This window comes from Rhodococcus sp. NPDC003318, from assembly GCF_042879035.1.
In the GTDB taxonomy this organism is placed as follows: domain Bacteria; phylum Actinomycetota; class Actinomycetes; order Mycobacteriales; family Mycobacteriaceae; genus Rhodococcus_G.
Map to the genome: position 1 here is coordinate 57,672 of NZ_JBIAOU010000014.1, position 57,671 is coordinate 115,342.

Here is a 57,671-nt window from a genome sequence, read left to right on the forward strand (position 1 = left end):
GCGCACGCCGCCGGATGCCGGCCGCTGCCGGACGAGTCACTCGCGGCCCTGCTCTGGCCGGCGATCCCGCAGGCACCGCTGCCGGTGGCGGCGTCGCGGGTGCTGGCGTCGATGGCCGGTCCGGTCGCCTCCGCCGTCGCCCGGCGACCCGGAGTCGAGACGGTCCGGTTCACCGGGCGCAAGCTCGTCGAGGCGTTGGCCGCGGTGCGGGCGGCGCGCTGACCTGCTTGCGTTGCGGCGCTCAGCCTGCGGGGACGGGCTCCGGTTCCCGGTCCGCGGGCGCGGTCAGGTCGGCGATCGCCCGCCGCAGGGGAAGGGCGATCACCGTCACGGCGACCAGCTGTGCGGTCAGCGAGCCGAGACCGACGCCGATCAGCCCGACCCGTGGGACGAGCAGCAGCGTCACCGTGAGGGTGGTGACGACGATGACGATCTGGATCGCCAGCATCAGGCGCAGTCGTCGCAGGATCTGCGCGAGCAGGAAGTACACGATGACCACGGTGCCGACGAGCGAGTCGACCGCCATCACCAGCACCAGGCCGGCCGCGGCGTGGAAGTAGTCCGGGCTCACCACGTACAGCACGAGTGGGCCGCCGACCGCGAGACCGGTCGCCGAGACCACCGCGACGGCGCCGAGCATCCGGACCAGGCGGCGCAGCAGCGCAGGCTGGTCCGCACCCGGTGCGGAGGCCTCCACGATGAACGAGGAACCCACGCCGGCGCGCAGCAGCCCGACAGCGGAGCACATCGTCCACGCCAGGTTGAAGTAGGCGTTCTGCTCGGTGCCCAACTCGGACACCACGATCAGCGGCAGCACCAGGGGAATCACGGTCATGACGAGCGTCATCGTGAAGTACACACCCTGGAACGCCCACAGTTCCCGCACCGGCGGCAGTTCCGGTTCGACGTCCCGGCGCTCCCGGACCGACCGCAGCAGATAGACCACCGCGATCGCGGTCACACCGAAGGCGAGCACCGCCCACGACCCGCTGAGCGCCAGCGCGGAACCGGTGCTCGCGAGCACGACGACGGGGATGATCTTGAGGACCGAGAGGGCGATGTTCTTGACCGCAACCGCTTTCGCGAGGCGCAGACCCGTCAGGATCGGATCGGCCAGGGCGTAGACCGCGAACGCGACGACGATGAAGGGGAACAGCGCGTACTCGGCGGAGGAGGTGAAGAGCCGATCGTGGGACGGGTACACCAGCAGGAACAGGCAGCCGAGAACCAGGGCGACGGTTGACGTCAACGCGAGACCGCCGACGATCAGCCGCGTCGACGACCGGCCGGCCACCGGAAGGAAGCGCTGGTATGCGCCGCCGAGTGACAGGCACGACAGCGACGCCAGCATGGTGGCGGTGCTGATCACCGCGGAGGCGCGACCGACGTCGGCCGTGTCGAAGAACCGTTCCGCGACCGCCCAGTACACCAGGCCGAGAGCGCCCGTGGCGACCGACGCCAGCATCAGTGCCGCGGCGTTGGATTCGAGTCCCGGCGCGGTGAGGCGCTTGGGCAGACGGATCACGAGGCCACCTGCTCGCCGGCGCGGAACGCGTCGATCAGCTCCCACGACGACTCGTCGGCCTTGCGGGCGAACAGCGCCGGGGAGCGCCGCAACTCGACCTCGTCGTCGATGGTGAACGTGCGGGGGTTGATGGCGTTCCGATCCGACCAGTCGATGTGGTGCAGCGCGTGCACCGGATGGAGGAGGTATGCGTCGACGTCGGACTCGCGGTCGACGTGTTGTGCGATGCGGTCGGCGAGCGGCGACGCCGCGAGGATCGAGTGGAAGACGATCTCGTCGGCGCACAGGGTGTGCCGGTGGAATCGCAGCCACCGTGGGTTCGCCGCCAGGAAGCGGTGGACGTGCTCCACGGCTTCGGCGGTCAGCGCCCACCACGTCGAACCCTGGACGAGCGGCAGCGTCTCGTCCACCCGCCGCGGGATGCGGCCGGACCACCGTCCCCGCACGGGGAACCGGTCGTCGGGGAAGTGTCTGCGGTTGACGACGTGCATGCGCTGGGCGCCGGGGCCGGTGAGGTGCCAGTCGATGCGGATGTACTCGGTGTCCCCGGACCACGCCGTGAGGACGTCGTCGAGCGGGGCGATGCGCAGGTCGGCGCCGGAGAGCAGTGCGAACCGGCGGTACGGTCGACCCGTCGCCCGGGCGGCCGCGAGGAGGTCGAGCGTCGCGGACACGATGCTCAGTCCGCCCCAGCGCACCTCGCGGCGGTCACGCAGGTAGGTCAGGCCGTCGCGTTCCGGCGCTGCCGCGAGGAACCGCGCGAGGTCCGACTTCGCGTCGACGTGCACGAACACGTCGATCGCCGGGTGACGGAGCGAATCGAGCAGCGCGGTGAGGACCCGCGGCTGGTGGTGCGCGAGCACCAGCACCGCGAACCGATCCGTCATGCGGTGTGCTCCAACGCCGCCCGCACGAGCGCTGCCGTTCGGGTGACGTGCGGGGCACGCAGCATCCCGACGTGATCGCCGGACACGCGTTCGACCGAGACGACGTTCGGGGCGACGACCGGCCACCACGACGGCTCGTCCGGGTTGTCCTCGGCCATCACCACCGCGACCCGGCCGTGCCACGGCTTCAGCCGGTGCAGCAGGGACACCCGACGGCCCAGTTCGTGGAAGAGATCCCACTGCTCCTGCGCGGGCCGCTGCACCACACCGGCGGTGAGCAGTCGGAAACGGGTGCGCCACAGGTCGCTCCGTGAGGGCGGTGGACCGGCGACGGCGGGAGGCGTGGCCAGGGTCCGGGGCAGGTCGGGGCCCCCGACCGACAGGGGGCCGCCGAGAATCGTGTCGAGGCAGACGACCGCGCGAACGGTTTCGCCGTCGGCCTCGAGCAGCCGAGCCACCGCCATCGCGATCACCCCGCCGAGCGAGTGCCCGACGAAGGTGTACGGACCGTGGGGTTGAACGCGCCGGATCTCCCGCAGGTAGCGCCGCGCCGCCGCCCCGATGGTCCAGTCGGGCACACCGCGGCGTTCGAGGCCGTGCGCCTGCAGGCCGTGGACGGGCCGGTGGGGGTCGAGTTCCCTGGCCAACGGAAGCAGTGCCAGAGCGGTGGAACCCGCCCCGGCGAACGCGAACACGGGCTCACCGGAGCCGCCGGGGCGCAGCGGGACCAGCACCGAGGTGCGGTCCACCGGAGTCGCACCGGCGGCCTCGTCGAGGTGAGCGGCGAACTGCCGCAGTGTCGGGAAGTTGGCCAGTGTCGCCGACGACAGCGCGACGTCTGTCTGCGCACCGACCCGGGTGAGCATCTGCTGGGTCTGCAGCGAGTCGCCGCCGAGCGCGGTGAAGTCGTCGTCGCGTCCCACCCGGTCGACGCCGAGGATCTCCGCCCACAGTTCGGCCAGCGTGGTCTCGGTGCCGACCGCCGGCGGCACGTGCGCCGGTCGCGGGGACGGCGCGGGCAGAGCCGCCCGGTCCACCTTGCCGCGCTCGTTGCGGGGCAGCACGGGCAGGAGAACGATGTGTGCGGGGATCATCCAGTCCGGCAACGTGTCCCGCAGCTCCCGCCGCAGGTCCGCAGCGGAGGGCGCCCGACCGTCCGGGCTGACGGCGACGTACCCGGTCAGCGCGGCGGCCGTCTCGGTGCGGTGCGCCACCACGACGGCGTCGTCCACGGAGGTCAGCTTCCGGAGCGCGGATTCGACGTCGGCGGGCTCGACAAGATACCCGCGCACCTTGACGGCATCGTCGCCGCGGCCGACCAGGTGTAGGTGGCCGAACTCGTCGAAGCGGCCGAGGTCACCCATCCGGAAGAACCGGACGCCCTCGCGGGTGCGGCCGAACTTCGTGACGTCCGCCGTCGCCTCGCCGTCGCGGGTGACGTGGTATCCCTCGGCGAGATAGTCGGATTCGACGACGATCTCACCGACCTGGCCGATCGGGACCGGCCTGCCGTCGGGGCCGATCAGGCGGACCACCTTGTTGGCGGCCACGACCCCGACCGGCAGCACCCGGTCGGGCACCGGCCGCTGCGCGGGGAACTCGTTGAACGCAAGGTTGCCGGTCTCCGAGGAACCGGACAGGTTGCAGTAGGTGGACTCCGGGCCGAGCAGCGCGCGCAGGCGCGTCACGTCGTCGCCGTGGACCGCCTCGCCGCAGGTGGTGACCAGTCGCAGGCCGCTCAGCGTCGGGGTGTCCGCGCACACCTTGACCACCGCCCGCAGCAGCGAGGGGGTGGCGTGCAGTGTGGTCAGCGCCTCGCCGGAGATCCACTGCGGCACTTCCTCGATCCCCACCTCCCGGGGGTCGAGGAAGTGCAGCGTCGCGCCGTTGAGCAGGGTGAACACCACGACGTCCATGCCGCCGCCGAAGCTGATCGGCAGCGCCATCCCGACCCGGTCGCCGGCACCGATGCCGAGCGTGGTGTGGAAGTCCGCGGCCTGGTTGAGCCACAGGCGCTGCCCCTGACGGACCGCCTTCGGGCGGCCGGTCGAACCGGAGGTGAACAGCAGGACCGCGGTGTCGGTGGGGTCGACGGCGGGCAGCGTGGGGGTCGGTGCGGCGGTCGTCGCCGCGAGATCGTCGGGGCGGTACCGCCGGGCACCGCTGCGCGTGAGGATGTCGGCGCGCCGCTCCTCCGGAAGCTGGGAATCGAGCAGCACCAGTGGGTGTCCCGAGACCAGTACCGTCACGACGGCGACCACGCAGGCGAGGCTGCACGAGGTGTCCAGCGCCACGGGGCGACGGGTGTCGCCGAGTTCGGCCGTCAGGGCGCGCGCCCCGGCGAGCGCGCGGTCCCGCAGCTGCGCGTAGGTGATCCGTTCGCCGCGGCACACCACCGCCACGTCGTCGGGGAGGGCGTCGGCCACCGCCTCGAACCGCTCCCGGATCGAGGTCCACGGCACGGCGAACGGGGGATAGCCGCGCGTGGCGGTGAACGTGCGAGTCATCGAAACCTCAGGCAGACGGGGTGATTCCGAGTCGCGGGAACAGCAGTTCCGCGACGGTCTTCGCCTCGTCGATCAGCGGCCACCCGGACAGGATCCAGATGTCGATGCCGAGCGAGGAGCTCATCTCGAGTATGCGGGCGGCGACGTTGTCGGCGCTACCGACCAGGTAGTTGCCGGTGCCCTTGCCCGCGATGTCGAACGGTGGCTCCGCTCCCGTCCAGGTGGTCAGCCCGGCCGCCAGGTTGGGCGCGTACTCGAGTTCGGCGCGGGTCGGGAGGCGTCCGGCCCGCAACGCCGCGATCCGGGCCCGGACCTGGGCGTCGTCGGAGGTCAGCTCCGCCAGCGGCGGGAATCCGAAACTGGTGAGGTTGCGGTCCGTGGTGGCGAGCACCGACTCCGGCGAGGTCCGGGCGAGTTGGGACTCGAAGTACTCCCACGCCTCGCCCTCGGTCTCGCGCACCACCACGCTGGCGAGCACGCCGAAGCGCATCTCCCGGCCGGCGTCCGCGGTGGCCTTGCGTACCTTGGTGAACACGGCGTCCATTGCGTCGGCCGGGCTCATGAACATCAGGTAGGCGTCGAGTACCTGCGCCGCGTGCGCGATGCCCTCGGGGGAGGCGCCGGTGCCCCAGATCGAGACACCGCCGGGCTGGCGGGGACCGGCAATGGCCGGCTTGTAGCGTGGACCGTACTCGAAGTACTCGCCCGAATAGGCGTCGGTCTCGTCGAGGTAGAGCCGCTTGAACAGCGACCAGTACTCCTCCGACAACGCGTAGCGCTCGGTCTTGGAGTGGAACCGGCCGTACCTGGCCAGCACCGGGTCCGCGCCGTTCACCTGGTTGTAGATCAGACGGCCACCGGAGTACTGGTCGAAGACCTGCGCCTCCTCGGCGAGCAGCACCGGCGGCTTGACGCCCGGATACTCCGGCACGACGAACCGCAGTCGCTCGGTGTCGGCCACCAGCGAGATGGCCTCACGGGCGGTGGTCAGGGCACCGAAGTATCCGAGCCGGTCCAGCGTGCGGGCCTGCTCGCGCAACGCGGCGAACGACGGCTCGAAGCGGTGCCGCGGATCCCACGGCACCGCTCCGTCGTTCGCCCCGATGTACCAGAGAATGTCGGGGGTCGCCTGAGTCACGTGTCTAACGCTCGTCGCAGAACTCGGTGATCGGCAGACCGACGTGCCGAGCCTCGGTCGGAACGTAGCCGAGCAGCTTGTCGCCGGGGGTCAGCTCGGTGACGTTGTTGACGCTGCCGCCGGGGCCGAGCAGCCGCACGTGCCAGTCGTCCTGCGCGATCACGTTGACGTTCTTGCCGTTCGGCGCCACCGCGGTGATGGAGATCAGCGGACGCTTCTCGATCTTGACCCGGCCGATGCGGACCTCGCGCACGCTCCCGTCGGTGCGGACCGCGAGAATCGGGAAACCGGCCTGCAACTCGCTGACGTAACGGGTGCGGTTGTCGGGGCCGAGGACGTAGGAGTGCACGGCGCCGGCATTCCACCGGAACGGACGGGTCGGCATGTAGGGCAGCGGGTGGGTCTCGCTGCAGGACAGGAACATACCGGTCGAGAACGACCCGATCAGGCAGCCCTCGTCCTTCTCGAGCAGCGAGCAGGTGTCGATGCACGCGCGGTCGCCCATGCCGATGTGCTCGACCTTGGTGACGACGAGCTCGGAGAGCTCCATGCCCTCGAGCTTGTGGTCGACGATGCGGGCGATCTTCACGACGTCGTCCGCGCTGCGCGGAGCCAGCAGCAGTCCGTCGGAACCGTGCTCGAGGACCAGCTTGACGATCTCCGCGTCCTCGACGTCGGTGACCGTCGTGACCGTGCGTCCGCCCGAGTTCTCGGCTGCGGCGATGACGATCTCGAGCGGGATCTTGGTCGGGTCGGTGAAGGTGAGCACCGTCCAGGGCACCTCACGGACCACCTCGCACGCCTCCTGCAGCGTCGGGGCGTCCGAGACCACCACGTGCACACCGCGATCCGGGGTGTGGCCGATGTGCTTGGAGTGCACGTCCGCGCGGTCCGACACGATCACCAGGTCCACCGAGTCGTAGGGGAAGTCCTCCGCGACCGGGGTGTCGACGGCCAGGATGCGCCGCACCGTCGGAGGCAGACCCTCGAAGGTCGCGACCGTGTCGGAGAGGATGCCGTCGATGCGGTGGTGCAGGGCGGCCTGCACGACTGCGGGGAGCAGCGCCTCGTCGAGCGCGCGCACGTCGAGCCACGCGAAGTGGCCCTCGCGGCTGACGGGGGTGCGACGGAGGTCGGCGCCCGCGCCTGCGGCGGGGACGATCTGGTCGGTGACGATGGTGCTGTCCATGTGCGGACGGATTCCCTTCGGTTTGTGGAGCAAGGTGGGGCGGGTGCCGTCAGGCGCTTTCGAGTTCGACAGCGGCAGCGGGGGAGTGTACGAGGCGAGCCAGGGTGGATGCGACCGCGTACGGGTCGCGGGCCTCGAAGACGTTGCGTCCGAAGCTCAGCCCGGCGACGCCGGAGGCGAGGATCTCGGACCCGAGTGCGACGGCGTGCTCGTCGGCGTCGGTGTGGTCGGCGCTCGGCCCGCCCGCGACGCAGATCGGGATCGGGCACGACTCGACCACGCGGCGCATCGACTGCGGATCGCCGGAGTAGTCGAGCTTGACCAGGTCGGCGCCGAGGTCGGTCGCGATGGCGGCGAGGTGCGCGAGTTCGCGCGGATCCGGCGGCAGGTCGGCGCGCAGCGGTCCGCGGGCGTACATCATCACGAGCAGGGGGGCGCCGAGCGCCTCGCACTCGCGGGAGACGGCACCGAGGTCGGCGAGTTGTTCGCGCTCCGTGGGGGATCCGATGTTGACGTGCACGCTGACCGCGTCAGCGCCGATCCGCAGCGCGTCGTCGACGCCGGAGACGAGCACCTTGGCGTGCAGGTCCATGCTCCGGGTGGTGCCCGCGGACAGGTGGACGATCAGGCCCATCCGGGAGAACGACGACGGGTCGACGTGCCGGGCCCGGCCGCGGTGCAGCACCACGGCGTTGGCGCCGGCCTCGGCCAGTGCGCGGACCATCGTGTCGGCATGGTCGGCGTCGCCGAGCGGTCCGACGGTCACCGAGTGGTCCATCGGCACGATCAACGTCCGGCCCGTGGTGTGGTCGGTAATGCGGGACATCCGAATACCCTTGCCGCTCAGGGAGCGAGCGCGGGTACGCGTGGGGAAACTGAACATCGGCCGAACTCCAATCGGACAAGCACGCACGCGGCTGGTCGGTCACCCGGGCCTCCGCCAATATTAGGGTAGGCTACACAAATGGTCGGGGAGAGGATAGGGCACCCTCTGCGATCTGCGCCACACCGGACGTCACGAGGCCGAATGCCACCAGTGCGTCGGGAACGGAAGCCCCAGGTAGACCTCGCCGAGAGCGGCCTGCTCGGCCTCCGACTCCACCCACCGGCTCAGTCGCGCCCGGCGCAGGCGCCAGTCCATCGGGTCGTCCGACAGTGCGTGCAGTGTGGTCGTCAAGGTCCAGGAGAAGTGCTGTGCCTTCCAGATCCGGGGCAGGCAGGTCTCGGAATACGAGTCGAGGTGTTCCCGGGCGCCGGACCCGTAGAAGGCGCCGAGCGCGAACGACAGCGTGCTGGCGTCCGACACCGCGAGGTTGAGTCCCTTCGCCCCGGTCGGCGGAACGATGTGTGCCGCGTCGCCGAGCAGGAACAGCCGGCCGTCCTGCATGGTCTCGCACACGTACGAGCGCAGCGGTGCGAGGGAGCGGTCGAAGATCTCGCCGCGCTCGAGTTCCGGGAAGTCGTCGCTGGCGCTACGCCGGGTCAGTTCGTCCCAGATCTGCTCGTCGGACCAGTCGGCCAGGTCGGTGTCCAGGGGCACCTGAAGGTACTGGCGGGTGATCTTCGGGCCGCGCATGCTGTGCACCGAGATGCCGTTCTCGTGGGCGCAGTACATGCCCTCCGGGGTCGTCGGCGTCGTCCGGGCGAGGATGCCGAGCCAGGCGACCGGGTACGTCCTGGTGAACTCCCGACGCGAGGGCGCGGGGACGTGGGTGCGGCTGACCCCGTGGAAGCCGTCGCAGCCCGCGACGAAATCGGCGGTGATCTCGAGTGGGGTGCCCGCGTGGTCGACCAGCACTCGCGCGCCGGACGCCGTGGTCTCGATCGCGGTGACCGAGGCGTCGAACAGGAGCGGGCCGTCGGTCGCGATCCGGTTGGCGATCAGGTCCTTGACGAGTTCCTGCTGCCCGTAGACGGTGGCATGACCGCCGATCAGCCGGTGGAAGTCGAGGTGGTGGGTGGTGCGGTCGAAGCGCACGTAGAACCCGTTGTGCGACATGCCCTCGTCGGCGAGGCGTTCGCCGACACCGAGTTCGTGCATCAGGGCGACCGTGGGTTGCTCCAGGATGCCCGCGCGCGTCCGGGTCTCCACGTACTCGCGGCTGCGCTGCTCGACGACGACCGAGGTGATCCCCTGGAGGTGAAGCATTCGGGCCAGGGTCAGTCCGGCCGGACCGGCTCCGATGATCGCTACCTGGGTGTGCACGGGGCCTTCTCTCTGGGTTTGCTGTGTGACAGTCGCCACACAGGCCGTCTAGCGCTTTGCTTAGGCTTGCCTACCTTCTAGTGTATGGCACGCAGTTCGACGAACTGTGGGACCCCCGAATCGGCACGACGCCAAGCGCTTTGCGTGGCCCGTCCGGTACTGGCCGGGCCGTCCCCACGAAGATCACGACTGGAGCGATCGACTTGAGTACGCCTACACCGACCGACGGCTCGGGTATTTCTGCTGGGCCCGCCGTCCAGCCTCCGGTCGCGGACGACACCGGTCGCGGACGACGCAGGCCGACGGTCTCGGTCATCATTCCTGCGATGAACGAGGCGAAGAACCTCCCGTTCGTCGCCTCCCGGATGCCCGCCGGCATCGACCAGATCGTCTTCGTCGACGGCAATTCGACCGACGACACCGTGGCGGTCGCCCGCGAGCTCTGGCCGGACGCCGTGTTCGTCACCCAGACCCGCAGCGGCAAGGGCAACGCACTCGCGTGCGGCTTCGCCGCGGCCACCGAGGACATCATCGTGATGATCGACGCGGACGGCTCCACCGATCCCGCGGAGATCCCGTACTTCGTCGAGGCCCTCGTCGGCGGCGCCGACCTCGCCAAGGGCAGCCGCTTCGTCGGCCGCGGCGGCAGCTCGGACATCACCGGACTGCGCAACGTCGGCAACAAGGGCCTCAACGGCCTGGTGAACCTGATCTTCCGGACCAAGTTCTCCGACCTCTGCTACGGCTACAACGCCTTCTGGCGCAAGCACGTCCCGCTGATCGAGCTGCCCCCGACCGAGTACCAGCGCGCGCAGTGGGGTGACGGATTCGAGATCGAGACCGTCATCAACGTGCGGCTCGCGACGGCCGGCCTGGTCATCGAGGAGGTCGGCAGCTTCGAGGGGCCGCGCATCCACGGTCGTAGCAACCTCAACGCCTACAGCGACGGCATGCGGGTGTTGCGCACCATCGGCCAGGAATGGACGCACTGGCGCGCCACCAAGCACATCCGCAGGGAATCGGCACGCGCCGACGTGCGTGAACTGACCCAGTGACGGCGGTGGACTCGGCCGGGGTCGTCGGTGCGAGTTCGCCCTCGGAGCGCAGCGGGACCGACGGTCCGCGCGAGGGGAAGAGTCTCGAACGCAACAGCCTTGCGCTGACCGTCTCCGCCGCCGTGACCGGCGTGCTCGGCCTCTTCTACTGGGCGGTGCTCGGCCGGGTGTACCCGGCGCGGGAGGTCGGCGCGGCATCGGCGGTGATCACCACCGCGACGATGCTGTCGGCGTTCGGCAACCTCAGCCTCGGCGCGCTGTACGAGCGCTTCCTGCCGCTCGCCGGGAAGCAGGCGAAGAACCTGGTACGCAACGGTTTCGCGGTCGGCGCCTGCGGCGGCCTGATCCTCGGCGCCGGCTTCCTGCTGTGGGGCCCCACCGACGAGATGTTCGAGAACTGGCTGCAGGCGGCGAGCTTCCCGCTCGTCGTCGCCGTGTTCTCCGCCTTCGCGCTGCTCGATCACACGTCGGTCGGCCTGCGCGAGGCGGGTTGGGCCGCAACGAAGAACGTCGCCCACGCCGTGGTCAAACTCGCTGCGGCGCTGGCGCTCGGCTACACCGCCTCGCGTCTGGCGATCGTGTGGACGTGGACCGTCCCGGCGATCGCGGGGGCCGCCGTCCTCGGCGTCGCGGTGGCGCGGCGGCTGCGCCGCCCGGACTTCGCCGACACGGAGTCGATGCTGCCGCACCGTCGGGAGATGGGCTCCTACCTGGCCGGCTCCTACGGCATCTACGTGGTGGGATCGCTGGCACCGCTGATGCTTCCGCTGATCGTCGTCGCCCGGCTCGGCGCCGACGCCAACGCGTACTTCTCGATCTCGTGGTCCCTGGTGACCGCGGTCCTGGTCCTGATGACGATGCTCATGGGCCCCTACGTGGCCGGTGCCGCCGCCGCTCCGGGCGACGTCGTCGCCCTGACCCGCCGGTTCTTCGGAGTGCTCGCCGTCGTCACCCTGGGCGGTGTCGTCCTCTTCGCCGGCATGGCGCCGGTGCTGCTGAGCTTCGTCGGCGAGGACTACGCCGAGACCGGGACACCGCTCCTACGCCTCGCGGCGGTGGCGCTCGTGCCCGCCTTCGTCGGCTTCGCCTACAACGCCGTGGCCCGGGTGCGACGACGCCTGCGCCTGGCGATCACCGTGCAGATCGCCAATGCCGTCCTGATTCTCGGCCTGAGCCTGGCCTTGATCGACGACCACGGACTCACCGCCATGGGGTGGGCGTACATCGCCGCCGAGATGTTGTCCGCGGTGATCCTCGCCGTGCCGCTGGTGCGGGGTGTGCGGGCGCTGCGAGCCGAGGAGCCGGCCGCTCAGCCGTTCTCGGTCAGCTGAGTCGCGTCGGGAAGGGGATCGAATGCACCCTTCTTCTGCATCGCCTCGAGTTCCGGCATCACCGGCTCGTAGACCGCGACCCAGTCCACCTGCACACTGACCCGGTCGGGGCGGAGCGCGTCCGAATCCGAGCACGGCGCCAGACCCCAGTCGGCGCGGCGCTCGCAGGCGCCGGCCTCGGCCTGCATCCCCAGCCACATCGGCTCGTCCGGGACCATCACATCCGAATGCGCCTCGGCCCAGACCTTTCCGTCGAGGAGATAGCGGATGATGCCGGGTCCCCACTCGACGCCGACGGTGTGCCACTGGGAGAAGTCGCCGGTGATCTCGGCGTTGGCCTTGGTGTCCTCACCGTTCTCGCCGGGCCAGTGCAGGAACGCGTCCATCGCGGTGCGGTCGCCGCTGACCGATTCCGAGAAGTCGATCTCCGGTGGCCAGTGTTCGCGCTGCGGCCACAACAGCATGTGGTACGAGATGTCGTCGCTGCGGTCCGCGCGCATCCGGATCTCCCAGCGGCCGTACTGCTGGGTGACCGGATAGTTCGACACCCCACCGCTGACCCACCCGTCGGAGGTGCGCTGCGACTGCAGATCGAGGGTGCCGTCGTGGAGCGACACCATCGACCCGTCCCACCAGCCGAGCGGGTTCCCGCCCGGCTGACCGCTGTAGGTGCTCCACTTCCCACCCAGATCGCACCGGTCGAACTCGTCCGTGAAGATCTGCTTCCAGCCGGGCAGATCGCCGGTGGGGACGGGGATTCCGCCCGCCGTCGGGTCCTGGAAACACACGTCGGCGGTCGCGGCGGCTGCCTGCGTCTGCGACGTCGGTGCCGGGTTGTCCTCACCGGTCGGGATGGTGCAGGACGCACACGCGGCGACGGCGGCCGCGGCCGCCACCGCCCGCAGGGCCCGCGCGCTCACACTGCCATCGCGATCAGCCGGACGAACGTCAGGGCGGCGGCGGCGACCACGCAGATCGCCAGCAGCACGGCGATCACCTGCGCGTGCGGCCGGCGTCCGATCGAGCCGGTGTCGGGAACCTCGCGCTCGCGCAGGACGACACCGACCACGAGCAGGACGGCGGAGAGCAGGAAGAAGGCAACGGTGAGGTTCATGAGTGCTCGAGTTCGACGGCGGGGGTGTCGGTGCGACGCAGGATGGTGACGGACTCGCCTTCCATCATCGGTACGTAACGTCCACTGGCGAGGACCCGGTCCAACTGCTCGGCCAGGTACTCCGGGGACATCCCGTACTGCAGCTGCATCATTCCGGTGCCCTGGGCGGTGACGTACAGGTAGGACGGATCACGGTCGAGGGCGCAGGCCGCCAGGTCGTTCAGACACGGGAAGCTGTCCACGAACATGAACTTCGGCCCGTGGGGATCGAGACTGCGCCGGACACCGTTGCTGTGCGGTGCGTACGACCACGACATCACCGTCGAACCCGGCGGCATCGCCTCGACGAAATCGGCGGTGACGGTGACCTGTTCCCTCGTGGACGCCTCGAACGCCGTGTTCAGTCCGCGGTTGGTGGTCAACAGCGCACCCAGCGCCACGAGTGCCAGGGTGGACGCGACCGCGGGTACCCACCGAGTAGGTCGGGCGCCGGCACGCCGGGTGTACACCACCCGCAGCCGTCGTCCCGCCCGGGACAGCGCGATCGCGGCGAACGGGGCGAGCACGGGCGAGGCGAGCACGAAGCAGCGGATGATCATCTCGCCGCCGTAGCTCTGGAGCAGGACGAGTGTGAACGGCGCCGCGCACGCCGCGCCGGCGACCAGCCACACCTTGCGGCGGCGGGACATCAGCCACCCGGCGAACGCGACGAGGGCGAACAGGCCCGACGCACCGATCCGGAGGTACTGCATCTGCTGATAGGTCGGGTCGCCCGAGAGGCGCTGGCTGACACCACGGTTCACCGAATTGCTCACCTGGCCGACATCGCCGAAGATCGAGTGCAGGTGGCCGATCCAGTAGTCGGTGGCGCCGTAACTGAACCAGGCGGCGAAGACGAGTCCGGCGGCCAGCCACAGCGTCCGGTACCGGGTCGCGCCGAACAGCGAGAAGAACGCCAGTGCGATGATCGCCAGGATCGGAGTGATCTGGTGGGTGACGGTGTCCGCCACGATCAGCAGCAGCAGGACCGCGCCGATCGCCAGGGTCCGCATCCTGCCGAATCCCGGAACCAGTCCGGGGGTTCGCCGCGGTGCGGAGATCAGGAAACGGCCGATTCCCGGACCGATCTCGGGAAGTGGCGCGCGGCGCAGTTGCCAGAGCAGCGTCGCGATCATCGTGGCGTAGAAGACCATTGCCACGGCCTGCGGGGCGAAGTAGTCCTGCTGGTACCAGTTGAACAGCTGGTAGAGCACGACCGCCAGCCAGGCCAACCGCGCGCGTCCGGTGATCGCGACGGCGATCGCGTAGAGCGGGAACGCGAGCAGCGCGTTCATGTAGAGCGGCGCCCACTCCAGCAGCGCCGACGCATCGGGGAGATCGGCGACCGTCACCAGGTGGGCGCCCGCGGTGAAGAAGCCCGCCCAGCTGAATCGTGCGTCGATGCCGTTCGGCAGGTCTTCGCCCGCGACGAGGGTGTCGATGAAGCCGCGGTGCACGAACGCGGTCGGCACCGACGTCACGCCGCTGGCCACGGAGACCAGCATCGTGGTGTAGGCGATCAGGACCAGCGACCCGGCCGCCATCACGATGTGGTCGATGCGGCGCCGCGTCAGCGTGAACACGAGTGCGCCGCACAGTGTCGTGAGACCGATCCAGTACACCGGGCCGATCAGGGGGACGATGCCGTAGTGGCCGGCGGACAGGAAGTCGAGCCGGGACGCCGCGAGCGCGAACAGCAGGACCGCCACCGCGAGCGCGGCGAGGCTCGCCGCCCGGGTGCGTCCCCCGGCACGCAGGTACTGCAATTCCCCTCGCGGGAGGGTGTATTCGGTCGGGAGGGTGCGGGCGGCCACCACACACGCCGCGAGCGATCCCGCGGCGAGGACCGTCTGCACGGTGAGGGGGCTCCACCAGTTCGCGACCATCGTGAACTGGGCCGCGAGGATGGTCGTCGCGAGCGACACCGACACCGTCAGCGCGCCGGAGAGCGCCCGGCCGGGGATGCGCAGCGCGACGACGACCGGCAGGCCGGGCACCAGCAGCAGTCCGGCGATCACCACGAGCAGGCGGACGATCTCGGGAACGACATCCGAATGGGACGTCACGACAAGAAGGTTCAGCAGCAGCATCGCCACGCACACCGCGGACCCGAGTGTCAGAGCCGAGCGGGGATTCCAGCCGAACCGGACCACCGGTGTGGGTGCCCGGTGGGACGCCGGGGTCGGCCGAGGGGCCGACACCACGGAGGAACCCGTCATCGATTCGCCCCGGTGCGGCGACCGGCCAGGTGACTGCGCACGAACAGGATCGGGCCGGTCACGTATCCCCACGCCTCGAGCGCGCGCAGCTGCAGCGGCCAGTCCGACGGGAAGTCGACGTTCTTGGCCGAATTCGGCGAGAACAGCATGTGCAGGCCGCGCGGGAAGCGGGCGAGGATCGGAATTGCGTGGCCGGACAGCACGAACTTCGCCAACGACGCCGCCATCCCGGTGCCGTATCCGTAGGACTGCTCACGCAGGTCTGCCATGTTGTCGCGGTGGTAGTGCCGGACGACGGCGTCCGGGTTGTAGGCGATCGACCATCCGCGCAGCAGGGTGGCCCGGAACGAGTCGAGGTCCTCGCCGCCGCGGGTGGGTGTGCCGGTACCGAGGCGCTCGTCGAAACCGCCGATCGACTCGAGGGCGCTGGATCGGAACGCCATGTTGTTCCCCGATCCGCACTCGCCCGCGGTGTACGGGAAGAACGGTCCGCGGGCGCCGAAGTCGCCCAGTTCCGGGCTCGACTCGTGGGGGCGCATCGCCCACACCGTCGCGGTCGGGCCCTTGTCGAAGACCTTCGCCTCCTCGAACCACTCCTGCTCGCGGGTGGTCGCGTCAGTGCCGAGCACCCGGCCCGTGACGAGGCCGATCGCACCGACGGGGTCGGCGCGGAAGGTGCGGACGATGCCGGACACCCAGTCCCGATCGGGCAGCGCGTCGTCGTCGGTGAAGGCCACGATGCGACCGGCGGCGGACTGGTGGCCGATGTTGCGGGCCGCGGACACGCCCGGGACCGGCTGGTCGATGACCCGCAACCGGGGGTCCTCGATGCCGGCGACCATCTGCCGGACGCCTCCGCGGTGCGGCCGGTTGTCGACGACGATCAGTTCGATGTTCGGATGGTCCTGGGCCAGTACGGCATTCGCGGTGGCGATCAGCGAGTCGCGGCCGACGGTGGGAACCACGACGGTGACGAGTTCGTCCTCGCGGACCGCGGCCTCGTGCGCGGCGAGGGGAGTGGTCGCGGGCGCCTCGGGGCTGGTGCGCCGGGTGAGTCGGAGGCGGGCCGCGCCGGCCGCCGTGGACGTGGCGGTGAGCACGAGACCGAACACGAGCACGAGGATGCGACCGAGCGCGGCGAGGCCGCCTCCGGTCACGGACTGCCGGAGATACCGCAGGACACCGCTGCTCAGCGTCCGGACGACGAAGCTGCGCTCGGCGGACAGGCCGGCGTCCGCGCCAACCATGTCGGACAGCACGGCCTTCGAGCGGCCCTCGTGCCGGCAGCGGCTGGAGAAGTAACGCAGGGTCGCGCGGCTGTCCGGGACCACGTGGTCGACGGCGAATGCGGTCGTCCGCACGATGCGCGAGGATGGGAACCGTCGGCGCAGTTCGATGCCCATCAGGGTCTCCTCGCAGCCGGCGGGAACCGTCCCGACCCGGCCGAGGCGGTCGGAGAACCCGCCGATCTTCACGAGTTCGGCGCGGCGCACCGCCATCGCGGCCCCGATCGGGTTGCGGATCTCGGCTCCGTCCGCGGCCAGGCCGCGGTAGTCGCAGCCGACGACCCAGCCGAACTCGTCGGGGAACCACGTCGGTGCGCTGCCGGACTCCCAGGCGGCGTGTACCGCACCGCCGACGGCGACCACGGTGGGGTCCGTGAACGCGCAGCGGGCGGCGTCGAGCGCGCCGGGGCGCAGGGCGGCGTCGTCGTCGAGGAACGCGACGATCTCGGCGGTCGCGATCCCGACGCCCGTGTTGCGGGCGCCGGAGAGGCCGCGGCTGTGGGTGTTGGCCTCGATGGTGACACCGCTCGGATACCGGTCGCGGAGCGCGGCCAGCAGGTCGGGGTTGTGGTCGACGACCACGATCAGTTCGTCGTCGGCGCGCAGTTGTCCACGCGCCGCCTCGATCCCGGTGACGAGCAGGTCGAGGCGTTCGGCGGTGTAGCAGCTGATCAGGACGGCGATCCGGGGGACGGCGGTCCCGGGGTTCGGGCGAGTGGTCGAGGCCAAGGCGAAACTCCGGGTCGGCTGGGGCGGCGTCCCTTCCCTTTAGGAAAGGCTTGCCTACCTTACTGGGTGGTGGTCGGGTACGGAAAATCGGGTCAGGGGAGTAGACCGAGCGGGTCGGAGGCCGCCCGGTCGAGACCGTCCTGGATCGCCGCGCGGTCGAACGTGTTGCCGTGGAACGACGCGGTCGTGGTCACGGCGCCGCCCACGATCGCCCAGGTGAGGGTGATGCCGTTCGGCCCCGTCGGATCGTTGTGGGCGACATAGAAGGGGTCGGCGGTACCCAGCCACGGGATGGTCCCGTGCCGGGGAACGGCCCCGATGCTCGAGAACAGCAGCCGGGCACGGGGTTCGCGGGACCGGGCAGTCGGATGCGTCCCGTCCGAGCCCGCGCGCAACCCGAGACGGGTGCGAGTCGCGTTGAGCGCCAGGTTCGCCACCGGACGCCCCGACGACATCGCGTCCGCGGTGGCCCGGTGGATCGTGGCCGGGGTCGGGGCGTCGCCCAGGTCGAACTCCAGCCCCGACACGAAATTGCCCAGGGGGACGCGACCTTTCGGCAGGTAGCGGCGGGCGTCGAGGGTGACGGTGGCGGTCGGGTCGATCGGAACACCCGCAGCGGTGAGGCTGCGGTGCAGCACCGACGCGAACACCGCGAACATCGAGGTGCCCGGGTCCCGCTCGTCGCGCCAGACCCGCAGGCCCGCCACCGTCGAGGTCGGCATCGTCGAGACGGAGGCCGCCCGGGCCGGGGCCCAGGGGATCTCGGGTACCGACGCGGGCGACGCGGCAGCGCGGCGCAGCGAACTGCGCAGGGCCCAGGCACGGCGGGGGTCGCTGCCGTAGGTGCGCGCCACCGCGGTCCCGATCCCGTTGCCCCGCCTGCGGGAGGGCTGCCACACCGCCGTGTCGGACGGGTCGATCGTGCCGAGGATGACACCGTGCATCGTCAGCGCGAGCGCGACCTCGCCGAGGCCGTGATTGTGGTCGGTGCGCACGTAGTCGCCGGCGAGCACGACGCTGGTCGGACGCCGGTCCGCCGGGAGATCCGTGTCGGTGGGAAGGTCGTAGAGGTCCAGCGGGGACGCCGGGGGATCGATCCGCGTCACGGTCGGGCGGTGGGCGTCCGCGTCGAATTCCCACCGGTTGCTGCGGGTGGACGGGCGCAGTCCGAGCCGGGCGTGCGGACCGGCGGCGGCCATCACCCGGAGCCGGTCGGCGATGACGTGGTCGTCCGGGAGGCGGACCGGCCCGATGATCGAGGTGATCCGGGTCCGGCTGTGCATCACGTCCAGATGGCTGACCCGGACGGTGGAGCGGTCGGCGGACATTCAGACGGCAACCGGCTCGCTCGCGTCGGTGTCACGGAAGTAGGCGACCGTGCGGTCGATCCCCTCCTCGAGTGTCACCGACGGACGCCAGTCGAGGACGCGGTGGGCGAGGCCGGCGTCGAGGGCGGAGCGTCGCACGTCGCCGGGCCGTTCCGGTTTCCACACCGGCGCGGTGGTCGCTCCCGTGGCCGCGGACACGAGGCGGTTCAGCTCCACATCGCTCGTCTCCACACCGGTTCCGATGTTGAAGCGCAGTCCCGAACCCCGGTCGCCGGCGGCGGCGACGAAGGCGGAGACGACGTCCTCGACGAACACGTAGTCGCGGGTGTTGCCGCCGTCGCCGAAGAGGCTGGTGGGCCGGCCGGCGAGCATCTCGCGCGCGAAGATCGCGACCACGCCTGCCTCGCCGTGCGGGTCCTGACGCGGGCCGTACACGTTGGCCGGTGCGATGTGCGAGCAGTCGAGGCCGTGCAACCTGCGGAAGCTGTCGAGGTAGAGCTCGCCGCTGACCTTGCTGCAGGCGTACGGCGACATCGGTCGCACCGGGGCCTGCTCGCTCACGGGCAGGTCGTCGGTCACTCCGTAGATCGAGCCGCCGGACGAGGTGAAGACGATCTTTCGAGCCCCGGCGTCCCGGGCGGCGGTCGCCACCCGGATGGTGCCGACGATGTTGGTCTCGGCGTCGAAGACGGGGTCCGCCACCGAGTTCCGGACGTCGATCTGCGCGGCGAGATGGAAGACGACCTCGGGCCGGAAGCGGGCGAGCGTCGGTGCGAGATCCGCGCTGCGGATGTCGAGCGTCTCGAGATCGACGGCGTCGGTGGCGAGCGCGTCGGCGATGTTGGCCTCGCGGCCGCGGCTGAGGTCGTCGAGGACCAGGACCCGGTGTCCGTCACCGCGCAGCCGGTCCACGAGTGTGGATCCGATGAACCCGGCCCCACCGGTAACCACTACGCGCATCAGGTATGCCTTCCCTTACTTACTCGGTCGAGCGAGTCTAACCAGGAGTCGCCGCCGGAGGGCCGTGCAGGTGTCCGACGCCGGCTCTTTCGGAGCCGGATGAAGGCCGCGTAGGTGTACTCGATTCGTTATCCAACTCTGCGGAAACGAAATATTCGGGTGATAGCTTCCATTTGCTGCAGATATTGGTGAACCGCGTGTGAAACCTCTCGTCACCCCTCAGGCGAATGGAAAATCCATGGTCCACGATCGCGTGCACAATTCTCGGCGCGGATACCGGTCCCGTTTATCGGTACTCGCCCGCCCCTTCTCGGGTACGAGAGCGAAATCATGCGCCCTCGCCGCGAGCGTGCTCGTCGCCGCCGCAGCGGGTGGAATTGTCGCGCTGCCGTCCGCGGCGGTCGCCGCCACCCCGGGCACCGTGCGAACGTCCGGCGGACTGTGCCTCGACAACAAATGGGGCGTCACCACGAACGGCAATGCCGTGCAGGTGTACCAGTGCAACCAGTCACCCGCACAGAGCTGGACCATCGAGGCCGACGCCACGGTCAGGGTGCAGGGCCGGTGCCTGACACCCCAGAACAACCGTTCCGGGGCCGCACTCGTGGTCGACGGGTGCACCGGTGCCGCGAACCAGCGGTGGACACCGCGCGCCGACGGTTCCGTTGTCTCGCAAGCGAACGGGATGTGCGCGGAGAACCGCGACGGACGCGAGGTGAACGAGAATCCGGTGGTCGTGCGCGCGTGCAGTGGCGCCGCGGCGCAGCGTTGGGTGTACTCCGGTGTGCCCGCGACGACCCCGACCACGACCGCCGTGCCCCCCACGACCACGACCGCGACGGTTCCGCCCGTGCCGACGACCACCGTCGCGGCCCCGGTGTCACCCTCCGGCATCGCCGCGCCGCGCGGCAACCTGCCGGGCTGGCGGCAGATCTTCGTCGACGACTTCACGAAGGCCGCGGCGGTCGGAACGTGGGCGAATGCGTGCGACCCGGACAAGATCGTGTACACGGGCGCCGAGGGTCGGAAATGGCGCACCTATCCGAGTTGTTATCTCGACACCTATCAGAAACGGCCGTACCGACCGGACCAGGTGTTGAGTGTCGCCAATGGCGTCCTGAATTTCCATCTGCACCCGGTGGACGGCCTTCCCGCCGGCGCAAATCCTTCTCCGCTGATCGACGGAAACAGTCAGTACCAGACATTCGGCCGGTATTCGGCGCGATTCAAGGTCGACAGCCCCGACCTGAGTGAGTACTACGTGGCCTGGTTGCTCTGGCCGCAGTCGGAGCGTTGGCCGCAGGACGGCGAATTCGACTTCCCCGAAGGCGGCCTCGCGGGGACGGCCGGTGGCTTCCATCACTACTCGGGTGCCGGGTCGTGCGTCGGTGGCTGCCAGGAGCTGGCCACCGACATCGGTGCCCGGTTCACCGACTGGCACACCTACACGATCGAGTGGTCGCCGGGCCGGATCCGCTACCTGCTCGACGACCGGGTGGTCCTCGACAGCACCGCGTGGGTGCCGTCCACGCCGATGCGGTGGCAGTTGCAGACCGAGACCAACGGCAACGGCTCACACAGTGGGAACCTGCTGGTCGACTGGGTGTCGGTGTGGGCGCGCGACACGACGGTGTGACGGACGTCGTGACGTAGGGACACAATTCGGGGACGGGGGTCAGTAAGGTGACCCTCGGTCGACGTCCCCGTACCCCCTGGAGAATCAGATGTCCCTGTCCTCGCGACAGTTCCGTCGGCGCGGCGGTGCCGCGGTGGCCGCCGCCACCGCGGTGCTGCTCGGCGTCCTCAACGCCCCGGCCGCCCAGGCCCAGTTGGCGCTCCCGTTCGGCAGCTCCGGCGGACCGTTCATCGGCGTGACCGGCACCCAGCCTGCGCCGCGTGACGCGCTGCCCGGCTGGCGGGAGATCTTCGTCGACGACTTCACGACGGACGCACCACTCGGCAGCTTCGCCAACGAGGACTGCAACAACCCCGGCAAGGTCGTCTACACCGGCACCGAGAACACCAAGTGGGTCACCTACCCCGAGTGCTACGTCGACACCTACCTCAAGAACCCCTACCGCGCCGACGAGGTCGTCAGCGTCCACGACGGCGTCATGGACTACTGGCTCCACGACGTCGACGGGCGTCGCGCCGGCGCCAACATGTCCCCGGTCGTCACCGGTGACAGCCAGGCGCAGACCTACGGCCGCTACTCGATGCGCATCAAGGTCGCGCAGCCCGGCGTCACCGGCTACCGGCTCGCGTCGCTGCTGTGGCCGCAGTCCGAGGTCTGGCCCGACGAGGGTGAGATCAACTTCCCCGAGGGTCCGCTCGTCGGCCCGATCTACGGCTTCCAGCACCACGCGGTCGCGGGCGCGGACCAGAACTCCCAGTCGCTCTCCCAGGTCGACCAGTCCGACTACGCGGACTGGCGCGTCGTGACGATCGAGTGGACGCCGACCGCCGTCCGCCTGATCCTCGACGGCAAGGTCCTGCTCGACGAGGACTACGGCATCCCGTACACCCCGATGCGCTGGCAGCTGCAGCTCGAGTCGAGCTTGTACCCGGCGATCGGCGGCGGCAACTTCCTCGTCGACTGGGTGACCGTGCATGCTTGGGACGGCGCGCAGTAGCAGTCGTCCGTGGCGCGCGTCGGCCCCGGGAGGTTCGCCTCCCGGGGCCGACCCGCGTTCGGGCTACTGCTGCCCGTCCACCCGCGTCATGGCGAGCACGTCGAGCCTGCGATCGAGTTCCTCCTCGGACAGGCCGTCGCCGATCAGTCCGCGGTCGACGACCGTCTGTCGAATCGTCTTGTGTTCCTTCAGTGCTTCCTTCGCGACCGCGGCGGCCTCCTCGTAGCCGATGGCCGAGTTCAGGGGCGTCACGATCGACGGTGACGACTCGGCCAGGGTGCGCAGGCGGTCGGTGTTCGCGACCAGGCCCTTGATGCACCGGTCGGCGAACAGCCGGGACACGTTGGCCAGCAACCGGATCGATTCGAGTACGTTGCGTGCCATCACCGGGATGTAGACGTTGAGCTCGAAGGCGCCCGCCGCGCCGCCCCACGCCACCGTCGCGTCGTTGCCGACGACCTGCGCCGCGACCTGGGTGACCGCCTCGGGCAGAACCGGATTGACCTTTCCGGGCATGATCGAGCTGCCCGGTTGCAGGTCGGGAAGGTGCAACTCGCCGAGCCCGGTGAGCGGTCCCGATCCCATCCATCGAATGTCGTTCGCGATCTTCGTCAGTGACACCGCGATCGTCCGCAGCGCGCCCGACACCTCGACGAGTCCGTCCCGCGCGGCCTGCGCCTCGAAGTGGTTGCGGGCCGGGGACAGTGCGTCGATGCCCGTCGATTCGACAAGTTGCGCAACGACTTTCGGGCCGAACCCGGCGGGCGCGTTGAGTCCCGTTCCGACGGCGGTGCCGCCGATCGGCAGCTCGCCGAGCCGGGGGAGCGTCGCGACGATCCGTTCGATTCCGGATTCCACCTGACGCGCGTAGCCGCCGAACTCCTGCCCGAGGGTCACGGGAACGGCATCCATCAGGTGCGTGCGCCCGGACTTGACCACCGTCTGCCACTCGGACGCCTTGTCTCCCAAGGCGAGTCGCAGGTGGTCCAGTGCCGGGATCAGGTCCTTGACCGTGGCCTCGGTGGCCGCGACGTGGGTCGCGGTGGGGAAGGTGTCGTTCGACGACTGCGACATGTTGACGTGGTCGTTGGGATGGACCGTCACCCCGTTCGCCTGCGCGATGGAGGCGATCACCTCGTTGGCGTTCATGTTCGAACTGGTACCCGAGCCGGTCTGGAACACGTCGATCGGGAACTGGTCGTCGTGCCGGCCGTCGGCGATCTCGGTGGCAGCGGCGATGATTGCGTCGGCCCTGTCGTCGTCGAGCAGACCGAGATCCTTGTTGACCTGCGCGCACGCCGCCTTGAGCAGCCCGAGCGCCCGGATCTGTGCCCGTTCCAGGCCCCGGCCGGAGATGGGGAAGTTCTCGACGGCGCGCTGGGTCTGTGCACGCCACAGGGCGTCGACCGGAACCCGGACCTCGCCCATGGTGTCGTGCTCGATGCGGAACTGCGATGCGCTGTTCTCAGTCATGAGCCTCAGCTTGCCACCGAAGCGGCCACGCTGCCTGTGCGCGCCTGCAGGTAGCGGGGCCACCAGAAGCGCGCACAGGCACGAAGTGCCTCAGGGCAGCGGCGGCTGCGCCCCGTCGACACCGTCGAAGTTGATCGACGAGAACTCGTGCAGCTTCTCGAGACGGTGGTAGGCCTCGATCATGCGGACGGTGCCCGACTTGCTGCGCATCACGATCGACTGCGTGGTCGCACCGCCGCCGTAGTACCGCACGCCCTTGAGCAGGTCGCCGTCGGTGACGCCGGTGGCGCAGAAGAAGATGTTGTCGCCGGTGACCAGTTCGTCGGTCCGCAGGACACGGTCCAGGTCGTGGCCCGCGTCGAGGGCCTTCTGCCGCTCGGCGTCGTCCTTGGGGGCCAGCTTGCCCTGCAGCGCGCCGCCCATGCAGCGCAGTGCCGCCGCGGCGATGATGCCCTCCGGCGTGCCGCCGATGCCGAGCAGCATGTCGACACCGGACTCGGGGCGCGCGGTCGCGATGGCACCCGCGACGTCGCCGTCGGAGATCAGCCTGATGCGGGCGCCGGTGTCCCGGATCTCGCGGATGATGTCGGCGTGGCGCGGGCGGTCGAGGATCGTGACGGTCGTGTCCGACACCGAACGGTTCTTGGCCTTCGCGACGCGGCGGATGTTCTCCGCGACACCGGCGGACAGGTCGATCACGTCGGCGGCCTCCGGGCCGACGGCGATCTTGTCCATGTAGAACACCGCCGACGGGTCGAACATCGCGCCGCGCTCGGCGACCGCGAGAACCGCGATCGACCCGGGTGCGCCCTTGCTCATCAGGGTGGTGCCGTCGATGGGGTCGACCGCGACGTCGCACAACGGGCCGTCGCCGTTGCCGACCTCCTCGCCGTTGTAGAGCATCGGGGCCTCGTCCTTCTCGCCCTCACCGATGACGACGACGCCCTGCATCGAGACCGAGCTGACCATGTGCCGCATCGCGTCGACGGCGGCACCGTCGCCGCCCTCCTTGTCGCCGCGTCCGACCCAGCGACCGGCGGCCATCGCGGCAGCCTCGGTGACCCGCACCAACTCGAGGGCGAGGTTGCGGTCCGGTGCCTCGCGGTGACTCGTGCTGGCCGTCATGGGCGTGCCTCCTCGCTGGCGGCGCGTTCGGGGCCGCCGTGGATGTGTCGGTGGGGGCGAAACGAATCTCGCGAGGTGATTCTCTCATTCCTGCACGCCCGGAAGCGCACGGCGGGTACCGAGTGCCGACACCCCGGGCGGAGCTGGGATACTTGACAACGTGGCCGGCAGCAAACCTCGTTATCTCCAGAACAATCGCGACATCATCTGGTCGCTGATCCCGCTCGTCCTGTTCATGGTCGTCATCGCCGGAATCGCGAGGTCCTGCTCGTTCAGCCCGGGCGGTCCGACCGCCGGGCCGGTCCCGCAGTTCGACACGAACTCCGCGTTGGAGTTCGACGCGGCGGAACTGGACTTCCCGATCCGCAACCCCACCGTCCCCGACACCTGGCAGCCGAATTCGGGTAGCCGTGGCACCGCGACCGGTGCCGGCGGCGGGGATGTGAGCACCGTCGGCTACATCACCGACGCCGGACGCTACGTGCAGCTGAGCCAGTCGTCCGCGACCGAAGAGGCGCTGGTCCCGTGGGTGGCGGGCGACCCGCGGGCCTCCACCGGCGCCGAGCAGTTCGCCGGCAACTCCTGGGTTCAGTACCCCGAGGAGGGCAGCGAACCGATCTGGGTCACCGACCTCGGCGACGTGCGCGTGCTCATCACCGGCAGCGGGTCCACCGAGGAATTCGGCCAGCTCGCCGAGGCGGTCGGACAGGCCCGGCCGCTGTCCTGACCCTAGTCCTCGTCGCCGCGCGCGAGGGCCTTCTCGACCCGCGCCCGCGCGCCCGCGAGGTGCTCCTCGCACCGCTTGGCCAGTGCCTCGCCGCGTTCCCACAGCGCCAGCGAGTGATCGAGGTCGAGACCGCCCTGTTCGAGCAGCTTGACCACCTCGGCCAGCTGGTCGCGGGCGGCCTCGTAGCCGAGCTCGGACACCGGTTCGTTCACTTCTGCTCTCCTGACTTGTCCCTGCCCATGACCGCCGCGACCACGGCACCGTCCGCTACCCGGACCCGCAGCTGGGTGCCCGGCGGGGCGTCCTCCACCGACCGCAGCACCTCCGGATCCGACCCCGGCACCACGCGCTGCACGACCGCGTAGCCGCGGGCGAGGGTGGCCGCGGGCCCGAGCGTCGTCAGTCGGGCGGCCAGGTGCTCGAGCACCGTCGACTGGCCGTCGACCAGCCGCCGGACGTCCCGTCGTGCCGTCTCGCGCAGCCGTTCGACCTCCTCCGCGCGCCGCTCCACCGCGGCGAGCGGATCGGCGAGCACCGGCCGACTGCGCAGATCCGCGAGGGACCGCGCTTCCCGTGCCACCCAGTTCCGCAGTGCCGCCGCGGCGCGGTCCCGGAACTCCGCGACCAGGGCCTGCTCGGCGACGGCGTCGGGAACCACGCGCTTGGCCGCGTCGGTCGGTGTCGCCGCGCGCACGTCCGCGACCAGATCCGACAGCGGGGTGTCCGGTTCGTGTCCGATCGCGCTGATCACCGGTGTCGTGCAGGCGACGATCGCGCGGCACAGCGTCTCGTCGGAGAACGGCAGCAGATCCTCCACGCTGCCTCCGCCGCGGGCGAGGATGATCACCTCGACGTCCGGGTCGGCGTCGAGGGCGGCGAGGGCTTCGACGATCTGTGCGGTCGCGGTCGGGCCCTGGACGGCGGTGTTGCGGATCGCGAAGCGCACCGCCGGCCAGCGTGCACCCGCGACGCTGAGGACGTCCCGTTCGGCGGCGCTGGCGCGGCCGGTGATCAGCCCGATGGTGCGGGGCAGGAACGGCAGCGGACGCTTGAGCCGAGGGTCGAACAGGCCTTCCGCGGCCAGCAGCCCCCGCAGTCGCTCGATCCGCGCGAGCAGCTCACCGATCCCGACCGGACGGATCTCGGTGACCCGCAGCGAGACGGTGCCGCGGCCGGTGTAGAACGACAGCTTCCCGAACATCACGACCCGACTGCCCTCGGTCAGCGGAACGGGGCTGTCCCGGATCAGGTTCGGCGAACACGTCACCGACAGCGACATGTCGGCCGACGGGTCCCGCAGGACGAGGAACGCGGTCCGGGTGCCGGGGCGGACGTTGATCTGCGTGATCTGTCCCTCGACCCAGATGCTGCCGAGCCGGTCGATCCACGCCGCGACCTTCGTCGACACCGAGCGGACGGGCCACGGGTTCTCGGCCGAGTTCGAGGTCTGCGCGGAGGGGCGGGTGCTCGGTGGGGTGGGGTTGGCCGCGGTCACTTGGCGGTGGCGGAGGTGATCCGGTTGCCGAGCATCGTCTGGAACGGAGCCCGCGCCCGGGTGCGGTTCTCGTAGTCGAGGAGCGCGGTCAACTCGTCGACGGACAGCGTGCGCAGGCGTGCACGCAGCTGCGCCAGGGTGAGGTTGTCGTAGTCGAGGTACTCGGCGATCTCCGGGCGGGGGCCGGTGGGCGCGCCAACATCGTCGGCCCCGTCCTCGCCGTCCTCGCCGGCGGGGGCCATCGAGTACAGGGCGAAGCGGCCCTGGTTGGCGGGCGCGGACTCGGCGGTGCGGTCGTCCGGGGCGTTCCCGTTGCGGGGCGCCGGTGCGGGGGCGACGTCGTCGTCGAAGGTGGCCCAGGCGGGCTGCTCCTGCGTCTGGGGGAAGAACACCGCCAGCGCCTCGTCGCCCTTGATGGCGAGCGCCGTCACCGTCTGCTGGACGTGCATGCCCGTCTGCAGCACCTGGCTGACCGCCGTCATCGGCAGCGCGGCGGCCGTCGCGGGCAGCTTCTGCACCTCTTCTACGAGGGTGACTGCGATACCGGCGGCCACGCGGGCAGCGAATGGGGGACGGAACATGGTCCTAGAGTGCACTACGAGGGCGTCATTTGGTAGCCGAGACGCGTCGGGCCCGCGGCGACCGTCGCGCCGGGGCGGGGCCACGGACCCCGTACCCTGGAGACATGTCTTCTGCTGTCCCCCTGAACCTCGGTATCACCGGCTCGGGCGCCGCCGACGCGGCGACCGGAAAGCGGGTCCTGCTCGCGGAACCCCGCGGGTACTGCGCCGGGGTGGATCGTGCGGTCGAGACGGTCGAGCGGGCGCTCGAGAAGCACGGCGCCCCGATCTACGTCCGCAAGGAGATCGTCCACAACCGGCACGTCGTGGACACCCTGTCCGAGCGTGGCGTCGTCTTCGTCGACGAGACGGACGAGGTTCCGGAGAGTTCGGTGCTGGTGTTCTCCGCGCACGGTGTCTCGCCCGCGGTGCACGAGGCGGCGGCGGCCCGCGACCTGCACACCATCGACGCCACGTGCCCGCTGGTGACGAAGGTGCACCAGGAGGCCAAGCGGTTTGCTCGCGACGACTTCGACATCCTGCTGATCGGTCACGAGGGTCACGAGGAGGTCGAGGGCACGGCGGGTGAGGCCCCCGATCACGTGCAACTGGTCGACGGGCCCGACTCGGTCGACGCGGTGACCGTGCGCGACGAGAACAAGGTGATCTGGCTGTCGCAGACGACGTTGAGCGTCGACGAGACGATGGCCACGGTGGCCCGGCTCCGCGAGAAGTTCCCGAAGCTGCAGGATCCGCCGAGCGACGACATCTGCTACGCCACCCAGAACCGGCAGGTGGCGGTCAAGGCGATGGCGCCGGAGTGCGATCTGGTGATCGTCGTCGGCTCCCGCAACTCGTCGAACTCGGTGCGGCTGGTCGAGGTGGCGCTCGGCGCGGGCGCGAAGGCCGCGCACCTCGTGGACTACGCGCGCGAGATCGATCCCGCGTGGCTCGACGGCGTGCGCACGGTGGGCGTCACCTCGGGTGCGTCGGTGCCGGAAATCCTGGTCAGCGGTGTCCTCGAGCTGCTCGCAGGGCACGGTTTCGGGGACGTGCAGACGGTCACCACCGCAAACGAGACGCTCGTGTTCTCGTTGCCGCGGGAACTGCGCAAGCCGAACCCGGCGGGTGGTCAGCGGTAGCGGTAGGGCGGGTCCTGCGGGACCTCGCCGCGGTCCCGGTAGCGAACCTGCGGGATCGGGTGCATCGGCTGCTCGGCATCCCGATCGGGGTTGTACTGGTGGCGACCTGTGCCCTGGCCGGCCGGGTAGGCGGGGCCGGTGTGACGTGGTGCCGACTGGTAGCGGTACCCCTCGGCGCGGTCCTGGGGGCCGCTGTCGGCACGACGCGGATCCCGCTGCGGATCGGTCTGCCGGGGCCGGTCGTACCGGGGTTCGCGATCGAACTGGTCGGTGCGTTCCGCGGCCGGCTCGGGGTGCGCCGAACGCGTCGGATAGCGGCCGGTCGTGAAGCTGCTCGGAGCGTGCGCCGGCTGAGCGGGATCGACGGTGCGTCGGGTCGCCCGGGTGGGCGGCTGGGACCGGGGCTGCTCGACGTCGTCGGTGCCGGATGCCGACTCGGTCCGCGCTCGTGAGCTCGCACGACGGCCGGTGTCGGACCGTCGGGACGGCCGCGCGATCGCGGCCGACGCCTGCCGTCGGATGTACATCCGGCCCGCACCGAGGGCGACCACGACGAGGGTGGTCACCAGCATCAGCGGGAACCGGTTGACCAGGGGGATCGCGACGTTCAGGAGCAGGTCCCGCAGGCCGCCGCCCGAATCGGCGGACAGGAACTGGTAGGACAGCGGAACCGCGACGACGAGGAGCAGCGGCGGCTGCACCATCGCGGTGAACACGCCGCGGTTGCGGACCGCGAGGACCGCGGCGAGGCAGCCGAGGAAGAAGAAGACGGAGAACGCGGCGGTCAGTTCGCTGCCGCGGACCGCGTCGATCGCGAACCCGACGAACGCGGCGGCGGCGGCGATCGCGACAGCACCCCAGGCCGGCACACCGGGAACGGTGGGAAGCACCGACCGCCGCGAAAGCGGAACCCCGGAGCGAGCACGTTGGGTTGCAGACACGCCTAGACACTAGCGGCTCGGTGCCCGATCCCCTCGTTGACAGCACCGTTCGGTGGGAACGATCCGATGTCGGAGGGGTCGTCTACCGTCTGGGCCATGCGAATCCTGCACACCTCCGACTGGCACATCGGCCGCACGTTCCACGGCGTCGATCTGCTCGCGGATCAGGCGGCGGCCCTGGCCGCGGTGGCCCGGTTGGTGGCGGAGCAGGGCGTGGACGTCGTCGTGGTGCCGGGCGACGTCTACGACCGCGCCGTCCCCAGCGCGGATGCGGTGACGGTGTGCAACAGGGGTTTCGAGGACATCCGGGCTGCGGGTGCGGTCATCGTCGCCACCTCGGGGAACCACGACTCGGCGGCGCGGCTCGGTGCGGGCGCGGCCTTCGCGGCAGCCGGTGGGCTGCACCTGATGACGCGGGTGTCCGAGGTGGCGTCCCCGGTGATCCTGACGGACGAGCACGGTCCGGTCGCGTTCTACGGCATCCCCTACCTCGAACCCGAGACCACCCGCGTCGAGCTGGGCGTGCCCACGGCGCGCACCCACGCCGACATCCTCGACGCCGCGACGGGACGGATCCGCACCGATCTCGGGCAGCGGACGGTCGATGCGCCCGCGCTCCGATCGGTGGTCCTCGCGCACGCCTTCGTCGTCGGCGCCGAGCCGACCGGATCGGAGCGGTCCATCTCGGTCGGTGGTGTCGAGACGGTGTCCGCGTCGGCGTTCGACGGGGTGGACTACGTCGCGCTCGGGCACCTGCACTCGCCGCAGGCGCTGACCGACCGGGTGCGGTACTCGGGGTCACCGCTGCCGTACTCGTTCGGCGAGCGCACGCATCGCAAGGCGGTGTGGATCGTCGACCTCGACGCGACGGGACTGCACCACGTCGAGCGCCACGATCTCCCGGTGGTCCGCGGGCTCAGCCAAGTGACGGGCACGGTCGCGGAACTGCTCGAGGGGGACGCGTACGCCTCCGTCGCCGACGACTACGTCTCGGCGGTCCTGACCGACCCGGTCCGCCCGGTCGACGCGATGCGGATCCTGCGGGACCGGTTCCCGCATCTAGTGCACCTGGAATGGATCCGCCCGGAAGGCGACCCGGAACTGAAGTACCGCGACCGGGTGCGGGGACGCACCGACCTCGAGATCGTCACCAGCTTCGTGACCGACATGCGCGGCGAGCCGACCTCCGGTGAGTTGCGGTGGGTGGAGAAGGCTCTCGGTGCCGCGGCGCGGGAGGTGGACGGCCCCGCGAGGGCCGCCGAGGAGTCCGTCGCGTGAGGCTCCATCACCTCGAGGTCACCGCGTTCGGGCCGTTCGGCGGGACCGTGGAGGTCGACTTCGACGAACTCGGTGCCGACGGGCTGTTCCTGTTGCACGGCCAGACCGGTGCGGGCAAGACGACGGTCCTCGACGCGGTGGCGTTCGCGCTGTACGGGCGGGTGCCCGGGGCGCGGCACGAGGGCAAGCGGCTGCTGTCCGACCACGCGGCGCCCGGCACGCCGCCGAAGGTGGTGCTCGAGACCACGATCGGGGGACGCCGGCTCCGGATCACCCGCAGCCCCGAGTACCAGCGCCCCAAGTTGCGCGGCACCGGCACGACCAGGGAGAACGCCAAGGCGAGCCTCGAGTGGCTCGACGGCGCGGGCCAGAACCTGACTCGCCTCGACGAGATCGGGGACGCGGTGGGTCAGCTGCTCGGGATGAGCGCCGACCAGTTCTTCCAGGTCGTCCTGCTGCCGCAGGGCAGGTTCGCCGAGTTCCTGCAGGCGGACACCGACAAGCGCGGCGACCTCCTCGAGCGGCTGTTCGACACCGGACGCTTCGCCACGGTCGAGGAGTGGTTCGCGGACCGCCGCCGCATCAGCGAGGCGGGCATCGCGACTGTGAAGGCCGCCGTCGAGCGGCTGGCCGCGCAGGTGTCCGCCGCCGCGGGCATCGAGGCCGGCGCGGACGCGGATCCGGTGGCGTGGGCGGACCGACTGGTCGACGACACCCGCGAGGTCGCCGACATCGCGGGACGGGAACTGGCGGTCGCGCAGGACGCGGCCACCCGGACCGAGGCCGCGCTGAACCGGGCCCGCGAGATCCACCAGCTGCAGTCGCGCGCCGCGGCGGCGCGGGCCCGGCTCGCGGAGGTCGAATCGGGGCGCGAGGCCCGGGACGCCCTCGCCGCGGAACTCGACCGCGCGGTGCGCGCGGTCCAGGTGGCGGCGGCCGAGCAGCACGCCGAGCGCGCGACACGCGTCGCCGCCGCCGAAAGCGCCCGCGTCGAGAGCCTTTCCCGGGCGCTCGCCCGTGAACCCGAGGGTGCGGCACTGCTCGAACGGGTGGCCTGGCCCGAGCGGGCCGGTGACGCCGAGATCCTGGCCGCGGCGGCGCGGGCGTGGGTGACGGAGACGGGCCGGCTCGGTGAGCTGCTCACCGCGGACGAGCAGCGGCGGTCCGCGCACGCGGAACTCGAGGGGGTTCGTCGCCGGCGAGCGGACCGTGCCGCCGCCGCTGCCGAGGTGGAATCCCGACGGTCCGCGGTACCCGCCGAGATCGAGCGGTGCGACGCCGAGCTGGCCCGGGTACGGGCGGTCGCGGCGACGGTGCCGATGCTCACCGAGCGGCGCGCCGCCGCGCGGGAACGACTTTCCGCGGCAATCGAACTGGACCGCGCCCGAGCCCAGCGTGCCGCTGCCGAGGACCGGCTCGAGGGGGCTCGGCGAGCCCATCTGGGGGCACGGGAGGTGCTCGTCGACCTGCGGGAGCGGCGGATCGCCGGAATGGCCGCCGAACTGGCCGCCGCGCTCGCCGCCGGCGAGCACTGCCCGGTGTGCGGGGCCACCGAGCATCCCGACCTCGCCCGGCCCGCCGACGGCGCGGTCACGAAGGCCGACGAGGAGGCCGCGCGGTCCGCGGAGCAGCGCCGCAGCCGCGACCTCGAGGTGGCCTCGGCGGCTACGGCCGAACTGGACCGGACGATCCGGGTGCTCGCCGACCGCGCCGGCGACGCCGACCGGGACGCCCTGGCCGTGATCCTCGCATCCGCCGAGGAAGCCGTCGCCGCGGCCGAGGCGACCGCAGCCGCGGAATCCCGTGTGGCGGGGGCGCTGTCGCGACTGCGCGACGAGAGCGAGACGCTCGGTCGGCGCGCCGAGGAACTGGCCGCGGAGGTGGCCGCGCTCGACCAGCGGGTCGCCGACGACACCCGCAGGCTCGGCGAACTGGACGAGACGATCGCGCGGGCGATCGGTGCGGAGACGGACCTGCGGTCGCGGCGTGACCGGCTCGGGGCCCTCGCCGCCGCCGCCGACGGTCTGCGTGACCAGCGCGCGTCGGCGTCGCGGGCGGCGGCTGCGGCGGCGGAGTCCGCGGCGAGCGCGCAGGAGGCTTCTCGCGCAGCGGGTTTCGACGACATCGAGCGGGCGCGCGCCGCGGTGCGCACCCAGCAGCGCATCGACGAGATCGGTGGCGTGCTCACCGCCGCCCGCGAGGAGAAGGTGCGCGCGGACGCCGTCCTCGACGACCCGGCGGTGGTGGAGGCGCTGACGCTCGCACCCGCCGACGTGCCCGCGGCCGAGGCTGCCCACGCGGCCGCGGTGCAGGTGCGCGATGCCGCACTGACCGCCGCGAAGGTGGCCGACGAGTGTGCCGCCAAGGTCGAGCACTACGCGCAGGCCCTCGCCGCGAAGGTGGGCGAACTCGGTCCGGCGCTGCGCCGGCACGAGGAGCTCGCGGTGCTGGCCGATGTGATTGCCGGTCGTGGGCAGAACGCGCGGAAGATGTCGCTGCGTTCGTACGTCCTGGCGGCCCGGCTCGAGGAGGTCGCGTTGTCGGCGTCGGTGCGACTTCGTCGCATGTCCGGGGGGCGTTACGAATTCGTCCACGAGGACGGCGCCGGTCCGCGCGGCAAACGCGGCGGTCTCGGCCTCGACATCCGCGACGACTTCACCGGTGTGGTGCGGCCCGCGAAGACGCTGTCCGGCGGCGAGTCCTTCCTCGCGTCCCTGTCGTTGGCGCTGGGACTGGCGGACGTGGTGGCCGCCGAGTCCGGGGGAGTCGTCCTCGACACCATGTTCATCGACGAGGGTTTCGGCACCCTCGACGCCGAGACCCTCGAATCGGTGATGGGTGTGCTCGACGAGCTGCGCGAGGGCGGACGGGTCGTCGGCATCGTCAGTCACGTCGACGAGATGCGGCAGCGGATCCCGAGCCGGCTGCACGTGCTGCGCGGCCGGACCGGGTCCACCCTGCGGGCGGTGGCGGGTTAGCCGGCGGCGTCGGCAGGCGGCGTCTCGCCCGGAGGTTCGGTGACGTCGACTGCCGTGGCGTCGACCGACTCGGGGGCTTCCTGCTCGTCGAGTTTGCGGTCCACCTGTTCGCCGACGTAGCGGATCACGACGGCGACGCAGGCGGCGACGGGGACGGCGAGGAACGCGCCGACGATGCCGAACAGCGAGCTACCGCCGGTGACGGCGAGAAGCACGATCACGGCGTGCAGGTTCATGCTGCGGCTCTGCAACACCGGCTGCAGCACGTTGCCCTCGAGTTGCTGTACGGCGAGGACGATGATGAGGATGATCAGGGCGGTGGTCCAGCCCTTCGCGACCAGAGCCACCAGCACGGCGAGGGCACCGGCGACGAAGGCGCCGACGATCGGGATGAATCCGCCGAGGAACGTGAGGACGGCGAGGACCGGGGCCAGCGGGACACCGAGGATCACCAGACCGAGTCCGATGAAGAACGCGTCGACGAAACTGACGAGGGCCTGGGTGCGGATGAATCCGCCGAGGGTGTCCCACACCCGGATCGAGACGGCCTCGAAGTGCCTGCCCGCGCGGCCACCGGAGACCGAGTGCAACCACGGCAGGAACCGCGGCCCGTCCTTGATGAAGAAGAACGCGAGCACGATCACGAGGAAGACGGTGATGAGCATCGACCCGGCGGCGCTGACGCCGGAGAACACGCCGGTCGCGATGGACTGCGCGCTGGACTGCAGTTTCGACGTGATCGCGTTGACCGCGGAGTCGATCTGGTCGTCGCGCAGGTTGATCGGCGGCCCCTGCACCCAGTCCTGCACCTGGTGCAGGCCCTCGGTGGCCTTGTTGGCCAGCTCGGGGGCCTGATCCACCACCGACGGGACGATCAGCGCGATCACGCCGGTGAGGACGGCGAAGAACCCGGCGATGGTGATGCCCGCGGCGGCGGCCGGCGGGATGCCGCGACTGGTCATGGCGCGCGTCGGGGGCCACAACACGGTCGCGACGACGACGGCCATCAGGACCGGGAGGACGACCACCCACAGCTTGCCGAGCATCGTCCACGTCACCCAGGCACCGGCGGCGATCGCGACGAGGCACAGCGACCACTTGGCGAGCCACATGCCGCCGGCGCCGATGACGTCGCCGCGATCGCGGAACCGTCGGCGCTTCGGCTTCTGGTCTGCAGTGCTGGGGGTCTCGCTCACGTTCGGTCCTTCCAGACTGGGCACGTGGGCGAATCTACCTGTCGGCGTGCTCGTGGGAGAGGAGCCAGCGTTTCGTCGGCAATCCCCACCGGAACCCGCCGAGAGCCCCACCGACCCGCAACACGCGGTGGCACGGCACGAACAGGGCGGCGGCGTTGCGGGCGCAGGCCGACGCCGCACCGCGCACCGCGGCCGGGCGTCCGGCGAGCGCGGCGAACTCGGTGTAGGTGACGGGTTCCCCGGCGGGCACCTTGCGCAGGACGTCCCACGCGTGTTCGAGGAATTCACCCGAGTGTTGTTTCACGGGAATCGAATCGATGCACGACAGGTCACCGGCGTGGTAGTCGGTGACCGCCCGGGTGACGGCGCCGAGGTCGGTGCGTGCGACGGTCGTCGCGGGTCGCAGCCGGGGGTGGATCAGCGGGATCAGCACTGCCGCGTCGGGTGTCCAACCGGACGCCAGGACGACGCCGTCGGCGTCGACGATCGCGGTGAACGGCCCGGCGGGGGTGTCGACCGTGCAGTGGTGGATGGTCATCGGGCTTCCTCCGATTCGGCGGGGGCGGGATTTCGGCGGGCGAGCAGTGCGGTGCGCCACAGGTGCATCGACGCGTAGGAGCGCCACGGTGCCCAGCGGTCGGTGTCGTCGAGCCGAACGCCGAGCAGACCCGCTCCGCGGACAGCGACGAGGTCGGTGCCGAGCAGGACGTCGGGGTCGGCGAGGGTGCGCATGACCACGTAGTCCGCGGTCCAGGGTCCGACCCCGCGCAGCGTCAGCAGGTCGGTGCGCAACTCGTCGGGGTCGCGTCCCGGGTGCAGCGCGACGGTACCGCCGGCGAGCGCCCCGGCGACGGCGACCACCGCATCGATCCGGCGGGCGGGCCCGGTGAGCACCTCGCGGCCGCGCGTCGCGATCGTTGCGGCATCGGGGAACGCGTGTGTCAGATACGGATCCTCGATCGGATCGCCCAGCTCCGCCACCAGCCTCGCAGTGTGTGTCACCGCTGCGGACACGGAGATCTGTTGCCCGATCATGGTGCGCAGCAACAGTTCCGACGGGTCGACGCAGCCGGGGACCCGGATGCCGGGTGCCGCGTCGACCGCGGGTCGCAGTCGTGGATCGGTGCGCAGGGCCTCGTCGACGGCCTCCGGGTCGGCGTCCAGGTCGAGCAGGTGCCGCAGCCGCGCGACCGCGGGGGCGAGGTCGCGCATGTCGTGGAGCGTCAGGTCGGTCCGGACGTGGTCGTCCTCGAAACGCACCGCCGCGACCCCGACCCCGCGCGGCAGTCGCAGCACGCGCCGGTAGTCGCCGTCCGACCAGCGTTCGAGTCCGGGCACGGCGTGCGCCGCCAGGAACCAGTCGAACCACGCGCGGTCCAGCGGAGGTCGATACGGCAACCGCAGCGACACCGAGCCGGCTGCGGGCGGTGGGCCGGGGGAGCGGCGGGCGGCGCCGGCGCGCATCTGCGTCGGGGTCGCCGCGAACACCTCGCGGACGGTGTCGTTGAACTGGCGGATGCTCGAGAACCCCGCGGCGAATGCGATGTCCGACATGGGCATCGTGGTCGTCTCCACGAGCAGTCGCGCGGTGTGCGCCCGGTGGGCGCGGGCCAGCGCGAGCGGGCCCGCGCCCAGTTCGGCCGTGAGTGCGCGGCCGAGTTGCCGAGCCGAGTACCCCAGGGTGGCGGACAGGCCGTCGACCCCGCCGCGTTCGACCTCGCCGTCCCGGATCAGCCGCATCGCCCGCGCGACCAGGTCGGATCGGACGTTCCACTGCGGCGATCCCGGTGCGGCGTCCGGCAGACAGCGTCGGCATGCCCGGTAGCCGGCCTGCTGCGCCGCCGCGGCGGTGGGCAGGAACGTCACGTTGCCGGGTTTCGGGGTGATCGCCGGGCAGGACGGACGGCAGTAGATGCCGGTGGTGCGGACGGCGGTGATGAACTGACCGTCGAAGCGGGCGTCGCGGGACGACACGGCGCGGTAGCAGCGGTCGAAGTCCAGGTTCATGCCCTTCAGGGTGGCAGCCGTCGGGGCCCCGGGGCTAGCGGAAATCGGACATCACTGTGAGCGTGCCGGTCAGCAGCAGCGGGCGCCGGGGTTGCGGTCGGCGTCGGCGTACCGGGAGCGCCAGTACTCGCGTTCGGTCGGCACCGGCTCGCCCGGATGGGCGCGGCGGCGATGGGCCACGAACCGTTGGTAGTCGTGATCGCCCATCAGTGCACGGACCCACCACAGCACGCCCCTCATCGGTGGTGCTCCACCACGTGCGCTGCGCCGGGAGCCCGGACCTTGCCCTCCGCGATGAGGGTGTCCCACTGGTGCTGGATCTCCTTCTCCGCCTTGGTCGGGACGAAGCCGGCGGGACCGAAGATCTTCGACGGCACGGTCTCGGCTTCGGTGTCGGGTAGGCCGCCCGCGCGCCAGGCCCGGATGCAGACGTAGACGCCGACGACGGCGACGATCAGGACGAGGGTCGCGAACACGATCGACAGGGTGCCCTGGATGAAGGTGTTGCGGATGACGGCGTCGATCGCCTCCGGCGTCTTCGCGGTGCCGAACGACGTCTGCCCGGCGTCCTTGGCGTCCTGGAATGCGTTGTGCTGCGCCCAGTATCCGATCGCGGGGACGTCGGAGAAGATCTTCTCCCACGACGCGGTCATGGTGACGATCAGGTCCCAGACGAGGGGGATGGCGGGGATCCACGCCCACTTGAACAGGCCCTTCTTCATCACCACGACGGTGACGACGGTCAGCGCGATCGCCGCGAGCAGTTGGTTGGCGATGCCGAACAGCGGGAACAGCGTGTTGATGCCGCCGAGCGGGTCCGTGACGCCCATGAGCAGGACCCCGCCCCAGAGGCCGACGACGATCGCCGAGCACAGCCACGCGCCGGGACGCCACGACGGATCCTTGAATCGCCGTGCGGCGCCGCCGAAGTTGCCGAGCGTGTCGGACAGCATGAACCGCGCGACGCGGGTGCCGGCGTCGACGGTGGTGAGGATGAACAGCGCCTCGAACATGATCGCGAAGTGGTACCAGAACGACTTGAGCGATTCGCCGCCGATGAACTGGTGCATGACCTCCGACATGCCGAACGCCAGTGTCGGTGCGCCGCCGGTGCGGGAGACGATGGACTCCTCGCCGACGGCCTCGGCGGCCTCGTTCAGCTGGGCGGCGGTGATGTCGGCGCCCGGCAGTCCGAGTCCGTTGAGGTAGGCGGGTGCGGTGTCGGCGGTCCCGCCGGTCAGGGCGGCGGGCGCGTTGAGCGCGAAGTACAGGTGCTGGTCGAGGATGCAGGCGGTGACCAGGGCCATGATCGCCACGAACGACTCGGTGAGCATGCCGCCGTAGCCGATCATCCGGGTCTGGCGTTCCTTCTCCAGCAGTTTCGGTGTGGTGCCGGAGGCGATGAGGGAGTGGAATCCGGAGAGCGCGCCGCAGGCGATGGTGATGAACAGGAACGGGAACAGCGATCCGGCGAACGCGGGGCCCTCGCCGTTGCTCGCGAACGGTGTCACCGCCGGCATCTGGATCGCGGGCTGCGCCACCAGGATTCCGGCGGCGAGCAGCAGGATGGTGCCGATCTTCATGAAGGTGGACAGGTAGTCGCGCGGGGCCAGCAGCAGCCACACCGGCAGCACGGAGGCGGCGAATCCGTACGCGATCATCAGCCACGCGATGGTCACCTTGGAGAGGGTGAACCAGTCGGAGCCCCAACCGGTCTCCGCGACCCAGCCGCCGCCGACGATGGCGAGCAGGAGGAGCACGACACCGATGAGGGACACCTCGGAGACCTTGCCGGGCCGCAGGAACCGCAGGTACACGCCCATGAACAGGGCGATCGGGATGGTCATCGCGATGGAGAAGACGCCCCAGGGGCTCTCCGCGAGCGCGTTGACGACGACCAGCGCCAGCACCGCGATGATGATGATCATGATGACGAAGACGCCGATCAGGGCGGCGACGCCGCCGACCGGGCCGAGCTCCTCGCGCGCCATCTGACCGAGGCTGCGTCCGCGGCGCCGCGACGAGATCCACAGCACCAGGAAATCCTGTACCCCACCGGCGAAGACGACACCGATGATGATCCACATCGTGCCCGGCAGGTAGCCCATCTGCGCGGCCAGGACGGGCCCGACCAGGGGGCCCGCACCGGCGATGGCGGCGAAGTGGTGACCGAACAGGACCCGCCGGTCCGTCGGCATGTAGTCCTTGCCGTTCTCGAGCACCTCGGCGGTGGTCGCGCGATCGTCCCGCGGTGTGACGATCCTGTTCTCGATCAGCCGGGCGTAGAACCGGTAGGCGATCAGGTACGTGCACACCGCCGCGACGACGAACCAGACGGAGTTCACGTTCTCGCCGCGGACGATCGCGATCATCGTCCACCCGATCGCGCCGAGGACGGCGATCGCCGCGAAGATCAGCTTCTTCGCCGGCGTGATCGGGGTCCGGTCGACGACGCCGACCGGGGGCAGGTCCGGATCGGTGTAGAGGTACTCGACGTTGGGGTCGGAACTCGGCGTGCCGGTCGTGGCTGTCGCCATGACGGACCTCCCTCCCGCGGCGGATGTGTCCTAGCTCACCCTAGGCCTCCGGTGCGACGACCGCTGGCCGGCGCGAGGTCGTGTCGGGAGGGGTCGCGTCAGAACCGATCGGACGACGCGTCGATCCAGTCGCTGCGCCAGGACTGCGGCGGGTCCTCGAGGAGTTCACCGTCCTGCAGCCACTCGTACAACTCGGCGTACGTCCTGGTGGTGTGGGCGTCGATCCGCCGGTTCAGCATCGACGGATGCAGGTCGGCGAAACTGTCGGCGCCCATGGACGCGACCATCTGCGCGGCGCTCGCGACGGTCGCCTTCTGGAACCGGTACACCCGTGCCGACTTGTCCGGGACGTCGAGGGCGCGGGTGCGAGCCGGGTCCTGCGTCGTCACCCCGACCGGGCAGTGGTTGGTGTGGCAGGCCTGCGCCTGGATGCAGCCGACCGCGAACATCATCGCCCGGGCGGCGAGGGTGAAGTCGGCGCCCTGGATGATCCGCTTGACGATGTCGCTGCCGCTGGCGACCTTCCCGGAGGCGCCGATCCGGATCCGGTCGCGCAGCCCGGACCCGACGAGCGCGTTGTGCACCAGCATCAGCCCTTCGGTGAGCGGCATGCCCATGTGATCTTCGAATTCCACGGGCGCGGCGCCGGTTCCGCCCTCGGAGCCGTCGACGATGACGAAATCCGGGGTGATGTCGCGTTCGATCATCGCCTTGCAGATGCCGAGGAATTCGATGCGGGAACCGACACACAGTTTGAAACCGACCGGTTTGCCGCCGGACAGGGTGCGCAGCGTGACGATGAAGTCGATCAGCTCGTTCGGTGTCCCGAAGGCACTGTGCGACGGCGGTGACACCACGGTGACGCCGACCGGGACGCCGCGGGTCTCGGCGATCTCCGGGGACACCTTGGCGCCCGGAAGCACCCCGCCCAGACCGGGTTTCGCGCCCTGCGACAGCTTGATGGAGATCGCCTTCACCTGCGGGTCGACGGCTTTCGCCGCGAACAGCTCCGGGTCGAAGCTGCCGTCCTCGGTGCGGCAGCCGAAGTAGCCGGACCCGATCTCCCAGATCAGGTCACCGCCGTGCTTGCGGTGGTACGGGCTGATGCCGCCCTCTCCGGTGTCGTGGGCGAATCCCCCCTGCGCCGCACCGGCGTTCAGCGCCTCGATCGCGTTCGCGGACAACGATCCGAAGCTCATCGCCGAGACGTTCATCAGCGCGATGTCGTACGGCTGTGTGCAGTGCGGGCCGCCGAGTCGAACCCGGGGCGTCAGGTCGGTGGCGTGGCGGGCGCGCAGGGAGTGCGTCATGAACTCGTACCCCGGTGCGTGCACGTCGCGTTCGGTGCCGAACGGCTCCGCGTCCTTGGTGCCCTTGGCTCGCTCGTAGACCAGGTCGCGGGTCTCACGATCGAACGGTGTTCCGTCGGTGGATGATTCGATGAAGTACTGCTGGATCTCCGGACGGATCCGTTCGAGCTGGAAGCGGGCGTGGCCGAGGATCGGGTAGTTGCGCAGGATGCTGTGGGTGCGCTGAAGCAGGTCGTACGTCCCGGTGACCGCGAGCAGCAGCACCAGTGCCGCGAGGATCCAGAACCCCCACCCGGCGATCGGTGCGAGCGCGCCCAGCGCCACGCCGACCACCCAGACCCCGGCCACGATCAGCCACCTCACCCGATGCTCCCTTCGACGGTTCTGCACCTAGTCTGGACCAGGTGACACGGTGGGAGAGGGAGCGGGGGGAGGACGCATCGCGCGCCTACGTCGCACGGTTCGAGGAGCTGGCGGCGTCGGGTACGGATCTGCACGGCGAGGCACGGATGGTCGACGCGGTCCTCGCGCGCGGCTCGTGGGTACTCGACGCGGGCTGCGGCACCGGACGCGTCGGCGCCGAACTGGCCCGGCGAGGGCATCGGGTCACCGGCGTCGACCTCGATCCGATCCTCCTCGACGCGGCCCGGGCGACCGGGTTGCTGACGGTGGTCCGGTCCGACCTCGCCGAACTCGACCTGCCGGGCGAACGGTTCGACGCGGTGGTGGCCGCGGGCAACGTGATGATCTTTCTCGAACCGGGCACGGAGGCGGCGGTCTGCCGGCGCCTGGCCCGGCACCTGGCGCCGGGCGGTGTGCTGATCGCCGGGTTCGCGACCGATCACACCTACACCGTGGACCGTTTCGACCGGGATCTGACCGCGGCGGGACTCGAGGTGGAGCACCGCTTCGCCACCTGGGATCTGCGGCCGTGGCGCGCCGACGCACCCTGGGCGGTGACCGTCGCCCGGGCGGGGTGACCGCGCGGTTTCCGCCGGTCCGTAGAATCTGCAGACTGTGAGCCTTACCCTCGGAATCGTCGGCCTTCCCAACGTCGGCAAGTCGACCCTTTTCAACGCGCTGACCCAGAACGACGTGCTGGCCGCGAACTACCCGTTCGCGACGATCGAGCCCAACGTCGGACTGGTGGAACTGCCCGATCCGCGGCTGAACAAGCTCGCCGAGATCTTCGGTTCCGAGCGGATCCTGCCCGCGACCGTGTCGTTCGTCGACATCGCAGGCATCGTCAAGGGCGCGTCCGAAGGCGCCGGCCTGGGCAACAAGTTCCTCGCGAACATCCGCGAGGCCGACGCCATCTGCCAGGTCGTGCGTGTGTTCGCCGACGACGACGTCGTGCACGTCGACGGCCGCGTCGACCCGGCGTCCGACATCGAGGTGATCGAGACCGAGCTCGTCATCGCCGACATGCAGACCCTCGAGAAGGCGCTGCCGCGTCTCGAGAAGGAAGCGAAGAAGAACAAGGAGCTCAAGCCCCTGCACGAGGAGGCCGTCAAGGCTCAGACGTTCCTCGACGAGGGCAAGACCCTGTTCAGCGTCAAGGACAAGCTGGACTTCGGTCTGCTCCGTGAGCTGAGCCTGCTCACCACCAAGCCGTTTCTGTACGTCTTCAACGCCGACGAGGCCGTCCTCACCGACGAGGCGAAGGTCGCCGAGCTCCGCGCGTCCGTCGCGCCCGCCGACTCCGTCTTCCTCGACGCGAAGGTCGAGCAGGAACTCCTCGAACTCGACGAGGAGGACCGGCAGGAGATGCTCGACTCCATCGGCCAGACCGAGCCCGGCCTGCACGCCCTCGCCCGTGTCGGCTTCCACACGCTCGGCCTCCAGACCTACCTCACCGCAGGCCCGAAGGAAGCCCGCGCCTGGACCATCCACAAGGGCGACACCGCCCCCCAGGCCGCCGGCGTCATCCACACCGACTTCGAACGCGGCTTCATCAAGGCCGAGATCGTCTCCTTCGACGACCTCGTCGACGCCGGCTCCATGAACGCCGCCAAGGCCGCAGGCAAGGTGCGGATGGAGGGCAAGGAGTACATCATGCAGGACGGGGACGTGGTGGAGTTCCGCTTCAACGTGTAGAACCCCAGGTCAGCTGCCTATTTGAGGCCGTCCGTCCGCAGCAGAACCCGCAGAGGTCCGGAACAGCTCGTCCGCGGCCCTGCGGGTTTTGTCGTCCGCGTCGGGCCAGAGGTGGCTGTCTCACCGCGCTGATGGAGGGCGTTGTGCAGAAACCGGTCGTGCCGCTCGTGCGCGGCTGGGCGCGCGTCACGTGGGGCCTGGAAGCTGTCGGCCTGTCACACAGAATCGTGGTCGATGAGCTGGACGGGGCGGGCTTTGTCACAGCGCTTCGTGTTTCGCGCCGATCGCATGCCGGGAGCACGCGACTACGCGGTCACACCCGAGGTGACGAGGTCGGGATCGGAATCCCCGTCCGGAGCGTAGCCGCCGACTTCGTCCGCGACCGCGCCGCCGTGGTCGGCGCTGCCGATCTCTCGCCGACCGGCAGTCCATGCGGACCACAGGTGGTGGTAGATCCCGCCAACAGCGAGCAGGTCGTCATGGGTGCCCTGCTCCACGACCTGCCCCGCGTCCATGACGAGAATGTTGTCGGCGCGCGAGGCCTGGTCCAGGCGGTGTGCCACCACCAGGGCCGAACGATCACGGGTCACCGCGTCAGCGGCATCCTCCAACGCCCCCGCCCCAGCGGAGCCGGCCTCGGCAGTCGCCTCGTCCATGACGACGATGGCCGGGTCGAGAAGCAGAACGCGAGCCAGCGCCAGCTGCTGAGCGGCCACCGGCTCCAACTGGATGCCACGCGCGCCGACCACGGTGTCGAGCCCCTGAGGAAGCCGGTCGAACCATGAGCGGGCATCTACCAGATCGAGTACCGAACGGAGCTCTGCATCGGTGGCATCGGGCTTGGCGAGGGTCATGTCCTGGCGCAGGGTTCCGGAGAAGACGTGCACTTCCTGGCTGACCATGGCGAGACGCGCGATGCGCTCACGGTCGGACAGTGCCGACACGGGGTGTCCGTCGACGAGCACCTCACCCTCGTCGGGTATGTGCAGTCCCGCCAGCAGCGCTGCCACCGTGGTCTTTCCGGCCCCTGACGCGCCCACGACGGCGACGGTCTCGCCCGGGGTGATGGTCAGGTTGATGTTGCGTACGGCCCAGGCGCCGCCGTAGCTGAAGCTGACGTTGCGCAGCTCGACGTGCCCTCGGGGAGCATCGGCGCCGCTGTCGGGTACCGGCACCGGCGGATCGGAGACCACGCCCACGACACGTGCCAGCGAGGCGTACCCGGACTGCACGACGTCGAGCACGCGCATGAACGTGTTCAAGGGGCCGCGCAGCCGGATGATCATGAGCACCGCCCCGGTCACGGCGCCCACGGTGAGGGCGCCGGTGGACACCAGGCGGTAACCCACCGACAGCGCGATCGTCAGCATGAGGAACTCGGCACCGAGCATCCAGACGTTGAGGACGAGCATCGTGGTGCGAGCCCTGATGCCCTTGCGGACCACCCCCCACGAGGCGTTCTCGATGTCGGTGTGGACGCGGTCTTCCATCGAGAACGCACGCACCGTCGCGCGACCGCGGATGGCCTCCAGGACGCGGCGGGCCCGCTCGGCCATGGCGGCGCGCTCGGCGGCATAGCGCCCGGGAGCCTTGGCGAGGTAGAGGCGCGCGGCAACGTAGTACACCGGCGCGACGATCACCGGGATGATCAGAAAATGCCAGTCCAGCACGAACAGGGCGACGACGGTGGCAATGACCGTGAACAGTGAGGTGGACAGCGTCGGCAGGGTCTCCGTGACGGCGGCGGACAGCTCGGCGACGTCATCGGTGGAACGGCTGACCAGATCGCCTGCGCCTGCATCCTCGACTCGGTGGGTGGGCAGTCCCAGAGCGGTGCCGACCATGTCCTGGCGCAGGTTCGCGATCACGCGCTCGGACAGCCGTGACACCAGATAGAAGCCGCAGGCGTTCATGACCGCGCCGGCGATCGCGGCGGACATCAGACCTGCGCCGATCAGCCACAGCGATCGCTGGGTGTGGTCCGCCATCAGGTCCACGATCCGGCCCATCAACTGCGGCACCAGCACACCGGCGTACGCGCCGAGACCGAGCAGCACCAGAGCGAGCAGGAACAACAGCTTGGCGTGGCGGACCCGGCCCAGCTGACGCGCCACCTCACGCCGCACCTGCCTCAGCGTGGCCAGGGGGAACCGAAGGGCGGTGTCGGCCTTGGCGGGTGGTCTCGCGCTCGTCGACGGATTCATCGGGCGGCCCCCACCAGCAGCTCCTCCGCTGTTGCCCCCAGGTCCACCACGCTCAGGTGGTTGGCCGCCACGGCGTTCCATGCCGGGGCCTCGCTGAACACGAGCGTGATCTTGCCTGCCCGGTGCCGGGACACCCGCTCGGCGAGGTTCTGCTCCGTCACCGAGTCCACCGCGGTGGTTGGATCCTGCAGCACGAGGACCTCGGGGTCGAAGGCGATGGCCCGTGCCAGGGCCACGCGCTGGCGCTGACCGCCGGACAGCATGCGTCCGTTCTCGCCGACGCGCTTGTCGGGGCCCTCGGGGATGTCATCGCAGCAGGCGACGCGGAGTGCCTCCTCGGCGGTCGCCCGGTCGGGGTGGACGTTGTCGGCGACGCTGCCGTCGAACAGGTCAGCCGCGTGCGGGACGACGATCACCCTGGTCCGGGGCAGCGACTCCAGCTGGGAGATCAGCTCGTGGTCGGTGCCGCGTACGACGGTGAGACCCGTCGGCAGGGCCTCCATGAACCGAGAGGTCCTGGTGGCGTCGACCTCTGTGGTGCGCTCGAAGCCTGCCCCGAGAACCTCGCGGATACGCCTTCCGGATGCCTCGGCCGAGGCCCAGCGTGAGGCGAGGTTCCTGCCGAACATGGTCATCGGAGTGATGAGGAACTGGGTCAGGCCGACGACCGTGATGAGTTCACCGATGGTCACGTGCCCGTTGAGTGCGAACGCGCCGGTGGTGATGCCGACGGCGGAGACGAAGATCGCGCCGGCGGCCTCCGTGGCCCCGTTGAGACGCGCCTCGGCGGCATTGGCGTGAATGGTCTTGTCATAGGCGATGTCCGAGACCTCGTCATAGCGACCCCGGACGGTGACGATCGCGCCCAGGCCCTTCAGGATGCGCAATCCCTGCACCACATCCGCGGCGGTCGCCGCGGCCTGAGCGATCGCATGCTGACGTGCCACCGAACGACTCTGCAGCGGGCGGGCCACCCGGAGGGCCACGATCACCAGGAGCGGACCGCCGACGAGGGTGGCCAGGCTCAGCCAGGGACTGATGGTGAACATCATGATGGCGCCGTAGACGATGGCCGCCGCCTCGGCCACAGGCATGACCGTCATCATCACGATCTCGCCGACCCGGCTGGTGTCCGACGATGCGATCGACAGCAATCCGCCTGCGGTGCGCTCACGGCCGGCGAACCCACGCGGATCCTGGATGCGGTCGGTGACCATGGTGCGCAGATCATGGCTGACCAGCTGCTGACTGCGGATCAGCATGAAGCGAGCGATCCAGTTCACGCCGATGGCGAGCACGAAAAGGCAGCCCAGAACCAGGATCCAGAATCCCAGTCGGCCGGGTGACGAGGTGGCGACGGCCTCATCCACTGCCCTGCCCACGACGACGGGCGTCAGGCCGTTGCAGACGAAGGCGACCGCCATGCCGCCCGAGGCGACGAAGCTCCACGGACGCTGCGAGAGCGCTACCTTCAGTGTCCACCGTCGTGCGTCGAGCGCAGGCATCTTGGACGGTCGCCCGCCCGGTCCGGGTAGCGCCGAATAGTCGACGTTACTGTCCTTTCCGGCAGCCTGAGGGATGACCAGCACGAGCGCAAATGTTACACATGCGAACTATCGCGGCCAGGCTGTCGGGTCGCTGTGCGTGCCGAGGTCGAGGGCGCCGGGGCCGGAGTTCTGGGGTGGTCGAGATCCTCCGGCTGTTCTCGGTGCCCACCCGCGGCGTCGACGCCCGATGGTTCCGTCGAGCACCTGCCGATTCTCGTCATCGTCGCCGGCGACTACGAGGCGGTGAGAGCCGCTGAGCGCTTGCGCTGGTCGGCGACTGCCACCGCGAGGGTCGCGAGCACGACCGCCGCGATCGAGGTGAGGGCGACGATCATGGCGGCGTCCCAGGATGTCCGTTGCTGCGTGGCGAAGAAGATCGCCGTGATCATCGCGATGCCGATGGCGGTGCCGATCCGTTGTGATGTCTGGACCAGCCCGCCGGCGCTGCCGGATTGTCCGACGGGAACGTCCATCATGGTGAGCGTCTGGTTCGGCGAGATGATCGCTCCCTGGGCGATGCCCATGAGGGACAGCGTCGGCAGCAGCCACCACAGGCTGGTGCCGGCGGCGCCGTGGGCCCAGATCACGCCGATGCCGGCGCCCAGTCCGCCGAGTGCGACGACGGCACCGGCGATGACGATCCGGCGGCCGTACCCGGTCACCCGGGAGCCGGCCCACTGCGCGGCGAAGGCGGCGCACAGGGCGGAGGGCAGGCCGAGGAGTCCGGCCTGCAGTGCCGAGAAGCCCGCTCCCTGCTGGGTGTACATCGCGACCAGGACCCACACGCTGGTGGTCCCGAGATAGTAGAGGCCGCCGATGATGTTGCCGAGCGCGAACGAGGGAATGCGGAACAGCGCGAGGTCGACCATCGGTGCCCGGCCGCGGTGGAGGTAGGTGCGTTCCCAGCGGATCCACCACGCCGACAGTGCCGCGCTCACCGGGAGGAGCCACCACGTCCAGGGGTGCTGCCGACCATTGACGAAGGGGAGGAGGAGCGTCAGGATGCTCAGTCCCAGCAGCACGCAGCCCACCGGATCGAGGTCGTGTCGGGCGCGGGCGTTGCGGCGCTCGGTGGTTGCCGGCCAGGGGCGCGGAAACCATGCCGCCGCCAGGATCAGTGTGGCAACTCCCAGGGGAGCGTTCAGCAGGAAGGTCCACCGCCACCCGGTGTCCGCCCCGAACAGGGCGACGAACGCCCCGCCGAGCAGGGGTCCGACGGCGACGGAGACCCCGGAGACCGCGCCGAAGAACCCGTAGGCCCTGCCGAGTTCGCGCCCTCGGAAGTGGCGTTGCATCATGCCCATCACCTGTGGGGTGACGAGCCCGGAACCTGCGCCCTGGACGAAGCGGGCCACGACCAGGCCCGTGGGCTCGACGGCCAGGCCCGCTGCGACGGAGGCGAGGGTGAACGTCGCGACTCCCGCGGCGAAGAGGGCGCCGCGCCCGAGCACATCGCCGGCCCTCCCGGCTGCGACCAGGACGATGCCGAAGGTGAGCGCGTAGCCGGACAGCACCCACTGGAGGTCGGCCTGTGACGCACCGATGCCGGACTGAACGGTCGGCAGGACGACGTTCACGATGCTGATGCCCACCAGCGACATGAACTGGGCGGTGAGGAGGACGGCCAGGATGCGCCAGCGCGCCGTGTCCGGCGTCGTCTCCGGCGTCAATTCCTGGTGGGCGGGGTGCACGTGTCCTCATCTGCTGTCCGAATTCCTGCGGCCGAGGCTCGGGTTCGAGTGGTCAGCATGCCATGGGGAGGAGCGGGAACTGTACGACCGATTTGGTCATTCACTATGACCAAAAAGGTAATTGGAGAACCGCTGCTGGTGTGTCTACGGTAATGAAATCGTTTCCCCTGTGGTCCGCCATGGACCGAGTAGGAAGGCCCCCCATGAGCTTCTATCGTGTCGTCGTCGAGGAGGCAGGCGGACCGGAAGTCCTGAAGATCGTTCCCATGGAGCTGCCCCAGCCCGGCCCCGGCCAGGTGCTGGTCAGAATGGCCGCCACGGGGGTCAACTTCATCGAAACCTACCGCCGCGCAGGGGTTTACCCGGCCGAGTACCCCTTCGTCCCCGGCAGTGAATGCGCGGGCACGGTCGAGGCGCTCGGTGACGGGGTCACCGGGTTCCGCGTGGGCGACCGCGTGGCGACCATGTGGGGCAAGCAGACGTACGCCACCCACACGGTGATCGATGCCGCGAAGGCGGTTCCGGTGCCGGACGGCGTCCCCCTGGAGACCGCGGCGGCGACGTTGTCCCAGGGCATCACCGCGCATTACCTCACGCACTCCTGCTATCCCGTCCAGGACGGTGACGTCGTCCTGGTACACGCCGGCGCGGGTGGCGTGGGGCGGTTGCTGATTCAGCTGTCCGCGCTGCGCGGCGCCACGGTGATCGCCACCACGTCGACCGACGCCAAGGCCGAGATCGCCCGGGCCGCGGGCGCGGATCACGTCCTCTCCTACGACGAGGTTCCCACTCGCGTCCGCGACCTGACCGACGGCCGCGGCGTGGACGTGGTCTACGACGGCGTCGGCAAGGACACGTTCGACAGCTCGCTGGCCGCCATCAAGGTGCGCGGCATGTTGGTGTTGTTCGGCGGTTCCTCCGGCCCCGTGCCCCCGTTCCAGCTGCAACGGCTCAACACCTCCGGCTCGCTGTACGTGACGCGCCCGAAGACCGGTGACTACCTGCGCACCGACGAGGAGCGGCACTGGCGGACCCGGGAGGTCTTCGACCTGGTGGCCGCGGGCAAGCTCGACATCCACATCGGGGCCGCATACCCGCTGGCCGACACAGCAGCTGCCCACGCCGCGCTGGAGGGCAGGCAGACCACGGGCAAGACCATCCTCGTTCCGTAGGCGTCGGAAGGGCCAACCGCCAAGCCGCGCATCGCGGCCTGTTCTCGTGGATACTGCACCGGTGACGCGCACCAAGCGAACCATCCTGTCCGCCCTGTCGACGGTGGTGCTCGCGGTCGCGGGCCTGCTGATCGCGACCCCGGCAAGTGGTGGCGCCGCACCGCCGCCCGACTGGCGGTACATGATGGTGGCGTTCAGCAACACCAGCGACCGCGACATGGACGTGTACGAGTCGGGGGACGGCACCGGATTCCAACTCGTCCAGCCGTCGGCGTATCGGCCCCCGTCCGGGGTGGTGCGGGATCCGAGCATCTTCCGGCACACGGACGGGTCCTACTACGTCACCTACACGACGGTGGACGGGGCGAACATCGGCTTCGCGCGCAGCAGTGACCGCGTCAACTGGACGCCGCTGGGGAACTGGCCGGTCCCGTTCTGCTGCGCCTTCCTGCCGGGTACGGGGGACGGCACGGGTTCCGCGAGCCCACCGGGCTTCTCGGGGTCGGCCGGCTTCAGCGACGGACCGTCGTTGTCGCCGTTCACCACCAAGGCCTGGGCGCCGGAATGGTTCGTGGACGCAGGCCGCGTCAACGTCATCCTGTCCATGTCGACGGGCGGCGGATTCGTGCCGTATCTGATGACGGCGCTCGACCCGTCGCTCCGGTTGTGGAGCCCGCCCGTTCCGCTCGGCGGGATCGGCGCGGACCACATCGACACCACCGTGGTCAAGGTCGGATCGACCTATCACGCCTTCACGAAGAACGAGACGAAGAAGGTCATCGAGCACGCGGTCGCGCCGTCGCTGGCGGGACCCTACTCGTTCGTCGCGCCCGGCGACTGGGGTTCGCCGGTGGAGGGCCCGGCCGTGGTCCAGTTGCCCAGCGGCACCTGGCGGATGTACTTCGACGGCTATACCGAGGGCAAGTACTTCTACTCCGACAGCACGGACGGGCTGAACACGTGGTCGCCGCGGCAGGAGCTTCCCGGCCTGTCCGGGACGGTGCGTCATGTCGGCGTGATGCAGGAGCCGGCCTGACGCCGACCGAGCCGCGAAGGCCGGTGCCGATCACGGTCGCTCGTTGCGGGCGGCCTTCTCGACGATGCCGGCGATCCGCCTGGTCTTGGTCGCAGGCTGCTTCGCGTATGCGATCTGGCCGAGCGCGAACTTGCGCACGCTCGGCGGCCACGCGTCCCAGTGGGTGCGGGCCTGCGGGTCGGCGTCCAGCGCCGCGGTGAGCTCCGGGGATTCGACGAGTGCCTCGGCGTCGTCGAGCAGCGTCCACAGACCCCGCTGCTTGGCGTCGTCGACGACCGCCAGTCCCGCCGGCTGCATGCGCCCCTCGGCGAGCAGATCGGTCACGCGGGCCTTGTTGGACGCGGCCCACGCGCTGTTGCGGCCGCGTCGGGTGAACCACATGCCTCGGCGGTGCTCGTCGATGGTCCGGGTGTGCCCGTCGACCCACCCCCAACACAACGCCTCCCGCACGACCTGGTCGTAGTCGAGCGGTGCGCTGCCGGATTCCTTGCGCCAGAACACGAGCCAGATGCCTGCGGAGTGGTCGTGGTTGTCCCGCAGCCACGCGTGCCACTCGTCGAGGGACTCGGGGTGCAGGTGCTCGGCGTTCGCATTGGCCATGCGGACAAGACTAGGGTGCCTCGGTCAAAGCCCGCCGCGTCACGAAGCGGCGCGCCGCGCCGGACAGTGGATCGGTGAACTCCAGTTCCCGCGCGAGTAGCTGCAGGGGAAGGGCGTGATCGTCCGGCGCCTCGGGCAGGAGTTCGGGATACAGCCGGTCGCCGAGGATCCCGACGCCGAGCGCGGCCAGGTGCACCCGCAGCTGGTGCATCCGTCCGGTGTGGGGGCGCAGCGTCGTGTGCAGCACCGCACGCCCGGATGCGCTGACACCGGTCCCGCGCACGTCGATCTCCGTCTCGGCGTTGGGTTCTCGGGCGTCGTCGACGACGACCCGGAGCCTGCCGCGCTGCGACTCGATGTGGTTGCGGTAGACGATCGGCAGGTCCCCCGAATTCCATCCGGGCGGCCTCGCCGACACCGCCTCGTAGACCTTCGCGACCTGCCGCTTCTCGAACAGCGACTGGTATGCGCCGCGTGTCGCGGGACGGGCCGAGAACATCACCAGGCCGGCGGTCGCGCGGTCGAGTCGATGGATCGGCGTCAGATCCGGATTGTCGAGGCGGATCCGGAGTCGGACGAGCGCGGACTCGCGCAGGTATCGCCCGCTCGGGGTGGTCGGAAGGAAGTGTGGCTTGTCGATCACCACGAGGTCGTCGTCGACGTGCAGGATCTCCTCGTGGAACGGCACCGGTTCCTCCACCGGCAGATCGCGGTGGTACCAGACGAATTGGTGCGCGCCCAAGGGCGTGCCGCGACCGATCGGACTGCCGTCGACGCCGACGATCTCGCCGGCGTCGAACCGCCGGTACAGGCCGTCGGCGTCGAGGTGGTCGAACCTCGCGACGACGTACTCGGCGATCGTCGCCCACGGCCCGGACGTCGGGACACGCAGCCGCGTCGGCCCGACCCCGTTCCGGACGGGCAGCGGTGGAGGCATCGGCACGCGCGTCATCATCCCACCGTCACGCGGTCGGCCGCGCCGCCGGTGGTGCAACGCTGTGGTGGATGTGCCCGGTGGGTGTGGTGATCCGGACTTCGTGTGTGCCGTCGGGGGAGTCGAGCGTCTCGGCGACCCAGCCGGGTGCCTGTTTGGCGTGGTTGCATGCCTCGCGCAGGCCCTGACCCTTGTCGAGGGTGGTCGGTCCGCCGTCACCCGAACCGGTGTCGGGGGTGCGGTCGTGTCGTCGGTCGGCGCGGTGACTGTGCGGGAGACGAGGGTGTCGGCCATGATCCGGCCGCGGGTCCGTTCGTCGCCGGTGGCGGTCGCCGACGCGGCAGCTGCGGCGAGGGCGGCATGGCAGGCGACGCCGTCGGCCAGGGGGAGCAGTGCCGTCACGTAGGCCATCGAGTCGGGAGCGGGGCGGATCGACACCCGACGTTCGGAGTGTGCCTTGGCCTTGCGTCGGATCCAGACCCTCTTGTCGGCTTCGTACGCCAGCTGGCGTGCACTGGCGACGGTCTCGCGGTCGCTCATCTTCTCGAGGCGCGGGGTCGGCGGCCGGTTTCCGGTCGACGTCGGCGCGGTCTTCGGTTGAGAGGCAAGCGGTTTCGCGGGCGATCTGGGTGGCCCGCCATTCGGTGATGCACCCTGCGCGCAGTGCGGCGAGGGTGGGGGGAGTTCGGTGGCGAGGGTGGTGGCCAGGCCGAGGTGGATGCCGCCGCATCGGCTGCCGCGCGGCGTTGGTCGGCGACGAAATTCGCCGTGACCTGAGCCTGGAGTCCCGCGGCGGCGCAGGAGAGGCGTTCGAGGGCGCAGAGCAGGTCGATGCGCTCGGCCTGCTGGTGGGGGCCGTCGGTCCGGGCGAGCCGGTGGACCCATCGCTCCACATCGGCGGCCGTCACCGTCTGCTCGACACCTTCCGGTTCGCTCATATGTTCGATTGTACCGAGTGTCACCGACAGGTTCGTCGGTTCCGAGGTTCCATCCGGTGACTGACCTCGGCCAACTGATGGGGCGGACGAGCTGCGACGAGATGTGGGAAATGCGTCGGATTCGACGTCGGACTACCGCGACCAGTACTGCAACACCGACTCCTCGGTGAGCAGGGTGGACCCTTCGGTGATGACGAGCGAGGTCGGGCTCAGCCGGTACTGCACACCGTCGTTGGTCGCGGTGAAGCCGTCGCCGGTGGCGACCGGGTCGTCGATCTCGATCGCTGCCCCGTCGCTGAGTCGAATTCCCTTGTAATACAGCCGTCCCACCCCCGTTTCGCAGATCACGACGAGGGACGCGGTGGTTTGCCCCACGGCGATCGCGGGATCGGTGTAGTTGCAACGGGCCGAAGGCACGTCGACGAACCCCTGTTCGTCCGTGCCGCCGACGGGGGAATTGGATCCTGCAGAGGATGCTGTCGAACCCGCCGTGGCGGGTGCGGGATTGCCGGTCGGAGTCAGCTCGAGGTTCTCGATCCGCACCGCGACATCGCCGGGAAGAATGGTCAGGTAGCCGCTACCCTGAACGATGTCGTTCGCCGAGATGCAGGAGAAGTCTCCCGTCAGGCACGACAGTCGCTCCCAGTAACCGCCCGTGGAGCGAGTGGGTCGGATCGCGTACTCGCCGGGCTGGATGTCCGTGCCGACCTTCAGGATGCCGTTGGTCGGCGTGTCGCGCACAGCGGAGGCGGCACTCGATACGGGCCCGGCGGCCGTGGATGCTGCAGCCGAAGTGGTGGCCGTCACGGTCGATGCCGGCGTTCTCACGGCGACGTCAGCGTCGCCACCGGAGTCCGAATTGCGGACAAGGAGGATGACGAGAGCGGCAACGGCGACGATCGCCACGATTGCCACGCCGGCCATGGCCCAGGGCCACTTCGGCCGTCGAGCCGGAGGCTGTGGGGGCCAGCCGGGTGGAGTTGGGCTGTACCCGTACCCATTCGGTGGAGGTGGCATCGACATCCGGGTTCGCTCGGTCCGGGGTCTCAGTCGACCGGTGACGCGGACCGGTTCTTCCACCAGGACCATGCGGCGGTGACGATGATCGCGCCGGCGATGGAGCCGATGATGCCGCTGAGGCGTAGTTCGAGGCCGTCGCCGGCGAGGAGGCTGACGATCAGCCCGCCCACGAACGAACCGACGACACCCGCGACAAGTGCCAGGGTCCAGTCGATTCCGGACCGGGACCTGCCCAGGACGAGTTGTGCGGCGGCACCGACCAGCAATCCGAACAGGATCATCCCGATGATCAGCATGGCGGGAGTATAGGGCGCAGCGGCGCCGATGGCCTGTTGTCGCGAGGGCGGCTCTACCCGTGCCGCGCCACGTCCTCGCACAGGATGCTCGGCCAGCGCGCGAGATCGGCCGGTGTGCCGGCCACCTCGAGGGTGGCCTTGGGCAGCAGCTCCACCAGTGCCTCGGCGGTGGACACCGGATGGGCGGGGTCGTCGATCCAGGCCAGCACCGTGGTCGGCACGTCGATTCCGGCGATCTCGGCCGGTGCGGGCAGATCGCTCAGCGCGGCCCCGCGGAACAGCGACGGAAGCAGGTGTTCGGAAACATCCGGCACGGTTTCGGGAGTCCCGACGGTCGCCGGTGGGCGGGGCACGGCGAGGTCGGCGCCGAGGAACGCGCCCAGCCCCTGCTCCTCGATCACCGCGGCATTGCGTCGGTACGTGTCGGCCTTGGCGGCACGGGTGTCCCAGGCGGTCGCGGGCACCAGCAGGGTGAGTCCGACGAACCGGCCCGGATCGCGCACCGCGGCGTGCAGCAGGGTGCCGGTGCCCATCGACGGCCCGACACCGTGCACCTGCTCGCCGGGAAACCAGTGGTCGAGCAGCCTGAGCAGGTCGTCGGCCAGCACCGGCCAGCGGTAGTCCTCCGGCACCGCACGACCGGACGAATGGCCGTGTCCGCGTGCGTCGTACCGCAGCAGCCGGGTCCCACTGAGCCCGCGGCCGAGATCGAGCGCCATCAGGCGGTCACGATGGCGGCTGGAGGTGAGGCCGTGGAGCTGGACCACCGGATGGCCGCCCTCGTCACTGAGTTCCACGTCGAGCTCGGCGCCCGGAACGCTGAAGGTCGGCACGGCGGCTCCTGTGTGTCGTAGGGCGCGGTGGTTGGAAGGCGCGGTCGCTGGGGGAGTGCCTAGGATACTGCCATGCGGCTGACCAACGTTGCGCACCTGCGCCTGCCGTTCGGCCGGCTGTTGGGTTACGACGTGACCGTCGGCAGGCCGGGCCGAGCGCTGCCCGTCTCCTTCGACCAGCGACGCCACGTCGCTGCCGGTGACCGCGCCGGATCCTGGATGGCGTTGTCCTTCAAGCTTTCCGAGCCGGTTCCGTCCGACGAGCTCGCGGCCGCGTGGCTCGCGGTGATCGCCCGGCACGGCACGCTGCGCTCGGTCTTCGTGGCCGGCGACGACGGCGAACCGCGGCTGCACGAGGTCGAGATCGGCGCCGGTGGCTGGATGGAGCATCCGATCGCCCCGGGGCAGGCGGTCAACGATGCGCTGCGTGACGTGCTCGACGCTGCCTGCTCGCCGTACAGTCGTCCGTCGCACCGGTTGTGTGTGCTCGAGACCGCGGTGGGTCCGACGGTGGTGGTCGCCGCCGACCACTCGCACGTGGACATGTGGTCGATGCTGGTGATCGTGCGGGACCTGCTCTCCGCGCTGACCGCGGTGCGGCAGGGCCGAGCGCCGTCGTTGCCGCCGACCCCCGCGTTCGCCGAACACACCAGTGCGCTGCGGGACCGCCCGCCGGCTCCCGACGACGTGCGCCGCCGCTGGGCAGAGGTGCTGGCCGCCAGTGGCGACGTGATGCCTCGGTTCCCGCTGCCGCTGGGCACGGCGACGCTGCACCGGGAACGGGTGGAGGTGCGCGACGTGCTCGATGTCGACGACAGCGCCGCGTTCTCGGCGCAGGCCCGCGACGACGGCGTCTCGACCCTGGCGCTGGTGGTGGCGGCGATGACCGACGTGACCCGCGAGCTGGCGGGAACCCCACTGCGGGCGGTGTTTCCGGTGCACAGTCGCTACGACGCCAACTGGCACGACTCGGTCGGCTGGTTCATCACGAACTCGGTGCTGGAATCGGCCGACCCCGATCCTCGGGTCAGCGCGGAGGCGGTCAAGGAGGCCGTCCGGATGGGGTCCTGGCCGCTGGAGGACGTACTTCGTCCGTGGGGCGGAATGCCCGAGGCGCCAGGGATGTTCGCGATCTCGTGGCTGGATCTGCGCCGGCTGCCGGTCCGGGTCGACGCGACCGGGCTGGAGGCCCAGTACGTCGGCGCGACGATCCGGACCGACGGGGTGATGCTCTGGTTCATTCTCGACGAGTCCGGCCTGCACCTGCGTTGCCGCTATCCCGACACCCCGGAAGCCCGGCGCAACGTCGGCGCCTGGCTGGACACGCTCGTCGCCCACCTGTGCTCACGGGCACGGGCGTCGGTCGGTGGCCGGCTTCGCCTCGGCGACCGGACGTACCGGGTGCAGCGTGCCGGCCGCGCGGATGTGCCGGCGCTGGTCGCACTGCTCGCCGACGACGAGATCGGTCGCACCCGCGAGGGTGCCGAGCTGGCCCGGTACGAGGAGGCGTACGACGCCGTCACCCGGGATTCCTCGCACTACCTCGCCGTGGTGCGCGACGAGGACGATCGGATCGTCGGCACCATGCAGCTCACCATCATCCCCGGGTTGTCCCGCGGCGGCACCACGCGCCTGCAGATCGAGGGGGTCCGCGTGGCGGCCCCGGAGCGCTCCCGCGGGGTCGGCACCGCCATGCTCGAGTGGGCGCACGACCATGGCAGGCACCGCGGTGCGACACTCGCGCAGGTCACCACCGACCGGACCCGCGAACGGGCGCACGCGTTCTACACGCGACTCGGGTACGAGAACAGTCACGTGGGGTTCAAACGGGAGCTGTGAGCTATTGAAGGAGGAACAGCAGCAGGGTCAGGCCGGTGGCGACGACCGCGGCGGCCACCGCCATGCCGGGCCACATCGTCGGTTCGGGTTTACCTGTGAAGTGATCGCTCATCACGCACCTTTTTCGAAGGGGCGCCACGGGTCGTGCGGCTCGCGACGTTGCGACCGGTCAACGGTAGCGCGGCGCCCCGGGTGCGGGCGGTGGTTTGGCGCAGATGCACGGTTGGCGAACGAGATTCGACACGCCACCGTCCACGGTGCGCGCGGAAGCGCCGAGTGCCCTACTCTCTGGCCTCAGCGGAGGGTTTGATCCGGACGGGTTTGCCGCCGGTTCACAACGAGCGAGGTGGTGGACTGCCATGGTCGACGGGGCGCTTTCCGGAGGCACCGATCAGTTGTCCGGTAGACGACGACTGCTCGCGGTACTGCTGGCGATGGCGATGTTCGTCCTCGTTGTCGACACCTCGTTGATGAACGTGTCGATCTCCGCGGTGGTGCGCGACCTCGACACCACGGTCAGCGGTGTGCAGTCGGCGATCGCACTCGAGG

The 57,671-nt window shown here is 70.3% G+C and carries 48 protein-coding genes (2 of these 48 cut by a window edge); 15 read left to right on the plus strand and 33 right to left on the minus strand.

The window, feature by feature from the left end; all coding sequences use genetic code 11:
- Window positions 1–222, plus strand: partial view of a glycosyltransferase family 2 protein gene (locus tag ACFYVR_RS19970; protein ID WP_387476337.1) — the 3' portion only. 675 nt of this gene lie to the left of the window's left edge; the window shows 222 of its 897 coding nt (coding positions 676–897); the start codon falls outside the window, past its left edge; it ends in the stop codon at window positions 220–222.
- Between the two features lie 19 nt (window positions 223–241).
- On the opposite strand, the gene ACFYVR_RS19975 is transcribed toward ACFYVR_RS19970, so the two are convergent.
- From ACFYVR_RS19975 to ACFYVR_RS20005, 7 genes are all read right to left on the minus strand, one after another.
- Window positions 242–1,525, minus strand: coding sequence for a lipopolysaccharide biosynthesis protein (locus ACFYVR_RS19975; RefSeq protein ID WP_387476338.1), 1,284 nt, complete (start codon window positions 1,523–1,525; stop codon window positions 242–244).
- On the minus strand, window positions 1,522–2,412 hold the full coding sequence (locus tag ACFYVR_RS19980; protein WP_387476340.1) for a beta-1,6-N-acetylglucosaminyltransferase: 891 nt from the start codon (window positions 2,410–2,412) through the stop codon (window positions 1,522–1,524). The genes ACFYVR_RS19975 and ACFYVR_RS19980 overlap by 4 nt, the downstream gene beginning before the upstream one ends.
- Window positions 2,409–4,919 carry an alpha/beta fold hydrolase gene (locus ACFYVR_RS19985; protein WP_387476342.1) on the minus strand — a complete coding sequence of 837 codons (2,511 nt, stop codon included), beginning with the start codon at window positions 4,917–4,919 and terminating at the stop codon, window positions 2,409–2,411. Before ACFYVR_RS19985 ends, ACFYVR_RS19980 begins: the two co-directional genes overlap by 4 nt.
- 7 nt (window positions 4,920–4,926) lie before the next feature.
- Window positions 4,927–6,057 (minus strand): LLM class flavin-dependent oxidoreductase, encoded by a 1,131-nt coding sequence (locus ACFYVR_RS19990; protein WP_387476344.1) that lies wholly within the window; start codon window positions 6,055–6,057, stop codon window positions 4,927–4,929.
- A 4-nt stretch (window positions 6,058–6,061) separates the two neighbouring features.
- Window positions 6,062–7,246, minus strand: coding sequence for a 3-dehydroquinate synthase II family protein (locus ACFYVR_RS19995; protein ID WP_387476346.1), 1,185 nt, complete (start codon window positions 7,244–7,246; stop codon window positions 6,062–6,064).
- Between the two features lie 49 nt (window positions 7,247–7,295).
- A complete protein-coding gene (locus ACFYVR_RS20000; protein WP_387476348.1) occupies window positions 7,296–8,129 on the minus strand; it encodes a 2-amino-3,7-dideoxy-D-threo-hept-6-ulosonate synthase in 834 nt (277 codons plus the stop codon).
- 132 nt (window positions 8,130–8,261) lie between these two features.
- Complete coding sequence (locus ACFYVR_RS20005) at window positions 8,262–9,452, minus strand: 4-hydroxybenzoate 3-monooxygenase (protein ID WP_387476350.1); 1,191 nt, start codon at window positions 9,450–9,452, stop codon at window positions 8,262–8,264.
- Window positions 9,453–9,649: 197 nt separating this feature from the next.
- Here ACFYVR_RS20005 and ACFYVR_RS20010 point away from each other — a divergent pair, with 197 nt between their 5' ends.
- Together ACFYVR_RS20010 and ACFYVR_RS20015 are read left to right on the plus strand one after the other, a co-directional pair.
- The gene (locus tag ACFYVR_RS20010) at window positions 9,650–10,507 is read left to right on the plus strand and encodes a glycosyltransferase family 2 protein (protein WP_387476459.1); all 858 of its coding nucleotides are present in this window, start codon (window positions 9,650–9,652) and stop codon (window positions 10,505–10,507) included.
- Complete coding sequence (locus ACFYVR_RS20015) at window positions 10,504–11,838, plus strand: lipopolysaccharide biosynthesis protein (protein WP_387476352.1); 1,335 nt, start codon at window positions 10,504–10,506, stop codon at window positions 11,836–11,838. Before ACFYVR_RS20010 ends, ACFYVR_RS20015 begins: the two co-directional genes overlap by 4 nt.
- Here the strand turns inward: ACFYVR_RS20015 and ACFYVR_RS20020 are convergent.
- The 6 genes from ACFYVR_RS20020 to ACFYVR_RS20045 form a co-directional block, all read right to left on the minus strand.
- Window positions 11,817–12,758: a family 16 glycosylhydrolase gene (locus ACFYVR_RS20020; protein WP_387476354.1), complete on the minus strand. Its 942-nt coding sequence runs from the start codon at window positions 12,756–12,758 to the stop codon at window positions 11,817–11,819. The genes ACFYVR_RS20015 and ACFYVR_RS20020 overlap by 22 nt on opposite strands.
- On the minus strand, window positions 12,755–12,952 hold the full coding sequence (locus tag ACFYVR_RS20025; RefSeq protein WP_387476356.1) for a hypothetical protein: 198 nt from the start codon (window positions 12,950–12,952) through the stop codon (window positions 12,755–12,757). Before ACFYVR_RS20025 ends, ACFYVR_RS20020 begins: the two co-directional genes overlap by 4 nt.
- A complete protein-coding gene (locus tag ACFYVR_RS20030) occupies window positions 12,949–15,210 on the minus strand; it encodes a hypothetical protein (protein ID WP_387476358.1) in 2,262 nt (753 codons plus the stop codon). Before ACFYVR_RS20030 ends, ACFYVR_RS20025 begins: the two co-directional genes overlap by 4 nt.
- Window positions 15,207–17,225, minus strand: a complete 2,019-nt coding sequence (locus ACFYVR_RS20035; RefSeq protein ID WP_387476360.1) for a glycosyltransferase family 2 protein — start codon at window positions 17,223–17,225, stop codon at window positions 15,207–15,209. Before ACFYVR_RS20035 ends, ACFYVR_RS20030 begins: the two co-directional genes overlap by 4 nt.
- A 92-nt stretch (window positions 17,226–17,317) precedes the next feature.
- The gene (locus ACFYVR_RS20040; protein WP_387476361.1) at window positions 17,318–18,553 is read right to left on the minus strand and encodes a hypothetical protein; all 1,236 of its coding nucleotides are present in this window, start codon (window positions 18,551–18,553) and stop codon (window positions 17,318–17,320) included.
- Window positions 18,554–19,513 carry an NAD-dependent epimerase/dehydratase family protein gene (locus ACFYVR_RS20045; RefSeq protein ID WP_387476363.1) on the minus strand — a complete coding sequence of 320 codons (960 nt, stop codon included), beginning with the start codon at window positions 19,511–19,513 and terminating at the stop codon, window positions 18,554–18,556.
- A gap of 238 nt (window positions 19,514–19,751) precedes the next feature.
- Between ACFYVR_RS20045 and ACFYVR_RS20050 the strand changes: the two genes are divergently transcribed.
- Window positions 19,752–21,149, plus strand: a complete 1,398-nt coding sequence (locus ACFYVR_RS20050) for a ricin-type beta-trefoil lectin domain protein (RefSeq protein ID WP_387476365.1) — start codon at window positions 19,752–19,754, stop codon at window positions 21,147–21,149.
- A gap of 88 nt (window positions 21,150–21,237) precedes the next feature.
- Complete coding sequence (locus tag ACFYVR_RS20055; RefSeq protein ID WP_387476367.1) at window positions 21,238–22,146, plus strand: glycoside hydrolase family 16 protein; 909 nt, start codon at window positions 21,238–21,240, stop codon at window positions 22,144–22,146.
- Between the two features lie 63 nt (window positions 22,147–22,209).
- On the opposite strand, the gene ACFYVR_RS20060 is transcribed toward ACFYVR_RS20055, so the two are convergent.
- Window positions 22,210–23,619, minus strand: coding sequence for a class II fumarate hydratase (locus ACFYVR_RS20060; protein WP_387476369.1), 1,410 nt, complete (start codon window positions 23,617–23,619; stop codon window positions 22,210–22,212).
- Window positions 23,620–23,709: 90 nt separating this feature from the next.
- The gene (gene glpX / locus ACFYVR_RS20065; protein WP_387476371.1) at window positions 23,710–24,744 is read right to left on the minus strand and encodes a class II fructose-bisphosphatase; all 1,035 of its coding nucleotides are present in this window, start codon (window positions 24,742–24,744) and stop codon (window positions 23,710–23,712) included.
- A 160-nt stretch (window positions 24,745–24,904) separates the two neighbouring features.
- Here glpX and ACFYVR_RS20070 point away from each other — a divergent pair, with 160 nt between their 5' ends.
- A complete protein-coding gene (locus ACFYVR_RS20070; RefSeq protein ID WP_387476373.1) occupies window positions 24,905–25,471 on the plus strand; it encodes a DUF4245 domain-containing protein in 567 nt (188 codons plus the stop codon).
- A 2-nt stretch (window positions 25,472–25,473) separates the two neighbouring features.
- Here the strand turns inward: ACFYVR_RS20070 and ACFYVR_RS20075 are convergent, their stop codons facing one another.
- Genes ACFYVR_RS20075 through ACFYVR_RS20085 form a run of 3 tightly spaced genes read right to left on the minus strand, consistent with a single transcriptional unit; the run spans window position 25,474 to window position 27,547 of the window.
- Window positions 25,474–25,683: an exodeoxyribonuclease VII small subunit gene (locus ACFYVR_RS20075; protein ID WP_387476375.1), complete on the minus strand. Its 210-nt coding sequence runs from the start codon at window positions 25,681–25,683 to the stop codon at window positions 25,474–25,476.
- The gene (gene xseA / locus ACFYVR_RS20080; protein WP_387476377.1) at window positions 25,680–26,966 is read right to left on the minus strand and encodes an exodeoxyribonuclease VII large subunit; all 1,287 of its coding nucleotides are present in this window, start codon (window positions 26,964–26,966) and stop codon (window positions 25,680–25,682) included. Before xseA ends, ACFYVR_RS20075 begins: the two co-directional genes overlap by 4 nt.
- Entirely contained in the window at window positions 26,963–27,547 is a 585-nt protein-coding gene (locus ACFYVR_RS20085; RefSeq protein WP_387476379.1) for a lipid droplet-associated protein, read from the minus strand. Before ACFYVR_RS20085 ends, xseA begins: the two co-directional genes overlap by 4 nt.
- Window positions 27,548–27,651: 104 nt before the next feature.
- On the opposite strand from ACFYVR_RS20085, the gene ACFYVR_RS20090 reads away from it, so the two are divergent.
- Window positions 27,652–28,668 (plus strand): 4-hydroxy-3-methylbut-2-enyl diphosphate reductase, encoded by a 1,017-nt coding sequence (locus ACFYVR_RS20090; RefSeq protein ID WP_387476381.1) that lies wholly within the window; start codon window positions 27,652–27,654, stop codon window positions 28,666–28,668.
- Here ACFYVR_RS20090 and ACFYVR_RS20095 read toward each other — a convergent pair.
- Window positions 28,659–29,609 (minus strand): DUF6542 domain-containing protein, encoded by a 951-nt coding sequence (locus ACFYVR_RS20095; protein ID WP_387476383.1) that lies wholly within the window; start codon window positions 29,607–29,609, stop codon window positions 28,659–28,661. The two genes, ACFYVR_RS20090 and ACFYVR_RS20095, sit on opposite strands and share 10 nt — an antisense overlap.
- A 96-nt stretch (window positions 29,610–29,705) precedes the next feature.
- Between ACFYVR_RS20095 and ACFYVR_RS20100 the strand changes: the two genes are divergently transcribed.
- The gene (locus tag ACFYVR_RS20100) at window positions 29,706–30,887 is read left to right on the plus strand and encodes an exonuclease SbcCD subunit D (RefSeq protein WP_387476385.1); all 1,182 of its coding nucleotides are present in this window, start codon (window positions 29,706–29,708) and stop codon (window positions 30,885–30,887) included.
- The gene (locus ACFYVR_RS20105) at window positions 30,884–33,865 is read left to right on the plus strand and encodes an AAA family ATPase (RefSeq protein WP_387476387.1); all 2,982 of its coding nucleotides are present in this window, start codon (window positions 30,884–30,886) and stop codon (window positions 33,863–33,865) included. The genes ACFYVR_RS20100 and ACFYVR_RS20105 overlap by 4 nt, the downstream gene beginning before the upstream one ends.
- Here ACFYVR_RS20105 and ACFYVR_RS20110 read toward each other — a convergent pair.
- The 6 genes from ACFYVR_RS20110 to ACFYVR_RS20135 all read right to left on the minus strand — a co-directional run bounded on the left by ACFYVR_RS20110 (window position 33,862) and on the right by ACFYVR_RS20135 (window position 41,239).
- Window positions 33,862–35,061 carry an AI-2E family transporter gene (locus ACFYVR_RS20110; RefSeq protein ID WP_387476389.1) on the minus strand — a complete coding sequence of 400 codons (1,200 nt, stop codon included), beginning with the start codon at window positions 35,059–35,061 and terminating at the stop codon, window positions 33,862–33,864. The genes ACFYVR_RS20105 and ACFYVR_RS20110 overlap by 4 nt on opposite strands.
- A 34-nt stretch (window positions 35,062–35,095) precedes the next feature.
- A complete protein-coding gene (locus ACFYVR_RS20115; protein ID WP_387476391.1) occupies window positions 35,096–35,599 on the minus strand; it encodes a methylated-DNA--[protein]-cysteine S-methyltransferase in 504 nt (167 codons plus the stop codon).
- Window positions 35,596–37,068, minus strand: a complete 1,473-nt coding sequence (locus ACFYVR_RS20120; RefSeq protein ID WP_387476393.1) for a DNA-3-methyladenine glycosylase 2 family protein — start codon at window positions 37,066–37,068, stop codon at window positions 35,596–35,598. Before ACFYVR_RS20120 ends, ACFYVR_RS20115 begins: the two co-directional genes overlap by 4 nt.
- Window positions 37,069–37,137: 69 nt before the next feature.
- Window positions 37,138–37,308, minus strand: coding sequence for a YbdD/YjiX family protein (locus ACFYVR_RS20125; RefSeq protein WP_387476395.1), 171 nt, complete (start codon window positions 37,306–37,308; stop codon window positions 37,138–37,140).
- Window positions 37,305–39,605 (minus strand): carbon starvation CstA family protein, encoded by a 2,301-nt coding sequence (locus ACFYVR_RS20130; RefSeq protein ID WP_387476397.1) that lies wholly within the window; start codon window positions 39,603–39,605, stop codon window positions 37,305–37,307. Before ACFYVR_RS20130 ends, ACFYVR_RS20125 begins: the two co-directional genes overlap by 4 nt.
- Window positions 39,606–39,703: 98 nt before the next feature.
- The gene (locus ACFYVR_RS20135) at window positions 39,704–41,239 is read right to left on the minus strand and encodes an FMN-binding glutamate synthase family protein (protein WP_387476460.1); all 1,536 of its coding nucleotides are present in this window, start codon (window positions 41,237–41,239) and stop codon (window positions 39,704–39,706) included.
- A gap of 80 nt (window positions 41,240–41,319) precedes the next feature.
- Here ACFYVR_RS20135 and ACFYVR_RS20140 point away from each other — a divergent pair, with 80 nt between their 5' ends.
- On the plus strand, window positions 41,320–41,895 hold the full coding sequence (locus tag ACFYVR_RS20140; protein ID WP_387476399.1) for a class I SAM-dependent DNA methyltransferase: 576 nt from the start codon (window positions 41,320–41,322) through the stop codon (window positions 41,893–41,895).
- Window positions 41,896–41,932: 37 nt separating this feature from the next.
- Window positions 41,933–43,012: a redox-regulated ATPase YchF gene (ychF, locus tag ACFYVR_RS20145; RefSeq protein WP_387476401.1), complete on the plus strand. Its 1,080-nt coding sequence runs from the start codon at window positions 41,933–41,935 to the stop codon at window positions 43,010–43,012.
- Window positions 43,013–43,317: 305 nt separating this feature from the next.
- Here the strand turns inward: ychF and ACFYVR_RS20150 are convergent, their stop codons facing one another.
- From ACFYVR_RS20150 to ACFYVR_RS20160, 3 genes are all read right to left on the minus strand, one after another.
- Window positions 43,318–45,216: an ABC transporter ATP-binding protein gene (locus tag ACFYVR_RS20150; protein WP_387476403.1), complete on the minus strand. Its 1,899-nt coding sequence runs from the start codon at window positions 45,214–45,216 to the stop codon at window positions 43,318–43,320.
- Window positions 45,213–46,721: an ABC transporter transmembrane domain-containing protein gene (locus ACFYVR_RS20155; protein WP_387476405.1), complete on the minus strand. Its 1,509-nt coding sequence runs from the start codon at window positions 46,719–46,721 to the stop codon at window positions 45,213–45,215. Before ACFYVR_RS20155 ends, ACFYVR_RS20150 begins: the two co-directional genes overlap by 4 nt.
- Window positions 46,722–46,996: 275 nt before the next feature.
- Complete coding sequence (locus ACFYVR_RS20160) at window positions 46,997–48,454, minus strand: MFS transporter (protein WP_387476407.1); 1,458 nt, start codon at window positions 48,452–48,454, stop codon at window positions 46,997–46,999.
- Between the two features lie 203 nt (window positions 48,455–48,657).
- On the opposite strand from ACFYVR_RS20160, the gene ACFYVR_RS20165 reads away from it, so the two are divergent.
- Window positions 48,658–49,626 carry a quinone oxidoreductase family protein gene (locus ACFYVR_RS20165; RefSeq protein WP_387476409.1) on the plus strand — a complete coding sequence of 323 codons (969 nt, stop codon included), beginning with the start codon at window positions 48,658–48,660 and terminating at the stop codon, window positions 49,624–49,626.
- Window positions 49,627–49,810: 184 nt separating this feature from the next.
- On the plus strand, window positions 49,811–50,662 hold the full coding sequence (locus ACFYVR_RS20170; RefSeq protein WP_387476462.1) for a glycoside hydrolase family 43 protein: 852 nt from the start codon (window positions 49,811–49,813) through the stop codon (window positions 50,660–50,662).
- A 30-nt stretch (window positions 50,663–50,692) separates the two neighbouring features.
- Here the strand turns inward: ACFYVR_RS20170 and ACFYVR_RS20175 are convergent, their stop codons facing one another.
- The 5 genes from ACFYVR_RS20175 to ACFYVR_RS20195 form a co-directional block, all read right to left on the minus strand.
- Complete coding sequence (locus ACFYVR_RS20175) at window positions 50,693–51,262, minus strand: YdeI family protein (protein ID WP_387476411.1); 570 nt, start codon at window positions 51,260–51,262, stop codon at window positions 50,693–50,695.
- A gap of 10 nt (window positions 51,263–51,272) precedes the next feature.
- On the minus strand, window positions 51,273–52,217 hold the full coding sequence (locus tag ACFYVR_RS20180) for a pseudouridine synthase (protein WP_387476464.1): 945 nt from the start codon (window positions 52,215–52,217) through the stop codon (window positions 51,273–51,275).
- Between the two features lie 1,049 nt (window positions 52,218–53,266).
- On the minus strand, window positions 53,267–54,058 hold the full coding sequence (locus ACFYVR_RS20185; protein WP_387476413.1) for a hypothetical protein: 792 nt from the start codon (window positions 54,056–54,058) through the stop codon (window positions 53,267–53,269).
- Window positions 54,059–54,180: 122 nt separating this feature from the next.
- Window positions 54,181–54,450, minus strand: coding sequence for a GlsB/YeaQ/YmgE family stress response membrane protein (locus ACFYVR_RS20190; protein WP_387476415.1), 270 nt, complete (start codon window positions 54,448–54,450; stop codon window positions 54,181–54,183).
- A gap of 53 nt (window positions 54,451–54,503) precedes the next feature.
- A complete protein-coding gene (locus tag ACFYVR_RS20195) occupies window positions 54,504–55,283 on the minus strand; it encodes an alpha/beta fold hydrolase (RefSeq protein ID WP_387476417.1) in 780 nt (259 codons plus the stop codon).
- Between the two features lie 72 nt (window positions 55,284–55,355).
- Between ACFYVR_RS20195 and ACFYVR_RS20200 the strand changes: the two genes are divergently transcribed.
- Together ACFYVR_RS20200 and ACFYVR_RS20205 are read left to right on the plus strand one after the other, a co-directional pair.
- Window positions 55,356–57,122 carry a GNAT family N-acetyltransferase gene (locus tag ACFYVR_RS20200; protein ID WP_387476419.1) on the plus strand — a complete coding sequence of 589 codons (1,767 nt, stop codon included), beginning with the start codon at window positions 55,356–55,358 and terminating at the stop codon, window positions 57,120–57,122.
- 359 nt (window positions 57,123–57,481) lie between these two features.
- Window positions 57,482–57,671, plus strand: the start of a protein-coding gene (locus ACFYVR_RS20205) for an MFS transporter (RefSeq protein ID WP_387476421.1). Its footprint extends 1,412 nt past the window's final position; 190 of the gene's 1,602 nt are visible here — the first part of the coding sequence; its start codon is at window positions 57,482–57,484; its stop codon lies off the right edge, out of view.

Bases quoted from the DNA above. Each gene is read 5' to 3' on its own strand.
- ACFYVR_RS20180 (WP_387476464.1), bottom strand. From the start codon at position 52,217: ATGATGACGCGCGTGCCGATGCCTCCACCGCTGCCCGTCCGGAACGGG.
- ACFYVR_RS20045 (WP_387476363.1), bottom strand. From the start codon at position 19,513: ATGCGCGTAGTGGTTACCGGTGGGGCCGGGTTCATCGGATCCACACTC.
- ACFYVR_RS20190 (WP_387476415.1), bottom strand. From the start codon at position 54,450: ATGCTGATCATCGGGATGATCCTGTTCGGATTGCTGGTCGGTGCCGCC.
- ACFYVR_RS20100 (WP_387476385.1), top strand. From the start codon at position 29,706: ATGCGAATCCTGCACACCTCCGACTGGCACATCGGCCGCACGTTCCAC.
- ACFYVR_RS20170 (WP_387476462.1), top strand. From the start codon at position 49,811: ATGGTGGCGTTCAGCAACACCAGCGACCGCGACATGGACGTGTACGAG.
- ACFYVR_RS20030 (WP_387476358.1), bottom strand. From the start codon at position 15,210: ATGACGGGTTCCTCCGTGGTGTCGGCCCCTCGGCCGACCCCGGCGTCC.
- ACFYVR_RS20115 (WP_387476391.1), bottom strand. From the start codon at position 35,599: ATGACCATCCACCACTGCACGGTCGACACCCCCGCCGGGCCGTTCACC.
- ACFYVR_RS20090 (WP_387476381.1), top strand. From the start codon at position 27,652: ATGTCTTCTGCTGTCCCCCTGAACCTCGGTATCACCGGCTCGGGCGCC.
- glpX (WP_387476371.1), bottom strand. From the start codon at position 24,744: ATGACGGCCAGCACGAGTCACCGCGAGGCACCGGACCGCAACCTCGCC.
- ACFYVR_RS20175 (WP_387476411.1), bottom strand. From the start codon at position 51,262: ATGGCCAATGCGAACGCCGAGCACCTGCACCCCGAGTCCCTCGACGAG.
- ACFYVR_RS20125 (WP_387476395.1), bottom strand. From the start codon at position 37,308: ATGAGGGGCGTGCTGTGGTGGGTCCGTGCACTGATGGGCGATCACGAC.
- ACFYVR_RS20165 (WP_387476409.1), top strand. From the start codon at position 48,658: ATGAGCTTCTATCGTGTCGTCGTCGAGGAGGCAGGCGGACCGGAAGTC.
- ACFYVR_RS20060 (WP_387476369.1), bottom strand. From the start codon at position 23,619: ATGACTGAGAACAGCGCATCGCAGTTCCGCATCGAGCACGACACCATG.
- ACFYVR_RS20050 (WP_387476365.1), top strand. From the start codon at position 19,752: ATGGTCCACGATCGCGTGCACAATTCTCGGCGCGGATACCGGTCCCGT.
- ACFYVR_RS20200 (WP_387476419.1), top strand. From the start codon at position 55,356: ATGCGGCTGACCAACGTTGCGCACCTGCGCCTGCCGTTCGGCCGGCTG.
- ACFYVR_RS19980 (WP_387476340.1), bottom strand. From the start codon at position 2,412: ATGACGGATCGGTTCGCGGTGCTGGTGCTCGCGCACCACCAGCCGCGG.
- ACFYVR_RS20085 (WP_387476379.1), bottom strand. From the start codon at position 27,547: ATGTTCCGTCCCCCATTCGCTGCCCGCGTGGCCGCCGGTATCGCAGTC.
- ACFYVR_RS20185 (WP_387476413.1), bottom strand. From the start codon at position 54,058: ATGGCCGGCGTGGCAATCGTGGCGATCGTCGCCGTTGCCGCTCTCGTC.
- ACFYVR_RS20000 (WP_387476348.1), bottom strand. From the start codon at position 8,129: ATGTTCAGTTTCCCCACGCGTACCCGCGCTCGCTCCCTGAGCGGCAAG.
- ACFYVR_RS20025 (WP_387476356.1), bottom strand. From the start codon at position 12,952: ATGAACCTCACCGTTGCCTTCTTCCTGCTCTCCGCCGTCCTGCTCGTG.
- ACFYVR_RS20055 (WP_387476367.1), top strand. From the start codon at position 21,238: ATGTCCCTGTCCTCGCGACAGTTCCGTCGGCGCGGCGGTGCCGCGGTG.
- ACFYVR_RS20130 (WP_387476397.1), bottom strand. From the start codon at position 39,605: ATGGCGACAGCCACGACCGGCACGCCGAGTTCCGACCCCAACGTCGAG.
- ACFYVR_RS20155 (WP_387476405.1), bottom strand. From the start codon at position 46,721: ATGCCTGCGCTCGACGCACGACGGTGGACACTGAAGGTAGCGCTCTCG.
- ACFYVR_RS20120 (WP_387476393.1), bottom strand. From the start codon at position 37,068: ATGAACCTGGACTTCGACCGCTGCTACCGCGCCGTGTCGTCCCGCGAC.
- ACFYVR_RS19985 (WP_387476342.1), bottom strand. From the start codon at position 4,919: ATGACTCGCACGTTCACCGCCACGCGCGGCTATCCCCCGTTCGCCGTG.
- ACFYVR_RS19995 (WP_387476346.1), bottom strand. From the start codon at position 7,246: ATGGACAGCACCATCGTCACCGACCAGATCGTCCCCGCCGCAGGCGCG.
- ACFYVR_RS20150 (WP_387476403.1), bottom strand. From the start codon at position 45,216: ATGAATCCGTCGACGAGCGCGAGACCACCCGCCAAGGCCGACACCGCC.
- ACFYVR_RS20040 (WP_387476361.1), bottom strand. From the start codon at position 18,553: ATGTCCGCCGACCGCTCCACCGTCCGGGTCAGCCATCTGGACGTGATG.